The 45,225-nt window shown below is 66.0% G+C and carries 46 protein-coding genes and 1 pseudogene; 17 read left to right on the top strand and 30 right to left on the bottom strand.

Going from position 1 to position 45,225, the window contains the following annotated elements:
• From ACP150_RS18950 to ACP150_RS18940, 3 genes are all read right to left on the bottom strand, one after another.
• Positions 1 to 376 (bottom strand): hypothetical protein (locus ACP150_RS18950; RefSeq protein ID WP_424968262.1); only part of this gene is annotated, 376 nt, incomplete at its 3' end.
• 419 nt (positions 377 to 795) lie between these two features.
• A complete protein-coding gene (locus ACP150_RS18945; RefSeq protein ID WP_424968261.1) occupies positions 796 to 1,698 on the bottom strand; it encodes a DUF2927 domain-containing protein in 903 nt (300 codons plus the stop codon).
• A 274-nt stretch (positions 1,699 to 1,972) separates the two neighbouring features.
• A complete protein-coding gene (locus tag ACP150_RS18940) occupies positions 1,973 to 2,440 on the bottom strand; it encodes a hypothetical protein (RefSeq protein WP_424967496.1) in 468 nt (155 codons plus the stop codon).
• Between the two features lie 799 nt (positions 2,441 to 3,239).
• On the opposite strand from ACP150_RS18940, the gene adh reads away from it, so the two are divergent.
• The gene (gene adh / locus ACP150_RS18935) at positions 3,240 to 4,760 is read left to right on the top strand and encodes an aldehyde dehydrogenase (protein ID WP_424968259.1); all 1,521 of its coding nucleotides are present in this window, start codon (positions 3,240 to 3,242) and stop codon (positions 4,758 to 4,760) included.
• 70 nt (positions 4,761 to 4,830) lie between these two features.
• Here adh and ACP150_RS18930 read toward each other — a convergent pair whose 3' ends face one another.
• The 3 genes from ACP150_RS18930 to ACP150_RS18920 are packed head-to-tail and all read right to left on the bottom strand — an operon-like array spanning position 4,831 to position 7,843.
• Positions 4,831 to 5,832 carry an ABC transporter substrate-binding protein gene (locus tag ACP150_RS18930; protein WP_424968258.1) on the bottom strand — a complete coding sequence of 334 codons (1,002 nt, stop codon included), beginning with the start codon at positions 5,830 to 5,832 and terminating at the stop codon, positions 4,831 to 4,833.
• Positions 5,796 to 7,181, bottom strand: a complete 1,386-nt coding sequence (locus ACP150_RS18925) for a sensor histidine kinase (protein WP_424968257.1) — start codon at positions 7,179 to 7,181, stop codon at positions 5,796 to 5,798. Before ACP150_RS18925 ends, ACP150_RS18930 begins: the two co-directional genes overlap by 37 nt.
• Positions 7,178 to 7,843, bottom strand: a complete 666-nt coding sequence (locus ACP150_RS18920) for a response regulator transcription factor (RefSeq protein ID WP_424968256.1) — start codon at positions 7,841 to 7,843, stop codon at positions 7,178 to 7,180. Before ACP150_RS18920 ends, ACP150_RS18925 begins: the two co-directional genes overlap by 4 nt.
• A gap of 106 nt (positions 7,844 to 7,949) precedes the next feature.
• Between ACP150_RS18920 and ACP150_RS18915 the strand changes: the two genes are divergently transcribed.
• The 5 genes from ACP150_RS18915 to ACP150_RS18895 all read left to right on the top strand — a co-directional run bounded on the left by ACP150_RS18915 (position 7,950) and on the right by ACP150_RS18895 (position 12,977).
• Positions 7,950 to 8,930, top strand: a complete 981-nt coding sequence (locus ACP150_RS18915) for a tripartite tricarboxylate transporter substrate binding protein (RefSeq protein ID WP_424968255.1) — start codon at positions 7,950 to 7,952, stop codon at positions 8,928 to 8,930.
• Positions 8,931 to 9,011: 81 nt separating this feature from the next.
• Complete coding sequence (locus ACP150_RS18910) at positions 9,012 to 9,500, top strand: tripartite tricarboxylate transporter TctB family protein (protein WP_424968254.1); 489 nt, start codon at positions 9,012 to 9,014, stop codon at positions 9,498 to 9,500.
• 3 nt (positions 9,501 to 9,503) lie between these two features.
• Positions 9,504 to 11,027 carry a tripartite tricarboxylate transporter permease gene (locus ACP150_RS18905; RefSeq protein WP_424968253.1) on the top strand — a complete coding sequence of 508 codons (1,524 nt, stop codon included), beginning with the start codon at positions 9,504 to 9,506 and terminating at the stop codon, positions 11,025 to 11,027.
• Positions 11,017 to 12,219, top strand: a complete 1,203-nt coding sequence (locus tag ACP150_RS18900; RefSeq protein WP_424968252.1) for a CaiB/BaiF CoA transferase family protein — start codon at positions 11,017 to 11,019, stop codon at positions 12,217 to 12,219. The genes ACP150_RS18905 and ACP150_RS18900 overlap by 11 nt, the downstream gene beginning before the upstream one ends.
• A complete protein-coding gene (locus tag ACP150_RS18895; RefSeq protein WP_424968251.1) occupies positions 12,216 to 12,977 on the top strand; it encodes a citryl-CoA lyase in 762 nt (253 codons plus the stop codon). The genes ACP150_RS18900 and ACP150_RS18895 overlap by 4 nt, the downstream gene beginning before the upstream one ends.
• A gap of 4 nt (positions 12,978 to 12,981) precedes the next feature.
• Here the strand turns inward: ACP150_RS18895 and ACP150_RS18890 are convergent, their stop codons facing one another.
• From ACP150_RS18890 to ACP150_RS18850, 9 genes are all read right to left on the bottom strand, one after another.
• Positions 12,982 to 14,229, bottom strand: coding sequence for a BatD family protein (locus tag ACP150_RS18890; protein ID WP_424968250.1), 1,248 nt, complete (start codon positions 14,227 to 14,229; stop codon positions 12,982 to 12,984).
• Positions 14,226 to 15,740 (bottom strand): VWA domain-containing protein, encoded by a 1,515-nt coding sequence (locus ACP150_RS18885; RefSeq protein ID WP_424968249.1) that lies wholly within the window; start codon positions 15,738 to 15,740, stop codon positions 14,226 to 14,228. The genes ACP150_RS18890 and ACP150_RS18885 overlap by 4 nt, the downstream gene beginning before the upstream one ends.
• Positions 15,737 to 16,723 carry a VWA domain-containing protein gene (locus tag ACP150_RS18880; protein ID WP_424968248.1) on the bottom strand — a complete coding sequence of 329 codons (987 nt, stop codon included), beginning with the start codon at positions 16,721 to 16,723 and terminating at the stop codon, positions 15,737 to 15,739. Before ACP150_RS18880 ends, ACP150_RS18885 begins: the two co-directional genes overlap by 4 nt.
• A complete protein-coding gene (locus ACP150_RS18875) occupies positions 16,720 to 17,226 on the bottom strand; it encodes a DUF4381 domain-containing protein (RefSeq protein WP_424968247.1) in 507 nt (168 codons plus the stop codon). The genes ACP150_RS18880 and ACP150_RS18875 overlap by 4 nt, the downstream gene beginning before the upstream one ends.
• Positions 17,223 to 18,158 carry a DUF58 domain-containing protein gene (locus ACP150_RS18870; protein WP_424968246.1) on the bottom strand — a complete coding sequence of 312 codons (936 nt, stop codon included), beginning with the start codon at positions 18,156 to 18,158 and terminating at the stop codon, positions 17,223 to 17,225. The genes ACP150_RS18875 and ACP150_RS18870 overlap by 4 nt, the downstream gene beginning before the upstream one ends.
• Positions 18,159 to 18,167: 9 nt before the next feature.
• Complete coding sequence (locus ACP150_RS18865; protein WP_424968245.1) at positions 18,168 to 19,142, bottom strand: AAA family ATPase; 975 nt, start codon at positions 19,140 to 19,142, stop codon at positions 18,168 to 18,170.
• A 16-nt stretch (positions 19,143 to 19,158) separates the two neighbouring features.
• Positions 19,159 to 20,871 (bottom strand): alkaline phosphatase family protein, encoded by a 1,713-nt coding sequence (locus ACP150_RS18860; protein WP_424968244.1) that lies wholly within the window; start codon positions 20,869 to 20,871, stop codon positions 19,159 to 19,161.
• Positions 20,872 to 20,887: 16 nt separating this feature from the next.
• Positions 20,888 to 21,844, bottom strand: a complete 957-nt coding sequence (locus ACP150_RS18855) for an HAD family hydrolase (RefSeq protein ID WP_424968243.1) — start codon at positions 21,842 to 21,844, stop codon at positions 20,888 to 20,890.
• 103 nt (positions 21,845 to 21,947) lie between these two features.
• Complete coding sequence (locus tag ACP150_RS18850; RefSeq protein WP_424968242.1) at positions 21,948 to 23,549, bottom strand: arylsulfatase; 1,602 nt, start codon at positions 23,547 to 23,549, stop codon at positions 21,948 to 21,950.
• A gap of 332 nt (positions 23,550 to 23,881) precedes the next feature.
• On the opposite strand from ACP150_RS18850, the gene ACP150_RS18845 reads away from it, so the two are divergent.
• Together ACP150_RS18845 and ACP150_RS18840 are read left to right on the top strand one after the other, a co-directional pair.
• On the top strand, positions 23,882 to 24,553 hold the full coding sequence (locus ACP150_RS18845) for a Crp/Fnr family transcriptional regulator (protein WP_424968241.1): 672 nt from the start codon (positions 23,882 to 23,884) through the stop codon (positions 24,551 to 24,553).
• Entirely contained in the window at positions 24,550 to 26,520 is a 1,971-nt protein-coding gene (locus tag ACP150_RS18840) for a multiheme c-type cytochrome (protein WP_424968240.1), read from the top strand. The genes ACP150_RS18845 and ACP150_RS18840 overlap by 4 nt, the downstream gene beginning before the upstream one ends.
• A 61-nt stretch (positions 26,521 to 26,581) precedes the next feature.
• On the opposite strand, the gene ACP150_RS18835 is transcribed toward ACP150_RS18840, so the two are convergent.
• The 5 genes from ACP150_RS18835 to ACP150_RS18815 all read right to left on the bottom strand — a co-directional run bounded on the left by ACP150_RS18835 (position 26,582) and on the right by ACP150_RS18815 (position 30,693).
• Positions 26,582 to 27,139 (bottom strand): nuclear transport factor 2 family protein, encoded by a 558-nt coding sequence (locus ACP150_RS18835; protein WP_424968239.1) that lies wholly within the window; start codon positions 27,137 to 27,139, stop codon positions 26,582 to 26,584.
• Between the two features lie 59 nt (positions 27,140 to 27,198).
• Positions 27,199 to 28,158: an alpha/beta hydrolase gene (locus ACP150_RS18830; RefSeq protein ID WP_424968238.1), complete on the bottom strand. Its 960-nt coding sequence runs from the start codon at positions 28,156 to 28,158 to the stop codon at positions 27,199 to 27,201.
• 124 nt (positions 28,159 to 28,282) lie between these two features.
• On the bottom strand, positions 28,283 to 29,170 hold the full coding sequence (locus tag ACP150_RS18825) for a helix-turn-helix domain-containing protein (RefSeq protein ID WP_424968237.1): 888 nt from the start codon (positions 29,168 to 29,170) through the stop codon (positions 28,283 to 28,285).
• A 62-nt stretch (positions 29,171 to 29,232) separates the two neighbouring features.
• Positions 29,233 to 30,000 carry a DsbA family protein gene (locus ACP150_RS18820; RefSeq protein ID WP_424968236.1) on the bottom strand — a complete coding sequence of 256 codons (768 nt, stop codon included), beginning with the start codon at positions 29,998 to 30,000 and terminating at the stop codon, positions 29,233 to 29,235.
• Between the two features lie 75 nt (positions 30,001 to 30,075).
• On the bottom strand, positions 30,076 to 30,693 hold the full coding sequence (locus ACP150_RS18815) for a LysE family translocator (protein ID WP_424968235.1): 618 nt from the start codon (positions 30,691 to 30,693) through the stop codon (positions 30,076 to 30,078).
• Positions 30,694 to 30,810: 117 nt separating this feature from the next.
• On the opposite strand from ACP150_RS18815, the gene ACP150_RS18810 reads away from it, so the two are divergent.
• From ACP150_RS18810 to ACP150_RS18795, 4 genes are all read left to right on the top strand, one after another.
• Entirely contained in the window at positions 30,811 to 31,470 is a 660-nt protein-coding gene (locus ACP150_RS18810; protein ID WP_424968263.1) for an RluA family pseudouridine synthase, read from the top strand.
• Positions 31,471 to 31,994: 524 nt separating this feature from the next.
• A complete protein-coding gene (gene pgsA / locus ACP150_RS18805) occupies positions 31,995 to 32,660 on the top strand; it encodes a CDP-diacylglycerol--glycerol-3-phosphate 3-phosphatidyltransferase (RefSeq protein WP_424968234.1) in 666 nt (221 codons plus the stop codon).
• Positions 32,657 to 32,908 carry a molybdopterin converting factor subunit 1 gene (gene moaD / locus ACP150_RS18800; RefSeq protein ID WP_424968233.1) on the top strand — a complete coding sequence of 84 codons (252 nt, stop codon included), beginning with the start codon at positions 32,657 to 32,659 and terminating at the stop codon, positions 32,906 to 32,908. The genes pgsA and moaD overlap by 4 nt, the downstream gene beginning before the upstream one ends.
• Positions 32,909 to 32,911: 3 nt before the next feature.
• Positions 32,912 to 33,355: a molybdenum cofactor biosynthesis protein MoaE gene (locus ACP150_RS18795; RefSeq protein WP_424968232.1), complete on the top strand. Its 444-nt coding sequence runs from the start codon at positions 32,912 to 32,914 to the stop codon at positions 33,353 to 33,355.
• Positions 33,356 to 33,365: 10 nt separating this feature from the next.
• On the opposite strand, the gene ACP150_RS18790 is transcribed toward ACP150_RS18795, so the two are convergent.
• The 3 genes from ACP150_RS18790 to ubiA all read right to left on the bottom strand — a co-directional run bounded on the left by ACP150_RS18790 (position 33,366) and on the right by ubiA (position 36,569).
• On the bottom strand, positions 33,366 to 33,680 hold the full coding sequence (locus ACP150_RS18790; RefSeq protein WP_424968231.1) for a hypothetical protein: 315 nt from the start codon (positions 33,678 to 33,680) through the stop codon (positions 33,366 to 33,368).
• Positions 33,677 to 35,539, bottom strand: a complete 1,863-nt coding sequence (locus tag ACP150_RS18785; RefSeq protein ID WP_424968230.1) for an OmpA family protein — start codon at positions 35,537 to 35,539, stop codon at positions 33,677 to 33,679. The genes ACP150_RS18790 and ACP150_RS18785 overlap by 4 nt, the downstream gene beginning before the upstream one ends.
• Positions 35,540 to 35,600: 61 nt before the next feature.
• Positions 35,601 to 36,569 (bottom strand): 4-hydroxybenzoate octaprenyltransferase, encoded by a 969-nt coding sequence (ubiA, locus tag ACP150_RS18780; protein ID WP_424968229.1) that lies wholly within the window; start codon positions 36,567 to 36,569, stop codon positions 35,601 to 35,603.
• Between the two features lie 27 nt (positions 36,570 to 36,596).
• On the opposite strand from ubiA, the gene ACP150_RS18775 reads away from it, so the two are divergent.
• From ACP150_RS18775 to ACP150_RS18760, 4 genes are all read left to right on the top strand, one after another.
• The gene (locus tag ACP150_RS18775; protein WP_424968228.1) at positions 36,597 to 37,355 is read left to right on the top strand and encodes a 16S rRNA (uracil(1498)-N(3))-methyltransferase; all 759 of its coding nucleotides are present in this window, start codon (positions 36,597 to 36,599) and stop codon (positions 37,353 to 37,355) included.
• 130 nt (positions 37,356 to 37,485) lie between these two features.
• Positions 37,486 to 38,112 (top strand): VPLPA-CTERM sorting domain-containing protein, encoded by a 627-nt coding sequence (locus tag ACP150_RS18770; RefSeq protein ID WP_424968227.1) that lies wholly within the window; start codon positions 37,486 to 37,488, stop codon positions 38,110 to 38,112.
• Positions 38,113 to 38,182: 70 nt separating this feature from the next.
• Positions 38,183 to 38,716, top strand: a complete 534-nt coding sequence (locus ACP150_RS18765) for a hypothetical protein (RefSeq protein ID WP_424968226.1) — start codon at positions 38,183 to 38,185, stop codon at positions 38,714 to 38,716.
• Positions 38,717 to 38,760: 44 nt separating this feature from the next.
• Positions 38,761 to 40,131, top strand: a complete 1,371-nt coding sequence (locus tag ACP150_RS18760; RefSeq protein WP_424968225.1) for a glutamate--cysteine ligase — start codon at positions 38,761 to 38,763, stop codon at positions 40,129 to 40,131.
• Positions 40,132 to 40,143: 12 nt separating this feature from the next.
• Here the strand turns inward: ACP150_RS18760 and ACP150_RS18755 are convergent, their stop codons facing one another.
• The 7 genes from ACP150_RS18755 to ACP150_RS18725 are packed head-to-tail and all read right to left on the bottom strand — an operon-like array spanning position 40,144 to position 44,900.
• A complete protein-coding gene (locus ACP150_RS18755) occupies positions 40,144 to 40,461 on the bottom strand; it encodes a DUF805 domain-containing protein (protein WP_424968224.1) in 318 nt (105 codons plus the stop codon).
• Between the two features lie 58 nt (positions 40,462 to 40,519).
• Positions 40,520 to 41,020 carry a DUF805 domain-containing protein gene (locus ACP150_RS18750; RefSeq protein WP_424968223.1) on the bottom strand — a complete coding sequence of 167 codons (501 nt, stop codon included), beginning with the start codon at positions 41,018 to 41,020 and terminating at the stop codon, positions 40,520 to 40,522.
• A 2-nt stretch (positions 41,021 to 41,022) separates the two neighbouring features.
• The gene (gene plsY / locus ACP150_RS18745) at positions 41,023 to 41,640 is read right to left on the bottom strand and encodes a glycerol-3-phosphate 1-O-acyltransferase PlsY (protein ID WP_424968222.1); all 618 of its coding nucleotides are present in this window, start codon (positions 41,638 to 41,640) and stop codon (positions 41,023 to 41,025) included.
• A complete protein-coding gene (pyrC, locus tag ACP150_RS18740) occupies positions 41,637 to 42,932 on the bottom strand; it encodes a dihydroorotase (RefSeq protein ID WP_424968221.1) in 1,296 nt (431 codons plus the stop codon). The genes plsY and pyrC overlap by 4 nt, the downstream gene beginning before the upstream one ends.
• Positions 42,932 to 43,504: a hypothetical protein gene (locus ACP150_RS18735; protein ID WP_424968220.1), complete on the bottom strand. Its 573-nt coding sequence runs from the start codon at positions 43,502 to 43,504 to the stop codon at positions 42,932 to 42,934. The genes pyrC and ACP150_RS18735 overlap by 1 nt, the downstream gene beginning before the upstream one ends.
• The gene (locus tag ACP150_RS18730) at positions 43,501 to 43,953 is read right to left on the bottom strand and encodes a hypothetical protein (RefSeq protein ID WP_424968219.1); all 453 of its coding nucleotides are present in this window, start codon (positions 43,951 to 43,953) and stop codon (positions 43,501 to 43,503) included. The genes ACP150_RS18735 and ACP150_RS18730 overlap by 4 nt, the downstream gene beginning before the upstream one ends.
• Positions 43,950 to 44,900 carry an aspartate carbamoyltransferase catalytic subunit gene (locus ACP150_RS18725; protein ID WP_424968218.1) on the bottom strand — a complete coding sequence of 317 codons (951 nt, stop codon included), beginning with the start codon at positions 44,898 to 44,900 and terminating at the stop codon, positions 43,950 to 43,952. Before ACP150_RS18725 ends, ACP150_RS18730 begins: the two co-directional genes overlap by 4 nt.
• A gap of 116 nt (positions 44,901 to 45,016) precedes the next feature.
• On the opposite strand from ACP150_RS18725, the pseudogene ACP150_RS18720 reads away from it, so the two are divergent.
• Positions 45,017 to 45,225: pseudogene (locus ACP150_RS18720) on the top strand (uracil-DNA glycosylase); the annotation flags it as partial.

The raw sequence follows: 45,225 nt of genomic DNA, 5'->3' as shown, positions 1-45,225 counted from the left end.
GTGCGCTTGCGCCGGTCACGCCCACGGATTGGGTCGAGACGACTGCGCCGCGCTCGGCCACGTTATAGCCGGTGTCGGTGTCGAAGCTGCCCTTGATGGCGGCCAGTTCGCCGAAGCTGTAGTCATTGGCGTCCAGGCCCAGGGTCGCGGCCAGCTGTGCGTGGGCCGGGGAGATGCCGACCGACTGGGTCGAGACCACGTCGCCGCGGGGCGGGATGTTGTAGCCGTTGTCGGTGTCGAAGGAGCCTTTGATCGCGGCCAGTTCGGAGAAGCTGTATGCGCCGGGCTCGACGCCGAGCTGACGCTCGAGCTGGGAGGAGGCGAAGGCCGGAGCGGTCAGGGCGATCACGAGGGCGGATGTCAGGGCGAGTTTCATTTCAGTAGTCCTTTCAGTGTGTTACGCGGCTTTAATGTGCGTTGCGAGCCGCGGTGTTGTGTGTGTCGGCGGTGTGTGTCGCTGCCGATGAGTTGGATTTGGGGCGGTTGGGCCGGGAATGAAATGGCGATGACGAGAGAGGTATTTGCGCGCTGACGCACATCACGCTCGCGCGATCAGGCCTTCTGCGCGGGGCGCCGGTGTCTTTCGGTAAAACGCAGCCATTCCAGAGACTTACCCCGAAACACCCCCTCACGCCCCGGTGATGTTTCCAACACCGCCCGCCCAGAGCCTGAAACCTCACGCCGCACGTGACAGAAAAAACGTCGAAAAAAACGCACACACCCCCTTGGCCCGGGGAAATCCCACAAAAAAGACCCCGAAACCGGGGTCTGATTCAGCGCGCCAAGGGGGAAACATCAGTATTGCGACGAGGCAACCGCGTGCAGATAGGGCACGACTTCGTCCGTTGTCATCCCGGATCGCAACCGGGGATCATACAGCATACCCAGAAGCTTCTCGTCCCGGCGGGTCAACAGCGCGAATTCTTGGTCGTCGTTAAAGATCGAGGGCCAGACCTCCTGGCAATCATTCGACAGACCCATCCCCTGCGCCAGCTCTTCCTGAATGCAGGATGCCCGCATCTGATCCGGATGCTCGGCGCGTATGATCGCGACCGCGCGCCGGAACCCGCGACTGCGATCGCCATGGGGTTCTGCAACCACCATGCACAGGTGATTGGGCCGCATCCTGGCGATGTTGCTCAGGGTCGATTTCGAGATGCCGGGGATGAGTTTCGGCAAGGTCTTGGCAAGGCTCTTGCGCTCGCCTTCGGTCACCACCAGCACGTGGAAGTTCGGCTTGTGGGGATTGACCGTGATCGGATGCCGTGTGGCGCGAGCCAGCGTGTTCACATAGCTGGAGATCGTGCGCAGATCCTTGGCGCGGCGCGCCTTGTCGACGCTCGCGCCGAACATGACCTGCATCCGCACCGGTTCTTCCCAGCGCAGAAGCGGCTTCTTGCTGCGGTGCCCGGAGGAACTGAGCCCGCCGCCATATTCATTGTGCAGAGCGATTTCGACGAAGTCGCGCGACAGGGTCGCCGGATCCATGGGCGCGTTGGACATCCGGGTCGTGGTCTTCATGAGACCCTGCGCCAGAAAGCTCGTCTGCATGTTAAGGTAGTATTGCGCGAGCGGCGTTTCAGAGAGTTTGACCGCGGTGCCCTGACTGCTCTTGGTCACGGTCGACCCGGCGGGAACAGCCGATGCAGCGCAGGTCAGAACGCCCGCCAGAATGGCACATTTGGTCAGTTTCTGCATCGAGGAACGCTCCAGAACTATGACCCCAAGGTGCCATGACAGGCTGGATCGTGCAAACGCTTCAATTCGGGGCGTCAAGCCGCTGTACGCGCTTTGGAAAGCGGGACGAAGGCGGCGCGCCGGAGGGCAGGGCGGGTCTTCCTGATTCCATGGGGGCGGGGAGGGGTGCGCGCGGGACAGGATCGAAGCCGGTTGGCCGGGGCACGCGCCAGATGGTCGTTGAAACGCCCGCCCGGCGGGGTGAGGCCGGGCGGGGTTTGGGGGATGTTAAGGATTACTCGTTAGACGAGCCCTTGGCGCCTTTGATCGCGGCCAGCTCGGCAAAGCTGTAGTCGTTTGCGTCCAGCCCGAGGGAGGCTGCGAGCTGTGCGCTTGCGCCGGTCACGCCCACGGATTGGGTCGAGACGACTGCACCGCGCTCGGCCACGTTATAGCCGGTGTCGGTGTCGAAGCTGCCCTTGATGGCGGCCAGTTCGCCGAAGCTGTAGTCATTGGCGTCCAGGCCCAGGGTCGCGGCCAGCTGTGCATGGGCCGGGGAGATGCCGACCGACTGGGTCGAGACCACGTCGCCGCGGGGCGGGATGTTGTAGCCATTGTCGGTGTCGAAGGAGCCTTTGATCGCGGCCAGTTCGGAGAAGCTGTAGGCGCCGGGCTCGACGCCGAGCTGACGCTCGAGCTGGGAGGAGGCGAAGGCCGGAGCGGTCAGGGCGATCACGAGGGCGGATGTCAGAGCGAGTTTCATATCAGTAGTCCTTTCAGTGTGTTACGCGGCCTGAATGTGCGTTGCGAGCCGCGCTGTTGTGTGTGTCGGCGGTGTGTGTCGCTGCCGATGAGTTGGATTTGGGGCGGTTGGGCCGGGAATGAAATGGCGATGATGAGAGAGGCTGTTGCGCGCTGACGCACATCACGCTCGCGCGATCAGGCCTTCTGCGCGGGACGCCGGTGCCTTCCGGGAAAACACAGCCATTCCAGAGACTTACCCCAAAACACCCCCTCACGCCCCGGTGATGTTTCCAACACCGCCCGCCCAGAGCCCGAAACCTCACGCCGCGCGTGAGAGAAAAAACACCGAAAAAAACGCACACATGCCCTTGGCGGCGTGGAACCCCGCCGTTTTACCCGCCGAACTGGCCGATCCTGCGCTCAAATCAGGCCGAGTTGCCCTGGCGATCCCGGGGTCGACTGCGAAAATCACCGGAAAAGGGGCAATGACAGGTCACTACCTCTCCATGCGAGAGCCATCCCTCTGCCGGTGCCGCGCGAACACTCTCTATATATATGTCCCTCTGGGAAACCGGCGCGCCTGTCGCGGGATCGAGTCGGGATCTTGGCCTGAGCCGAGGGTGCAAAGCCGATACCGCGCTATGCCACGCCGGAAATTGCACAGGATCCGTGAATTTGTCCTGCAACCTGTCTCACTCCTGAGACAGGTCCCCCGAACCACGACTAAGGGACCACCCCGGCCGCGGGATCCGCTGTCCTAGGCTCCGTCGCATCACATGGGGGCAACCCCGACTGCACCACCCTAGGAGGACCACGACATGAATGAGATGACCCAACTGGACGAGACCCTCGTCTCCCCGTTCAAGGACCGCTACGACAACTTCATTGGCGGCCAGTTCGTGGCCCCGGTCGAAGGGCGCTACTTCGACAACGTCACGCCGATCACCGGCGAAGTGGTCGGCCAGATCGCCCGGTCCTCTGCTGCGGATGTGGAGCTGGCGCTGGATGCGGCCCATGCGGCCAAGGACGCCTGGGGCAAAACCTCGGTCACCGAGCGCGCCAATATCGTGCTGAAGATCGCCGACCGGATCGAAGAGAACCTCGACATCATCGCGAAGGCCGAGACCTGGGACAACGGCAAGCCGATCCGCGAGACGACGCTGGCCGACATTCCGCTGGCCGTCGACCACTTCCGCTATTTCGCCGGTGTGCTGCGCGGGCAGGAAGGGTCGATGTCCGAGATCGACAACGACACCGTGGCCTATCACTTCCATGAGCCGCTTGGCGTTGTGGGTCAGATCATCCCGTGGAATTTCTCGATCCTGATGGCGGCCTGGAAATTGGCCCCGGCGATTGCGGCGGGCAATTGCATCGTGATGAAGCCCGCCGAGCAGACGCCCGCGGCCATCATGGTCATGGTCGAGCTGATCGCAGACCTTTTGCCGGATGGTGTTCTGAACATCGTGAACGGTTATGGCGGCGAAGTGGGCGCGGCCCTCGCAACCTCCGACCGGATCGCCAAGATCGCCTTCACCGGCTCTACCGCCACGGGCCGCAAGATCATGGAGGCCGCCACGGTCAACCTGATCCCGGTGACGCTGGAACTGGGCGGCAAGTCCCCCAACATCTTCTTCAAGGATGTTATGGCCGAGGATGACGCCTTCCTCGACAAGGCCGTCGAAGGCTTCGTGCTCTTTGCGTTCAATCAGGGCGAGGTCTGCACCTGCCCGAGCCGTGCGCTGATCCACGAAGACATCTATGAAGAGTTCATCGCCCGCGCCATCGCCCGCGTGAAGGCCATCGTGCAGGGCGACCCGCGCAAGATGGAAACCATGGTCGGCGCGCAGGCCAGCGCCGAGCAGAAAGAGAAGATCCTCTCCTACTTCCAGATCGGTGTCGAAGAAGGTGCCGAAGTCCTCACGGGCGGCAAGGTCGCGGAGGTCTCCGACGATCTGAAGGACGGCTTCTATATCGAGCCGACCATCCTAAAGGGCCACAACAAGATGCGCGTCTTCCAGGAAGAGATCTTTGGCCCGGTTGTCTCGGTCACGACCTTCAAGACCGAAGAAGAGGCGCTCGCGCTGGCCAATGACACCATGTACGGCCTCGGCGCCGGTGTGTGGTCGCGGGATCAGAACACCTGCTACCGCTTCGGGCGCGGTGTCGAAGCGGGCCGTGTCTGGGTCAACAACTACCACGCCTACCCGGCCCATGCGGCCTTTGGCGGCTACAAGCAGTCCGGCATCGGGCGTGAGAACCACAAGATGATGCTCGACCACTATCAGCAGACCAAGAACATGCTGGTCAGCTACAACCCGAACAAGCTGGGCTTCTTCTAAGCCCGGACCTTCGAAATGCGGATCGGCGCGGCGCCTTCGGGGGCCGCGCCTTTTTCATGGGGGAAGGTGGTCACTGCAGGATCGCGCTTTCCCATTCCGACAGAAAACCGCGCCGCTTGAACCGATCGAGATAGACCATCAGGGCCGGACCCAGCTCGATCCGCCGCACCGCACTGTCATTGCTGGCGGGGCTCAGGGGCGGCAGGGCGGTCCCGTCAAAGGTCTCGCTCAACAGATGATCCACGAATTGCCGCGCTGTCTCGGGTTCGGCGGCCCCCGCCGGGATCAGGGCCGAACGCAGCATGAGTGTCGTGAAATCCGAGGGCAGGATGATCGTATAGGCGTCCCGGTCCGTCCGCCCCAGCGCATAGCTTGCCAGCACATTGTAAGCGATGGCTAGCTCGCCCCCGACCACGCCGTCGATCATGTCGGACGAACAGCAATAGAGCTGGACGTCGAGCGCGCCCATCACTTCGGTCAGCCGCCAATAGGTCTCGGAGGTCCGGGCATCCTGGGTCGCGAACAGATAGCCGAGCCCGGATTGGCGCACGTCATAGGTGCCGATCCGCCCCCGAAACCGGTCGGGGTTCTCGCGCAAGGTCGTGATGAGCTCCTGTCGGCTACGGGGCAGGGGCAGATCGGCGAAGGCCGCCTTGGAGACGACCATGGCCGCCGGCTCCTGGCTGAAGGCGAAGACCCGGTCGTTCCACAGAGCCCAATCGGGCAGCGCTTCGGTGGCGTCCGAGCTGTGTGGTTGGGCCAGCCCGTCATTGGCCAGCTTGGTCTGCAGATCCATCGCACTGGAGATCGCGATGTCGAACCGTGCACGCTCGCTGCGCAGGGCACGGTCCAGCTCGGCGGAGCTGGCCACGGTATAGGCCACCGCCGTATCCGGCGCGCCTGCAAGGTAGGACAGGATCATCGGCTCGAAGAACGCGATATCGGCGGTCGAGATGATCTCCAGCGTGGTCGTGGCTCCGTCCGGGCCGAAGCGCGCCTGATCCTCGATCTCGAAGGCCGCGAGCGGCGCGGCGATCAGGAACCCGACAAGGGAAAGGAGAGTGTGACGCATGCGCCGCCTCCGGCTGAATTGGCAAGGATGAGTTGACCGCCATGGACCCGGGCGACCTCGTCGGCAATGGTCAGGCCGAGTCCGGACCCGATGATCTGCGCCGCGTTGCTGCCGCGCACGAACCGCCCGGTCAGCGCCGCAGGGTCCGCATCCGGAAAGCCCGGGCCGGTATCGGTCACCCGCAGCCGCGCACGGTCTTGGTCCCTGTCCACGCTCAGGGTGATCTGCCCCTCGGCGGGTGTGTACTTGATCGCGTTGTCGAGGATATTGGCCACCGCGCTCTGCATCAGGATGAGATCGCCGCGCAGGCGGGATTCGGCGGCGCCTTCTACCGTGATCTCGATATCCTTGAGCTCCGAGATCGGGCGCGCGCGGGCCGCAGCCTCCCGCGCGAGCGTCTGGAGAGAGATCTCGCCGCTCTCCAGACTGTCGGAGCGGAAGCTGACGGTCGCGTGATCCAGCAACTGCCCCGCCGTGCGCGAGGTTTCGTCCACGGCGCGCATCATCTCCTGCAGGGTCTGGCGCGCCTCCGGGGTCTCGGCGCGGCGGTGCAGGATTTCGGCCTGCGTCCGGACAATGGCCAGCGGGGTGCGCACCCGGTGCGCCGCCTCGGCGATGAAATCCTCGGACCGGGCGAGCGATGTTTTCAGCCGCGTCATGAAACTGTTCAGTGTCGCGACCAGCGGGGCCATCTCGCGCGGCACGGCGGTCGTCACCTCGCGCAGATCCGACGGCCCCCGGCGGGACAAACTGCCGGTCAACCGGTTGACCGGGCGGATCGTGGTGCTGGCCACGACAATCGCCAGCAGCGCGGTGAGCGCAAAGAACCCCGTCCCGATCCCGAGCGAGAGCCGCGACACCCGGGTCAGCACCGCGCGCTGCCCCTGCCGCGTCTGCGCGATGGACACCTGCAGGAGGGACGACCCCTCGATCAGCGAAATCGGCCGGGCCACGGTGGCAAGCCGCACCTCCTCGCCGAGAAAGGGCAGGGTGTCGAACCGCGCGGGCTCCGCCGGGGGGCCTTCGGGACGGGGTAGGCTGTCATAGCCCGACAGAAACTCGTCGCCGAGCCAGATCGCATAGAACACCCGTTCGTCGGCGGCACTGCCCAGCATGGAGAAGGCGAAATAGGGGATGTCGATCATGATCTCGCCGTCGCGCACCCGGGCGTTGTCGACGATGGAGACCGCCGAGGCCGTCAGGATATTGTCCTGGCTTTCCTGGGCGAGTTGCGCGGCCACGGATTGCACAACGAAATAGAGAATGATCGCCGTGGCCGCCGCCCCCGTCAGCAGAAAGGTCAGCAGGCGTCGCCGGATCGATGTGGTCGGCGCCAGTCCGAAACTCATGGCACGTCCAGCTTGTAACCGAGCCCGCGCACGGTCGTGATCCGTACCCCGGTCTCGGCCAGATGGCGGCGCAACCGGCCCACATAGACCTCGATCGCGTTCTCGGTGACCTCTTCGTCAAAGGAAAAGAGCCGGTCCACAAGGGCCGATTTCGAGAAGATCTGACCCGGTGCATTGGCAAAGGTTTCGAACAGCCGCAGCTCGCGCGTGCGCAGCTGCACCACCCGGTCCGGTGTCTCGAGCGTGCCGGCCAGCGCGTCGAAAGTGACCTCGGCCAGGGTGATCTGATTGCCCGCCGCCCCGCTCTTGCGCCGCATGACGGCCCGGCAGCGGGCCTCCAGCTCGGCGAAATCGATGGGTTTGACCATGTAATCATCCGCGCCCAGATCCAGAACGCTGACCCGGTCAGACACCTCGGAACGGGCGGTCAGCACGATCACCGGGGTCGCCTGCGCCTCGCGGCGGCAGCGGCTCAGAAAGGTGCGGCCATCTCCGTCGGGCAGCATAATATCCAGCAAAAACAGATCGTAAGTCGTGGTCGCTATGAAATCCCAGGCCTCGGCCATGCTGTCGGCATGATCGACCACATGCCCATCGAGGCTGAGCCGGTCGATGACGGCCCGGGCCAGCGGCGCGTGGTCCTCGATCAAAAGAAATCGCATGGGCGCAAAGATTCCCGTGAGCGGTGTCAGGTTTATGTCAGCTTTCGGTGCGACGTATCTTTCATGGGCGGCAACGACCGCCTTTGTCAAACGGGAGGATCTTGACATGACATTCGCAATGACTCGTCGCGCGCTCATGGCAGCCGCGGCTTCGCTCGCGCTGGCCGGTGGCGCTCAGGCCGGTGGCCACCAGATGCTCGACAGCGTGCATTTCCTCATCCCCGGCGGTGCCGGTGGTGGCTGGGATGGCACCGCGCGCGGCACCGGTGAGGCGCTCACCAATTCCGGGCTCGTCGGCTCGGCATCTTATGAGAACATGTCCGGTGGCGGCGGCGGCAAGGCCATCGGGTATCTGATCGAAAACGCCGAGAGCAACTACGGCACGCTGATGGTGAACTCCACGCCGATCGTGATCCGCTCGCTCACCGGTGTGTTCCCGCATAACTTCCGCGACCTGACCCTCGTGGCCGGGACCATCGGCGATTATGCGGCCATCGTTGTCGGCAAGGACAGCCCGATCAACTCCATGGAAGACCTGCTGGCGGCCTATGACGCCGATCCGAACTCCACCGCGATTGGCGGCGGCTCGGTGCCGGGCGGCATGGACCACCTCGTGGCGGCCATGGTGATGGAAGCCGCGGGCAAGGATCCGCTGGGCGTGAAGTACATCCCCTATGACGCGGGCGGCAAAGCCATGGCGGCCCTGCTCTCGGGCGAAATCGCGGCGCTGTCCACCGGGTTCTCCGAAGCGGTCGATCTGGCCGATGCGGGCGAGGTGAAGATCATCGGCGTGACCTCCGATGAGCGCGTGGGCGCAGCCCCCGACGCCATGACCATGATGGAACAGGGCATCGACACCACTTTCGTCAACTGGCGTGGCTTCTTCGGCGCACCGGGCATGCCGGCCGACCAGGTTGAAGCCTATCAGGCGGCCATCGAGAAGATGTACGACACCGAAGAGTGGGAAGCCGTTCGCGCCCGCAATGGTTGGGTCAACATCCACAACAGCGGCGACGAATTCCTCAAGTTCCTGGAGACCCAGGAAACGCAGATCGGCGATCTGATGAAGAAGCTCGGCTTCCTCTGATCTGAAGCCTCGGCTGCTCGGGTGCGGCGCGGAGAACAACGCGCCCACCCGCATTATTTCGAAAATTTGGGAGGGATGGACATGGCGCTCGACCGTTGGATCGCGCTTGTTTTGCTGGGTATTTGCCTGGTCTACGGCTACACGGCCTATTTCACGATGGACGACAATCTTGCCCCGTTCATGCGGCGCAATCCGATCTGGCCGTCCACTTTCCCCAAGGTTCTTGCCGTGCTCGGCGCGGTGGCCTCGCTGGTGATCCTGCTGGGGCTCGAGGGCCCGCAGAAGCCGCCCAAGGAGGGCGATATCGATTACCGCCGGCTTGGCGATTACAAGATTGGTCAGGCGGCTGCCCTTCTCGGGCTGATGGTGGCCTATGCGCTGCTGCTGCGTCCGGCCGGGTTCCTTCTCTCGACGAGCGGCTTCCTGATCCTCGGATCGGTCATCCTTGGCGAGCGGAACTGGCCGGTGATGATCGGTGTCTCGGCGGTGGCCGCGGGCTTTGTCTGGTATCTGGTGCAAGAGGTGCTCGGCATCTTCCTGCGCCCGCTGCCCATGTTCCTGGGGGCGTAAGAGATGCTTGAAGGACTGCTTATCGGCCTGCAAACGGCCTTTTCCATCCAGAACCTGCTGATGGTGATCGGGGGCTGCCTGATCGGAACGTTCATCGGCATGTTGCCGGGCCTCGGCCCGATGTCGATCATCGCGATCATGATCCCCGTGGCGATCTCGCTCGGCGACCCCTCGGCGGCGCTCATCCTGCTGGCGGGCGTCTATTACGGCGCGATCTTCGGCGGCTCGACCTCGTCCATCCTGCTCAACGCGCCGGGGGTTGCGGGCACCGTGGCCACCAGTTTTGACGGCTACCCCATGGCCAAACAGGGCAAGGCGGGCAAGGCGCTGACCATCGCGGCCATCGCCTCCTTCTCTGGGGGGACCATCGGGGCGATCCTGCTTATGGTCTTTGCACCGGCGCTGTCCTCGGTCGCGCTGCTGTTCCACTCGGCGGAATACTTCGCGCTGATGGTGGTGGGCCTCTCGGCCATCGCGGCCTTCGCGGGCACGGGTCAGGTGGCCAAGGCGCTGATGATGACCATCCTCGGGCTGATCATGGCGACCGTTGGCGAGGGCGCTCTGTTCAACCTGCCGCGCTTCACCATGGGGCTGATGGACCTGCAATCGGGCTTTGGCTTCATCACCCTGGCCATGGCGATGTTCGCCCTGCCCGAAGCGCTGTTTCTGGTCATGAACCCAGTGCGCTCTGCCTCTGGTGGCGGTGATGACAGCGGCGAGATCAAGGATCTGCGCATCACCAAGGCCGAAGCGAAATCCATGGCCCCGGTCGTCGGGCGCCAATCGGTGCAGGGCTTCTTCATTGGCGTGCTGCCGGGGGCGGGCGCGACCATCGCCTCCTTCCTCGGCTACGCGGTGGAACGGAACATCGCGCCCAAGGAGGAGCAGGAGGAGTTCGGCAAAGGTTCGATCAAGGGCCTCGCCGCACCCGAAACCGCGAATAACGCGGCCTGCACCGGATCCTTTGTGCCGCTTCTGACCCTGGGTATCCCCGGTTCGGGGACCACGGCGATCCTGCTCGGGGCCCTGATTGCTCTGAACGTCTCGCCGGGGCCGCGCCTGATGATCGATGCGCCCGAGATCTTCTGGGCGGTGATCATGTCGATGTTCATCGGCAACCTCATCCTGCTGGTGCTGAACCTGCCGCTCATCCCCTATATCGCCAAGATCCTGTCGGTACCGCGCAACTTCCTGATCCCGTTCATTTTGTTCTTCACCCTGATGGGGGCCTATATCGGCCAGAACAACGCGACCGAGCTGTTGTTGCTGGTGGGCTTCGGGATCTGCGCCACGATCCTGCGCTTTGCGGATTACCCGCTGGCACCGCTGCTGATTGGGTTCATCCTAGGCGGCATGCTGGAGGACAACTTCTCCCGCGCGATGCAGCTCTATGACGGGATCGGGTTCATCTGGGAGCGTCCGATGACCCTCGGCCTGCTGGTGATTGCCGGTCTGCTGATCATCCTGCCGAGCTACCGGGCGCGCCGCGCCCGGGCCCGGGCCGAAGGCGTCGCCGATGGTGACTGAGACCCAGGCCCCCGCGCCCCTGTCCGGGGTGCGGGTGCTTGATCTGACGAATGTTCTGGCCGGCCCCTATTGCTGCTATCAACTGGCACTGATGGGGGCCGAAGTCATCAAGGTCGAACGTCCCGGCAGCGGCGACCTCGCGCGTCAGCTCGGCGCGGACCCGGCCCGGAACGCCGCGAATATGGGGATCAGTTTTCTGGCCCAGAATGCGGGCAAATCCTCCATCACCCTCGATCTCAAGGCCCCGGCCGGCAAGGCGCTGCTCAAGCGGCTCGTGGCGGCGGCGGATGTTCTGGTCGAGAATTTTCGCCCCGGGGTGATGGACCGTCTCGGGCTCGGTTATGAGGTGCTGCGCGCGGCCAATCCCCGTCTGATCTATTGCGCGATCTCGGGTTTTGGGCAGGATGGGCCTCGCAAGAATGACCCGGCCTATGACCAGATCGTGCAGGGGGTGTCGGGCGCGATGTCGATCACCGGCGCCCCGGACACCGCGCCCTATCGGGTGGGCTATCCGGTGGCCGATACCTGCGGCGGGATGACGGCGGCCTTTGCGGTGGCGGCCGCGCTCAGTGCCCGGCCCCGGGGCGCGTTTCTCGACATCTCGATGACCGAAGCGCTGATCTCCAGCATGGGCTGGGTGGTGTCCAATCACCTGATCGGTGGTGTGCCGCCCGCGCCCCATGGCAATGAAAACACGACCTCGGCCCCGTCGGGGACCTTCGCGACCGCCGACAACCCGATCAACATCGCCGCCAATCGCGACACCCAGTGGGAAAGCCTCGTGCGCCTGCTCGGCCTGCCCGATTTGATCGAGGACCCGGCCTATCGCACGCGCGAGGACCGCAAAGCCAATCGCGAAGCCTTGCGCGCGGCGCTGGAGGCTGTGCTGAAAACCCGGCCCGCCGCCCATTGGGTCGCGGCGCTGAATGCCGAAGGGGTGCCCACGGGGCCTGTTCTCGGCGTGGCCGAGGCGCTGGAGGATCCGCAAGTACGGGACCGGGGCCTGATCGGGACCGTCCAGTTGGCCGGGGAAGAGATCGCCTTGCCCGGCGCGCCGGTTCAGGTGAACGGCACCCGTCCGCAACCCGCCGCGCCGCCCCCGGCGCTGGGCGCGGATACGGACCGGGTGCTGCAGGATCTGGGCCTGAGCCCGGCGGAGATTTCCGCGCTGCGCGAGGAGGGCGTGATATGAGCGATGTCGCAGATTGGTGGTCCACGGCCATCATCGATATGGAGCCCGGGCGCATTCACCTGCGCGGTCAGCCGATCCAGGATCTCATCGGAGCGACCTCCTTCGCCGAGATGATCTGGCTGATGGTGCGGGGTGACCGGCCGGATCCGGCACAGGCACGGCTCTTCGAGGCGGCGCTGGTCTCTGCGGTGGATCACGGACCGCAAGCGCCGTCGATTGCGGCGGCGCGAATGGCGGTCACCTGCGGGTTGCCCCTGAACAATGCCATGGCGACCGGGGTGAACATGCTCGGGGATGTCCATGGCGGCGCAGGCGAGCAGGCGGTGGAAATGTTCCATGCGCTGGCCGGTGAGCCGCTGGGGTCCGCGCTGGATGCCTGGATCGCCGCGCGGGGCAAAATCATCCCCGGCTACGGGCACCGCTTTCACACACCTGTCGATCCGCGCGCGCCACGCCTGATGGCGCTGGTGCGCGAGGCGGTCGCTGCGGGGGCCTGCGCGGGGCGCTTCCTCGCTCTCGGCGAGGCGGTGGAGGCCGAGCTCGCCGTGCGCAAGGGCCGCGCGATCCCGATGAATATCGACGGGGCCACGGCGGTGATCTATGCCGAGCTCGGCTTCGCACCACCGCTCGCACGCGGGCTCTTTTGCCTGTCGCGCTCGGTAGGTTTGCTGGCGCATTCCTGGGAACAGATGCAGCAGGGTGGCCGCAACAAGGGGCCGACCCCGCCCGCCTATCGCTGGACCTATACCGGCGAGTGAGCGCTCAGAGCGGGTTGAGCGCGGGCAGCGCTTCGGCCGTACGCGTGCCCCGCCCTGCGGGATGCCTCGCATCGAAGGCGCGGGCCAGAGCGGCCCAGCGGGCTTTCGCATCGCGATCCGAAACCGCCCCCGACCCGTAGGTTATCGCAGTGACCTGCGCCATCGCGGACTCGAAATCTGGCGACGGGTCCAGCGCCCCGTGCCGGGCTTCGAAGGCGGAGAGGCGCGCGAGGGTCTGTGCCAGATCCTGGGCCGCGATGGCGCGCTCGATATCCGCCCACATCTGCCGCGTGGACAGGGCCCGTGCCGCATGTCGCGCGGCCCACCAGTGCAGCACCCGTGCATGGCCAAAGCGCAGATAGCCGAACACAACCGCCAGCAGCCCCGCCGCGGCCAGCACCAGACGCAGGATGAGACCCCGATCCCATGTGATGGGGGCAGCGGGCCCGGCCAGAACCTCGAAACTGGCCCCCTCCAACGTGATGGTTTCGACGCTGTTGGAGCTGAGATTGTACCATTCCAGCGCGATTTCCGGCAGCTCCGCAGGCCCCTCCGACAGGGCGATGTAACTGGCCTCCTCCTGCCGCGTGCCGGACAGAACACCCCGGTCCATGCTTTCGGTCAGCACGGCGTCCTTGGGATAGGCCCGCAGCCCGCTCTCGTCGGGCAGCCCCAGCAGGGGCGGCACAAAGAGCGGCGCGGTTCCGGTGATCTTGGCGCTGAGGCTCCGGGTCACGGCATCCCCCACGGCGATGTCGCCCTCCGGCAGCACGATCTCTTGCGTTACGGTCAGCCCCTTGGCGATCACCAGCGGGTCGAGCCCCTCGGCCCCCTCGGGCACCAACCCGGTCAGGGTGAAGGGCTCAGTCGCGACCGTGGTCGTGATGTCCTCGGTCCCCGTCCCGCGATAGGTGATGCTGACCTCCTGAGCCGGGATCTCGAAGGGCCCGGCCACCATCGGATAGAGCGTATAGCTGCGGGTGACGCCGGACCATGTTTCGCCATCCACAGTCTTGCTGGTCGGGCTGGTGGCGCGACCATTCAGGCGCACCAGCAGGTTCGGCGTCTCGAAACTCGGCAGGCTGGGCGGGTTCGGCATGAAGCTCGGAACCAGGACCGTCAGTCGCAGGATGACAGGCTGCCCCACGGCGACGCTCTCCTCGGCGAGGCTGAGCTCGACCACCGGCTCTTGCGCCTGCGCGGGCTCGAAGGCCCAGATCAGCGTCGCAAGAAGGGCGATGAGGCGGTTCATTCCGCATCCCCCGCTGCCGCTTCGAGCTTGAACCGCGTGGCGAGGAAATCGCCCACATTGGTATCGACCGTGCGCATCCATTGCTCGGCGCTTTCCAGTCCCAGCCCGTCCTGATCGGGCATGATCTGGGTCTGCTCGCCCAGTCCGCTCTCGTTGTCCATGACCACCTCATCGGCGCCGATCCCGGCCTCTTCGCCGGTATCCGACTGGGCCTGAGTGCTTTCGACAAAGGCGACGATCGCCTGTGCGACGACCAGATTGCGCTCTGCCTCGGGGTAGTCCGGGCGCAGTTCGAGCGCACGCTCAAAGGCGCGCACGCCCGGGCGATACTGGCGGTTGCGCAACCGTGCCATGCCTTCGCCAAAGGCGGCCTCGGCCCCGTCGAGGGCTGCATAGGCCTCTGCCGCGGCCTCGTATTGCCCGGCCCGGAAGAGGGAGAGGGCACGCCACATCGGATCAGAGAACAGCTCGGCCGCTGCGCCGAACTGATTGGCATCATAGGCGCGCTGGCCCTGCTGATCCGGGGTCCAGAAGAGGTCTGCGAGCCCCTCTGCCCGGGCCTGCGGCGCGGCCGTCAGACCAAACAACACCATGGCCACGGCCGCCCATGGCATGGTCCAGCCCCGGCGGAACGACATCAGCAGCAAGAGGGCCGCTGGCCATGCCAGCCACCAGCCGCGATCCTCCCACACTTGCGAGTCGTCCTCGGCCAGTGCGGCCTGATAGGCCGAAGTGAGGTGACGCTCGATCTGGTCCAGGTCCCCGTCATCGGGGGTCATCCGGACGATCCGGGCGTTTTCGATGCCGTCGAGCTGCGGCAGGGCGATGTCGGAAGGGGCGACCACATAGACGACCAGCGGGCCCCGCTCCGCCGTGTTCAGCTCCGCCACGGCCTGCGGTGACAGATCATCGAGGATGAACAGGATCGCGCCCGGTGTTTCCGCCCGGTCCATTTCGGCCTGCGCGCGGGCAAGCGCGGCGGCAGGGGCGTCGCCCTCGACCGGCATGACCTTGGCGCTGAGCCCATCAAGGAAGCTGCCCAGAATGCCGGGATCCGTCGTCAGGGGCACCACGCGGTGGGCGGTGCCCGCATAGGCGATCAGGGCGGTTTCCGCGCCCGCGCGCCGGTTCACGAGATCGCGGATCTTGAAGGTCGCCCGCTCGAGCCGTGACGGGGCGACATCGCCTTCCTCCATGGACGGGGTCACTTTCAACGCAACCACCATCGGGGCGGTCTCCGCCTGAAACGGGTCCGGCAGGCGGGTCCAGCTTGGCCCGGCCACCGCAAGCGTCAGCAGGGCCAGAACGGCCATGACCCCGTCCACGGGATAGAGCCGTCGGCGATCCGCGCCACCCACGGTCAGGGCGTTGGCCAGATGCGGGGCAAGTCCGGACAGAGCCGCAGGCGAGGCCGTGCGTTTCGGACGGATCCGCCACCAGAGCACTGCCAGCACGGGCAGGACCAGCAAGGCCCAGGGGCGCAGCAGGTGAAAGGTCTCCAGCATGCTCATGCCGCCGCCTTCTGGCCCCGGGCCAGATGGAGATACGCGCTGGTCAGAACGCCGATCAGGAGCGCCAAAGCAAAGAGGATGTGACTGATGGGTTCGCGGGGCTGATAGGTTGCGCTGTCGGTCACGCGCGGGTTGAGCGTGTCGATCTCCGCATAGATCTCGGCCAGCCCTTCCACATCGGTGGCGTAGTAGAACGCGCCTCCGCCCCGCCGCGCGATGTCCTCGAGCGTGGCAGGGTCGAGACGCTCCTCGCCGCTGCCATCGGGGTTGCCCACGCCGATCGTATAGATCGTGATCTGCGCATCGGCGGCGATTTCCGCGGCATTGATCGGGCTCATGGCGCTGGCCGTATCGGCACCGTCGCTGAGCAGGATCAGCAGCCGTTCCTCGATCTCGCTGTCCTCGAAGGCGCGGATCGCGAGCCCGATTGCATCGCCGATCGCCGTATTCGGTCCGGCCATCCCGGTTTGCGTCTGCTCCAGCAGCTCGGCGACGCTGTCCAGATCCTCGGTGAAGGGCACCTGAACATAGGCATTCGCGCCGAACACGATCAGGGCAATGCGGTCGCCCTCGCGCTCGGCAACAAAGGCGCGCACCACGTCCTTGACCGCCTGCAGACGCTGGACCCGGTCCCCCTCCGGGGTTTCCATGTCCCGGTCATCCATCGACCCCGAGATATCCACGGCGAGGATCAGGTCCCGCGCGGCATTCGTCACCGTAATCGGATCGCCGAGACGTTCGGGACGCGCAAGGCCCACGACAATCAGTATCCAGCACAAGGCCGTCGCCAGCACTTGCAACCGGGAGCGGGCCAGTACCCGCGCGCCATCGGCAGCCCTCGCGCCGGTCGCGGCCGTCACGCTCCGAAAGAAAGGAATGCGCAGGGCGGCCGTACGCTCGCGATGGGGCGGGACGAGCCACCAGACGAGCAGCGGCAGCGGCAGCATCAGCAGGATCCAGGGGGTGGCGAAGGCGACACTCATGATGCGGCTCCTTCGGCGGGGCCGAGGGGGCGGTGCGTCTCGATCCACCGTTTTGCCAGCGCGGCCAGATCGGTCGAGGGCGGTTGCGCGGCATAGGGGCCCGCGAGCAGGACCTCCGCCAGCGGAGATTGCGCGAGGCCCAGCCCCGGCGCGGTCCGGTCGAGGAATGTAACCCAATCCGTCCCGTGCAGCCCGGCGACCGCGTCGCGTGGAAAGGCGGCGAGTGCGGTGCGCCGCAACACGGTGGAAATCGCCGCCGGGTCCGATCCCGCAGCGCTGAGCGCGGCAAGCCCGGCGCGGCGATAGGCATTGGCCGCGTGGCGCCGCCGCACGTGCATACCTCCGAAGATGAGCCCACCCAGCAGGGCAAGGCCGAGCACCGCCCAGGCCGGGGTCTGGGGCATCATCGAGATCGCGGGCGGCGGCGTAATCGGCGCCAAAGCGTCGAACAGTTCCGGCAGGCTCAGCCCGTCAAGCGCGTCGGGGGGCGGCGTGTCGCTCATGTCCGCATCTCCCGCGCGCCCATCAGGCGCAGGAGCTGGGGCAGGGTGTCTTCCGCCGCGCTCAGGGGCAGGATCGGAATGCCGGTCCGGGTGCAAAAGTCGGTCATCGCCGCGAGCCGCGTAGCCGCAAAGCTGCGCAGCGCGGCGCGGGTCTCGCCGGACCGGGTGTCGATCTGCGCTTGCAAGCCGCCATCGGAGACGACGAGCTGCGCGGTCTCTGGCAGCGTGTCGAGCACCGGGTCAGAGACGGTCACGAGGATCACGTCGTTGCGGCGCGCCATCCGCGACAAGCTCTTTTCCGTGGCCTCATCCCAGGCGTCGAAATCGCTGAAGACCATCACCAAACCGCCGGACCGCACGATCCGTTCCGTGGCGCGCAAGGGGGTGTTCAGGGCGATGCGGGTCTCGGCCTGTCGGCCCGCATGCAGGGCCATGTTGGCCTGGGCAACCGATCCGAGGAACCGGTGCAAGGCGCGCGGGCTGGCTTTCGGGCGATGCTCGATCACGGCGTCATCGGTGAAGACGATACCGCCCACCCGGTCACCCTGCGCCCGGATCCGGTGCGCGGCGATGGCGGCGGCCTCGGCGGCGGTGACCGATTTCATGTTGCGCACGCTGCCGAAGAACATCGACATGCGTTGATCCACCACCAGCATCGCGGCCCGGTCCCGTTCCTCGGTATAGACCCGGATATAGGGGCTCGCCGTGCGGGCGGTGACCTTCCAGTCGATGGTGCGGATGTCATCGCCCGGCATGTAGTGGCGCAGTTCCTCGAAATTCAGGCCGCGCCCCTTCAGCTTGGAGGCATGGCGTCCGTTCAGGATCGAGCGCACGGGCTGGCGAGGCAGAAAGCTCAGGGGCCGCGCCTGTCTCTGCAACCCCTGCAGATGGGGCAGATCAACGGCAATCCTTGGATCAGAGGGCGGGGCCATGGGACGGACCTAGGGCAGGGCCACGAGATCGAGCAGGCGGTCGATCACCTGGTCGGGTGTCACCCCCTCGCCCTGCGCCTCGTAGCTGAGGGTCAGCCGGTGACGCAGCACGTCATGGGCGATCGCGCGAATATCGGTGGGATCCACAAAGTCGCGCCCGGACAGCCAGGCATGGGTGCGCCCGCATTTGTCGAGGCCCAGAGAGGCGCGCGGGCTCGACCCGATCTCGATCCAGCGGGCCAGATCCGGATCCAGCGCGGCCGGCGTGCGGGTGCCATAGACCAGATCAGCCATGTAGCGGCCCATCGCATCCGAGACATGGATCCCGGCGATCTCGGCGCGGGCGGCGAAAATCACATCCTGCGGGATCCGCGGCGGGGGCGCGGCGGGCGCGCCTCCGGCTGCAGTGTCCTCGCCGCGGACGAGGGCGATGACCAGCGTCTCTTCCTCGACCGTGGGATAGCCGACCTGCACATGCATCAGGAAGCGGTCCATCTGGGCCTCGGGCAGGGGATAGGTGCCCTCCTGTTCCACGGGGTTCTGCGTGGCCATCACGATGAACAGCGGCGGCATCTTGTGGGTGGTGCCCGCGACGGTGACCTGGCGTTCTTCCATCGCTTCGAGCAGGGCGGCCTGCACCTTGGCCGGGGCGCGATTGATCTCGTCGGCCAGAACGATATTGGCGAAAATCGGCCCCGGTTCGAACTTGAACGCCGAGCCGGTCTCGGTCTGATGGTACACCTCGGTGCCCGTGACATCCGACGGCAGTAGGTCCGGCGTGAACTGGATCCGCCCGAACTCGGCCTCGATATTCTTAGCCATCGCCTTGACCGCCCGGGTCTTGGCAAGCCCCGGCAGCCCTTCGATCAGCAAGTTGCCATTGGCCAGAAGCCCGATCACCAGCCGGTCGATCACATCGCGCTGGCCGATGATGGACTGGCCCATGGCGGTGCGCAGGGTGTCGATATGCTCTCGGGGGGTCATGGTCGGTCTCTCTTGCTCAGGGCAGGGCTGCGATCAGGGGGGAGCCCACCGCGCCCGAGGGCAGTTTCGTGCCCAGATAGGTCGCGATGGTGACGGCCAGATCCGTTGTGCTGACCGGATCGGCGATGCGGGCCGCGGGAATGCCGGGACCCGACAGGATGATCGGCACATGGGTGTCATAGGTCCAGGGCGAGCCATGGGCAGATGCCACATGCAGCCCATCGAAATCGGCAATGAACCAGTGGGGCTTGAAGACGATATAGATGTCGCCGGACCGATCAGGGTGGAAATTGGCGCGCACCGCATCGGTGATCTTGCCGGGCGCGACCCGGCCCGCGCGCAGCTCCGTGCTCGGGATGGCATGGGCGATCCCCGGCAGGGCGTCCAGCTCAGCCGCCACGGCGCGCGACACCTCGGCAAGGTCCAGCCCGCGCGCGGCGATCACCTCTTGATCGAGGTAGAGATAGGGGTTCGAGAAGTTCCGGATCAGGGCCGTGCTGTCCCCGAAATCCTCGGTCAGGCGGACAAAGCCGGGTTCCGTATCCACCCGCTCGAAATCGAAGGTCCCGGCCTGAATGCCAAGCGTTGCGAGGTAATCCGGATGCTCCGGCGCGCCGTGATCCGCCGACAGCACGACGAGGGTCTGGTCGAGCCCGATCTCGGCATCGAGAAAGCTCAGGAAATCGGCGAGCACCCGGTCGAGACGATGCAGGTTGTCTTCGGCCTCCAGCGAGGAGGGGCCGAAAAGATGCCCCACGTAATCTGTCGAGGAAAAGCTCACGGCGAGGTAGTCGGGCACCGCGTCCTGCCCGAGGCCCTCGGCGGTGATCAGCGTCTTGGCGAAATCCGCCGTGATCGCGTCGCCAGCCGGGCTCAGGGTCAGGCGGGTGGTGAAGTACTTGTCGTCCCGCGCGCCCCAGTCATGGGGGAAGGTGATGCCGAAACCGGGGAAATCGGTCTCCCATGGCTGGGCGTCGCGCGCGCCGAACATGTAGCTGTCGGGATCCGCGCGCAAGGTCCAGCTTTGCCCGGCATAGCTGTCGATCAGGCCCTCTGCCTGCCACGCGTCCATCCAGGCGGGATAGCTGTCGCGATAGAAGGTGCTCGTGACGAACCGTCCTTCGGATTTCGAGAACCAATAGGCCTGACCTGCGTGACCCGCCATGGAGATCGCGCCGCGATACTTGACCGAGACCCCGAAGATCTTGGAGGCGGGGCCGAAATGCAGGGCAATCTCATCGGCAATGGTGGAGCTCAGCAGGGCACGGGGGGACCGGCCATCCGTGGTCGCCGCCCGTTGGGTGGGGTCGATCTCGGCATCGGCATCCACGCCCGCGGCGCCTACCAGCGGGTAATCCGGGTCCTGAACGTTGTAGAATTGCGCGCCCGAAACCCGGTCAAACCAGAGATTTGCGACCATGCCATGGATCGCGGGCGTTGTTCCCGTGGCCAGTGTGGCATGGCCCACGATCGTTTCGGTGTTGGCATGGGGGTGATGGGCGTTGGTATAGATCGTCCCGCTGTCAATCAGACGGCGAAAGCCATCGGTCCCCAGCCCGCCCCCGAACCGGTCGATCAGATCCGCACGCAGCTGATCGACCGTGATCTGAACCACCAGCTTGGGACGCTCCTGCGCGCTGGTTGCGACGGGCATGACCGCGCAGAGCGCGATCCCCAGCACGGGGCTCAGGCGGCTGTGTCCGGTGCGGTGGCGGTCCTGGATCCACATGCGGGCCTCCACACGCTCAGTTCGGGAAGATGGTTTTCCAGTCCTCGGCCATGTCGATGATGACCCAGCCGCGGTCCGGTCCCTCGTCGAGACCTCGGTTCAGCACGCCGATATGGCCTTCGCGGTCATAGGCAAACTCGCGCGCGCCATCCGTGTGATGCAGCAGCAGGCCAAAGCTCGGGCCGTCTCCGCCGGTGGTGTATTCGAGCATGGCGAAGTCGCCATCGGAATTCCCGGAGGCAAAGATCGGGCGTTTGCCGATGCGGCTGTCGATCCCGACGGGCTTACCTTCCTTGTCATCGATGAAGTCGATGCCGGCGAGCTTCATGACCTTGCCATCCCGGTACTCGGTTGGGCCGGCGCTGCCGACCACCTGTTCGGGGGGAATGCCATAGGCCTCTTCTGCAAAGGCACGCACGAAATGCACGCCGCCGCCCGAGACGATCCAAGTCTGGAACCCCTCGTCGCGCAGATAGCTCAGCAGCTCAAGCATGGGCTGATAGATCATCGCGTCATACCGCATGTCGGTGCTCGGATGCCGCGCCGTGTCGAGCCAGGCCAGCACATCTGCCTGAAAGTCCTCGACCGAGATGTCGGCATGGCTGACCGCGAGCACTTCGAGCAGGGCCTCGACTCCGCCCGCGGCAAGGGTGTCGATGTCCCCCTCTGCGGCGGCCTTGAGGGCATCGGTGCTGAGGATCGACGGGTCGGCCTCGGCGCGCTCGCGCAGGCGGTCCAGCGCATAGATCAGCTGAAAATAGACTGGCTGTTCAGCCCAGAGATTGCCGTCATTGTCGAAGGTCGCGATCCGGTCGGCCTGGGTGACGTAATCGGGCGATGCAGGGTCCGTCACACTGTCCACGAAGGCGATGATCGCGCTCTTTGTCTCGGTGTCATTCCAGGAAGGCAGCGGGTCGGCAAAGGCCGTCCCGGCCAGGGCAAGACATCCGGCGAAAACAGTCCGAAAAAACATGGCAGCAGATCCTGTCATAGGGGGGCTGAGAAAATGGGGGGAGGACCGCCCCCCTGCCACCGGTGAAGGCAGAGGGGCGATCGGTTGGCTATGCGGGGGGCGCTTACTGCGCGCCGCCCGGATCCGAGAGCTTCTCCATGACCTTTTCGAGGCTGAAGGACGCCGCCTTCTGCCGCGGCGGGTATTCCGCAAAGGTCGACAGGAACTGACCCACATAGGCCTGTGCAGGCACCAGCAGGTAAACGCGGTCGATCAGCCAGTCGTAATAGGTGTTCGACGTCCGGTAGGCCCGCTCATAGGGGTCACGGCGCAGGTTGGTGATCAGCGGCACACGCAGTTCGGTGAGCGGCTCGGCCCAGGCCCGCAGGGTGCCCCAGACTTCCTGCTCGAGGAAGGTGATCTTCCAGTCGCCATAGCGCAGCGCCGCGAGATCGCCGTCATCGGTGAAGTAGAAGATCTCGTTGCGCGGGCTCTCGTCGGTTTCCCCCGTCAGCATCGGCAGGATGTTGTAGCCATCCAGATGCACGCGGTAGTCACGACCGCCGCCGACCTCGGCCACGGTGATGCCGTCGAGCAGGTCTTCCTTGACCGTTTCGTTCCCGGCCATGGCGAGGAAAGTCGGCAACCAGTCCATATGGTGGACGATCTCGTTGCTGATAGACCCCGGCTCGATATTGCCCGGCCAGCGCACCATGGCAGGCACGCGCCAGCCGCCTTCCCACTGGGTGTTCTTCTCGCCCCAGAACGGGGTCATGGCCGCATCGGGCCAAGTGTTCATGTGCGGGCCGTTATCGGTGGAGTAGAAGACGAAGGTGTTGTCTTCGATCCCAAGCTCCTCGAGCTTGTCGAGGAACATGCCGATATGCATGTCGTGCTCGATCATGCCCGCCGTGTACTCGTCCACGGTCTTGCCGATCTGGTCGTTCGCCATCTGCTGGCGTTCTTCGCTCACATGGGTGCGGAAGTGCATCCGGGTCCCGGACCACCACAGGAACCACGGGGTGCCCGCAGCCTCTTGCCGGTCGATGAAGTCGAGCGCGGCGGCGACGGTCTCGTCGTCGATGGTTTCCATGCGCTTCTTGGTCAGCGGACCAGTGTCTTCGATGGTGCCGTCAGCCGAGGACTTGATCACACCGCGCGGGCCAAAGGTTTCCCGGAAGGTCCGCCCGTCGGGCATGACCAGGTCACCGGGATAATCCGCGTTCTCGGGCTCTTCCTCGGCGTTCAGGTGGTAGAGGTTGCCGAGAAACTCATCGAACCCGTGGTTGGTCGGCAGCATCTCGTCCCGGTCGCCCAGGTGGTTCTTGCCGAACTGGCCGGTGGCATAGCCTTGCGCCTTGAGAAGGCCTGCGATGGTCGGATCCTCGATTCTCATGCCTTCTTCGGCACCGGGCAGACCGACCTTGGACAGGCCCGTGCGGAACACCGACTGACCCATGATGAAGGACGACCGGCCCGCGGTGCAGGACTGCTCGCCGTAATAGTCGGTGAAGATCATGCCTTCATCGGCGATCCGGTCGATATTCGGCGTCTGGTAGCCCATCAGGCCCATCGTGTAGGCCGAGATATTGGACTGACCGACATCATCTCCCCAGATGACGAGGATATTGGGCTTGTCCGCATCCTGGGCATTGGCGATGCCCGCGGTCAGCGCCAAAAGGGCCACCCCGAGGGTCAGCTCCTTCCGGGTCCTGTTCCGTGTCATGGTGCATGTCTCCTTGCTATATCGATTTGTTGTTTTTGGTGTGAGTGGGGCCCGCATGGAGCCATAACCGACCGATGCCGGTCAAGCCTGAGGCGGAAAAGCGTCGCATCACGCCCGAGCCTGCGGGGCCGGACACATCTTGCGCGCAGGGCCGCACACGCCCTATCTCTATGAAAAATATAGAGGATTGGACGCATATTCTCGTGCTGTGTTGGCATTGTGGCCCGGGGCGCTCCGTACTACGCTCTGACCGAGTCTATGCATCTGCCTCCGATTACGCTTTCTATCATTTGACAGGTTGTTTCAGGTTTTTTGTCGTATAGGGGCGTAAAATGACGATGGAACCAGAGATCCTCCGCCGCCATGGCTGGCTGTCCGGGCGTACGCCCGAGGTGCAGGCGCGCATCCTCGAGGGGGGGCGGCTGCGCAGCTTCGCGCCCGGTGAAACCGTGTACCGGGTCGGGGACACGTCCGAGGGGCTCTACGGTCTTGCCCGGGGCAATGTGACGATCGCGATCCCCAATACCATCGGCAGCGAGCACACGATCTATCAGGCCACGCCCGGCTTCTGGATCGGCGATCTGGCGCTCTTTTCCAAGCAACGCCGCCTTGTCACCGTGCTCGCGGTGTCCGAGGTCGAGGTCTACTTCATCCCGCAGCCCAAGCTGGCTGCCCTTGTGCGCGATGAGCCGGGGATGCTGCGCGAGTTCTATGCGCTGAGCCATGTGAACATGGAACTGCAGCTCAACATTCTGGCGAACCTGTCCATCCCGAACTCGGAAAAACGCATCGCTGCCTTCCTGCTGTATTCCAACTCGGTGCAGGCCGAGCCCGGCGCGTGGCTCGAGACGCCGCAGGATCGTCTGGCCACGATGACGGCCCTGTCCCTGCCCACCGTGCAGCGGCTGGTCAAGCGGCTGGCCAGCCTTGGGTTGATCGAGATCGGCTATGGCCGGATCCGGGTGCAGGATGCCGAGGCTCTGGCACGGTACGCGGCGGAATGAGCGGGAGCGCTCGCATCACGCGCCGCCCGCTGCGCTGGGTCGTCGCGCTGGGTCTGAGCGCGGTCTGCGCGGCCCTGCCCGCAGCGGCTCAGGATCCGCGGACGCCGGCCTATATCGGGTCCGAGAGCTGTACCGAGTGCCACACGGAGGAGGCCGAGGCCTGGACCGGCTCGCACCACGCGCTGGCCTGGACCCCGCCCGATGCGACCCATGTGCTGGGCGATTTCGACAATGCGGAGTTTCTGCACAAGGGCGTGCGGACGCGGTTCACCACCGAAGACGGGCGCTACTACATCACCTCCGATGGGCCGGACGGGCAGATGACAAGGTACCCGGTCCACTCGGTTGCCGGCGTTGCGCCGCTCCAGCAATATCTGATCGAGACGGAGCCGGGCAAAATCCAGTCCTTCGACGTGGTGTGGGATGTGGATCAGGCGCGCTGGTATCACCTCTACCCGGATCAGGACCTGCCCTATTCGGACGGGCTGCACTGGACCGGGCCTTACAAGAACTGGGCCGCGCGCTGCGCCGAATGCCACGCCACGGGCTATGACAAGGGCTATGACCCCCGCAGCCGCAGCTATGCCAGCCGTCAGGCCGAGATCGGGGTCGGATGCGAGGCCTGTCATGGTCCGGGCGAGGCGCACCGGGACTGGGCCCTGCCGGGGGGCAGCTACGATCCGGGGCTCTGGAGCTCGGTGGGGGCGACCGGCCTGACCATGGATTTCACCGCCGGGGCGGAGGCCGAGATCCAGCAATGCGCCAGTTGCCATTCCCGGCGCGAGCCCTTCGAGGCGGGCAATCCGCTGCCCGGGACGGCCTATCATGATGCCTATCGGCTGACCCTGTTGCGGGATGGGACCTACCATCCGGACGGGCAAATCCTCGACGAGGTCTATGTCTATGGCTCGTTCCTGCAATCCAAGATGTATGCCAAGGGCGTGGCCTGCACCGATTGCCACAATCCGCATACGGCGCAGGTGATCTCGGACACGAACACGGTCTGCACCCAGTGCCACTCGCCCGCCGGAAACCCCGACTTTCCAAGCTTGCCGCTGGCCGATTACGACACCCCCGCGCACCACTTCCACGAGATCGGCAGCGAGGGGGCCCAGTGCAAAAGCTGCCATATGATCGAACGCGATTACATGGGCATTGACGGGCGGCGCGATCACTCCTTCCGGGTGCCGCGCCCGGATCTGACGGTGCGGACCGGCGCGCCCAATGCTTGCAATGACTGCCACACGGATCGCAGCGCCGAGGAGATGGCCGACATCCTGCAGGCCCGTTCCCCCGAGAGCCGCCATCGCGGCCCGCATTTCGCCGATGTCTTTGCCCGTGCCCGGGTCGCGCCCCAGAGCACGGCGGAGAATATCGTCGCTCTGACCGAATATCTGGAGCTGCCGGGGATCGTGCGCGCCACGGCGCTGGAGCTTCTGCATCCGATTGCGACGCCGGATCTGGCCAGCCGGATGGTGCCACTTCTGTCGGACCCGGATCCGCTGGTCCGGGCGGCGGCGATTCCGGTGCAACGGGCCGCGCCCAATACCGAGCGCGCCCCGCGCCTTGCTCCGTTGCTGGCCGATCCTGCGCGCAGCGTGCGCATGGCCGCCGCGCGGGAGTTTCTGAACATGAACCTCGCGCGTCTGCCCAACCGTGTGAACGCGGATCTGGGTCGGGCGATGTCCGATTGGCAGGCCTCGTTGATTGCGCGGGCGGATTACCCCGAGACCCAGATCGTGCTGGCCGGGATCGGCCTGACCTCGCGCAACATGCAGGCCGCGCTGATGGCCTTTACCGAAGCGGTGACCATGGATCCGCAACTGGAACAGGGTTGGACCATGATCGTCCGGATCCATGCCGCGCTGGGCAATGCGGATGCGGCCCGGGCCGCTGCGGAGGATGCGATCGCGGCCAATCCCGACAGCGTCCCGCTCAAGGTTCTGCGCGGCGAGCTGGGCCCGTAGCGCAGCATACGCGCCGCGCCCGGCCCTCGCATCCGAGCACCGGGCGGGGCGACCGAGCCTCTTAGCTGCCCGGTGTGTTCCGAACAAAGCTGCTGCCACGCTCGGCGGTCGCGGTGAAGCTCATGCCGGTCACCTCCCACCCGCGCGCGCCCCGGCGCAGGTCGTGGGTGTAGCTGCCCCAAACCTCCCACAGGGCCTCGCCCCCGTTTTCCGGCGCAAGGCCGCGCTCCATCCGGTTCCAGGCATAGCCATGGCTGTAGACGGTGGCGGTGTCGGCGCTGGGAAAGCTGACCTGATGATTGCCGCGCAGGTGGAAACTCTCTTTCTCGGCGGTGAGGTTCCCGGCCCAGCCCGCGATCAACGCATCCGCCGGGATCGTTGCCGGGTCTCCGCCGATCAGGCTGGTGAAATCCACGTGGATCGTTTCGGCGAAATAGCTGCGCGCGGTCTCCCAGTCCTTGCGGTCCACGGCGATGTCGATGGCATTGGTGATGCGGATGATCTCGGCCTGATCGACGAGCTGTGCGAGGCTGGTGGCAGGCATCTGCGGGCTCTCGGCCTGTGCGGTCATGGGGGCGAGCGCGATAAGCAGGACGGCGAGGGGGGAAAGGCGGGTCATGGAACGTCTCCTGTGATGAGGTTGGGGAAGCGGGGGCCCAGGCAACGGCCCCGCCGGGATCAGAGGTCGGCGTCCGAGGTCTGGGCGAAATGGGCGGCCATGGTGTCGGCGGCGCGGCGCACATCCTCAGGATTGTCGTAGAAATCGAACTGCGTGACCTCTTCGAGCATCTGCAGCGTGGCCGGACCACCGAACCCGTCGAGAAAGCGGCGCAAGCCTTGCGGGATCGCGGCGGCCTCGGAATGCACCACGGCCAGCGGCTGGGTCAGCCGGTCGGGATTGTCAGCCGGGTGATAGGTCAGCCACCCCTCCCAGCCGGCATTGTTCCAGCGGTTGTCATAGGCCGGGATCGCACCACGCTCGGGCGCGTGGTAATATCCGCCGATGGGCATGAGCACGCCCTCTGCCCCTTCGGGACCTGCGGCGGGGATCACCTCGCCCCCCGCGGCAACGGCTGCGCGGCCCAGGGCGATCAGGCCTGCGACCCCCTCGGGCCCACCATAGACCGCCTCGACGATCTCGGCATCCTGCAGCCAGGGCGCGACAAGGCCGATCCGCTGAACCCCTGCATTCCCGGCCACGGCGTCGATCATGTAGCCCGCCGAGGCGCAGATCCCGAGACCGTTGATCCGGGTGGCATCGACCTCGGGCAGGGTCGCGACCACCTCGAAGGCCGCACGGATATCCGAGGTTTTGGCGTCCGGGCTCTCGACGAAGCGCTGGGCATCCGGCAGATCGCCCGACTTGCCCCAGCCCCGGAAATCGAAGGTGAAGGCGGCAAAGCCCCGGGCGACCATCGCTTCGGCATAGACGCGGGGCATCTGCTCCTCGACGCTGGTCCAGGCGCCGGTCACGACCACCGCAGGCAGGGCCGCGCCGTCATGATCCTCGGGCAGGTAGAGCGTGCCCGACAGGATCGCGCCTTCGTTCTCGAAGCTCACGCTGCGGGTTTCGACCTGCGCCAGCGCGGCGGTGGAGGCCAGAAGGGCGGCGGCGGTGGTCAGGGTGAACTGGGTCATCTGTATCTCTCCTCTGTCTGGGCGGTGCGCCCGATGAGGACAGATCTACGGTGTCGGGCCGCCCGGTTCTTGGAGCGCCCTCCGGCGTTTTTGAACAATCCTGCTTTTTTGCCCCGCGCAGGTGTCAGGCGGTCCGGGTCAGCCGGTATCGCCGGGGCGTCTCGCCCGTCACCTGCTTGAAGCTGCGCGAGAAATGCGCCTGATCGGCGAAGCCGCAGGCCAGGGCGATCTCGCCGAGCGACAGTGCGGGGTCCGTCATCATCTCCATGGCCTGCTCGATCCGGTAGGCCATGACATATTGCATCGGCGTGCTGCCCAGCGTCTCCTTGAAGAGACGGCTGAAATGAGAGGGGCTCATCCCTGCCTCGGTGGCCAGCGCCTCGACGCTGATGGTCTGGTCGAGCCGGGCGCGGATAGAGGCCAGCACCCGACGGTAATGGGCCGAGGTGAAGCCGGTGCTGCGGCGGACGGGCTCGGGCCGCTCCTGCCCGTAGCGCTGCAGGAGCTTGACGAGAAACACCCGGCTCATGGCCTCGAACATCACGCCGGAGGTGACATCGCCCGTCTCCAGCGCGTCGCGCAGCATCACTCCCGCCGTGCAGAGATCGGGATCTGTAAACAGGGGCAGATCGCGGAATTGCTGCGGATCGAGCAGCAGCCCCATCTCGCGCTGGGCGAATTGCGCCACCCGCTCAGGATCCAGCGTCACCACGATCACATCCGAGGTCGCGAACCAGCGCCAGCCCGACCGCATGCCCGCCGGGGTCACGATGATATCGTCCTTGCGGAAGATGAAATCATGCATCTCGCCGTCGCGGCGGTTCTGCACCCGATGCGGTTCCGTCTGCAGGTTCAGCAAGACGTGATGCTCGGCAAAGACATCCTCGGGCATGCTGTCCGGCGCGGCCTGAAAGTAGCGCAGAGACATGAGTGCGGCGGCCGAGACATGCTCGGACGCATCGCTGTTGAGCAGCGGCAGCGACGGATAGATCTCGGCATAGCGGCGCGGCATCTGCGTCCTCCTTTCCCAGCCCGATTTAGGGCGGGGTGTCGCCGGTCCCAGTGTCGGCGCGATCAGGCGCAGCCCGGGGGCGGACCCGCGGCCCGCTCCACCGCGATCAGCCGGTCGAGATTGCGCGCGCTGATCTCGCCCTGCACCAATGTGCGCCCGACCACCAGCGCGGGCGTCCCCACCATCCCGAACAGCTGCGCCAGCGCGCGGCTATCGGTCAGGGCAGCATCGATCGCTGGGCTCTGCATATCCGTCAGCAAGCGCTCGGCATCGAGGCTGAGGTCCTGCGACAGCGCGCGCAGATAGGCCTCGGTCGGCTGAAAGGCCGCCCGGATCAGCCGGGCATGGGTCTCGGCATAGCGGCCCTGCTGCGCGGCGGCGAGGGCGGCCCGCGCCCCATCGGTCGAGGCCGGGCCAAGGATCGGCAGCTCATGCCATTTCACCCGGAGGGCGCCGCCGGAGGCTGCCTCCAACGCGTTCAGGCGCGGGGTCAGGACCCGGCAGAACGGGCAGGCATAATCGCTGAACGAGGCGATGGGCACCACGCCGTCGGGCACCCGGTCCAGTCCGAACAAGGCCTCGCAGAGCCGCCCGTCCAACTGGTCCGGCGCGACCTCATGGACCTGCGCGGGTTCCAGCCCGACCAGCGGATCGAGGCCCTGGCTCACGCTGCTCAGGGGCAGGGCGCGGAACCCAGCGGGGGCGTCCAGCGCCTGCGCCTCCGGCAGCGGGGTCAGCAGGTCGCGCAGGGCCGGGCCGCCATAGCGCAAGGCGGAGTAGCCACCGGCCAGCACCACGGCCCCGCCGATGAATTGTCGTCTCGTGGTCATGGCGGCTCCTCGGCTCGGTTGCGCGCAGGGTGCCCCGGCGCGGGTTAACGTCAAGCCAAAGCTTCGTGATCGCGGTCAGCCCGTGCCAACATTGGGCGCGAGGCCAAGGGCGATCCCATAGGCGACAAAGCACAGCGCGAGCGCCCGGCGCACCCAGACATTCAGGATCGCACCCAGGGCCAGCTTGCCCAGGCCCACGCCCAGCAGCGTGTAGCCGCAATAGGACAGCGCGGTAAGGCTGAGCGCCGTGGGAACGATCACGCTCATCTGCGACAGGATCGGCACGTCGGGCTGGACGAATTGCGAGAAGGCCGCGAGATAGCCCGCAAGGCTCTTGGCGTTGAAGGTGGCAATGGCCAGCGCGCGCAGGTAGATCGACCGCCCGCCCGTGGCCGGGCGCACGGGCTGGGTCGCCGTCAGCCAGGCCCGGATCCCCAGCGCCACCAGCACCGCCGCCCCGCCCAGCTTGACCCAGGCAAAGACATCCGGCGCGGCGGTGATCAGCGCGGTGACCCCAAGCGCCGAGAGCGCGAGGAACAGGCTCGCCTGGGTCAGGATCCCCAGCACGCCCCAGAGCGCCTTGGGCATTCCATGATCGATCCCGTTGGCAATGCAATTGACCGCGTTCGGACCGGGCGTCGTCACGAACAGCGCCCAGAACAGGGCGAAAACGGTCCAGGCTTCGAAACTCATGGGGCCTCCGGGAATTGCCGGCACCCTAGGCAGGGCGGCGGGGCAGGCCAAGGCCCCCGGGCGGTGTCCGTACAAAAAGCGCTGTTCCCGGCGGCGCGGCTCTCTTATGAGGCGGGCATGCCGCCCTTGCCGCCAGATGACTACGCCCCGCCACAGGAGCCGCTGCGCCTCATTCACGAGGACGCGCATCTCTTGCTGGTGGACAAGCCCTCGGGTCTCTTGTCGGTGCCGGGGCGGGGGCCTGAGTTGGCCGATTGCCTGCTCAGCCGGGTGCAGACGGCCTTTCCCGATGCGTTGCTGGTGCATCGGCTGGACCGGGATACCTCGGGCCTGATGGTTTTCGCACTCACCCCCCATGCCCAGCGGCATCTGGGCCTCCAGTTCGAGAAACGCCAGATGCGCAAAAGCTATGTGGCGCGGGTCTGGGGCGAGATGACCGAACGCACGGGGACCGTGGATCTGCCGCTGATCGTGGACTGGCCGAACCGCCCCCTGCAGAAGGTGGATCACGAGACCGGCAAGCCCGCGGTCACCGATTGGCGCGTGCTGCGGACCGGCGCAGGCGAGAGCCGCGTGCGGCTGAGCCCCAAGACAGGCCGTTCGCACCAGTTGCGCGTGCATATGCAGGCGCTGGGCTATCCGATCCTGGGCGATCCGTTCTATGCCACCGGGGCGGCGCTGGCCTTCCCGCGCCTGATGTTGCATTCGGAATCCCTGCGCCTGCGCCACCCGGATGGCGGTGTGGGGATGACCTTTCGCGCGCCGGTCCCGTTCTGAGGCCCGATCGGGTCAGCTTGAAACCGCTCAGGCTGCCGCTAAGTCATCGGCGATTCGCTGCTGATTCGCGACGAAAATCTCGGCGCCTAATGGTGTCTGGGGTGCCTACGTGCACTACATCTGGTTTCGCTACATCCGGGGGTTGTGTGCGACTGCAGAAAACGCAGTCGCTTTTTGCGATTTTCAGGACCCATGTTACCGTTTTCGCACCAAGGCATTCATTGGGCCCTGGGGGGAAGCATTGAAGTGAGAAACGCTGCGACGCGTGGGGCGTAGGGGGATGGTACGAGCCTACTGTTTTAGTCGCGTGTCGCAGCAATTTCTCGCAGCCCACCCCTGCTGATGCAGACCTCATATCCTCAACCACACCGACCAACCACCAGACACTGCTGAGCGCGACGGGTCTGCCTTCTTGCTCGTCTTCCGAGCGGGGATCCCGGCGCGTCGGGTGTGCGACCGCCTGTAGCCCCGTTTCCCGGAGGTTCCCCTTTCCGCGCCCTGTTACAGAGGCTACAAGGTGCCTCATGCGCTGGACTATTCCGAATATGATGACCGTTGCACGGTTGCTCGCAGCTCCGGCTGTGGCGGTCGTGTTCGCCGTGCTGCCCCGGCCGCTGGCCGACTGGGTGGCGCTGGCGCTGTTCATCGGGGCCTCCCTGACGGATTTCCTGGATGGCTGGATCGCGCGCGCCTGGGGACAGACCTCGCGCTTCGGGGCGATGCTGGACCCGATTGCCGACAAGGCGATGGTGATCACTGCGCTGGCCGTGGTCATGGCGCTGAGCGCGCTTGACCCGCTGGTGATGATCCCGGCGGCGGTGATCCTGTTCCGCGAGGTGTTCGTCTCGGGCCTGCGCGAGTTTCTGGGCGCGGATGCGGGCAAGCTCTCGGTGACAAAACTGGCGAAGTGGAAAACCACCGCGCAAATGGTGTCGATCGCCGTTCTGATCGGGGCGATTGCGCTGGAATACATGCATCTGGCCGCCTTTGGCAGCCTGACCCGCGAGGCCTATCAGGCCGCGCTCGACACCGGTCCGCAGGACTGGAACATGGTCTGGCTCTCGGCGGTGATCGGCGTACCGGCGGCGTTTCTGGGCATGGCGCTCCTGTGGGTGGCTGCTGCCCTGACCCTGGTGACCGGCGCTGATTACTTCAGGAAATCCCTGCCCTTTCTGTCGGAGAAGCCATGAAACTTGACGTTCTCTACTTCGCCTGGCTGCGCGAGCGCATCGGCCTGTCGCAGGAACGGATCGAGACCGAAGCGAGGACAGTGTCCGAGCTGGTGGCGGAACTGCGCAGCAGGGAAGAACGCTATGAGCTGGCCTTCTCCGATCTCTCGGCGATCCGCGTGGCGGTGGATCAGGACCTGACCGAGTTCGATGCGGATCTCTCAGAGGCCCGCGAGGTTGCGTTTTTTCCGCCGATGACGGGCGGGTAAGCCATGACCGTTCGAGTGCAGGAGGCGGCCTTTGCGCCGGGGGCAGAGCTCGACGCCTTTGCCATGGGGCGCACGGATATGGGCGCGATTGTCAGCTTTACCGGCGTGGTGCGCGATCTCGCCCAGGGCGATCTCGACGTGATGGAGATCGAGCATTACCCGGGCATGACCGAGCGCGCGATCGCCAAGATCGTGGAGGAGGCTATGACCCGCTGGTCCCTCGGGGATGCGCTGGTCATCCACCGCTATGGGCGGATGGGGCCGGGCGATCGGATCATGATGGTGGCCACGGCGGCACCGCACCGGGTCGATGCCTTTGCGGCGGCGGAGTTCCTGATGGATTACCTGAAATCCCGCGCGCCCTTCTGGAAGAAAGAGATCACCGGCACGGGCGCGTCCTGGGTTGCAGCCACGGACGAGGACGAGGCCGCGCTGACCCGCTGGTGAGGTTGGCGCCCTAGCGTTCGAGCCGGCTGCGCAGCTCTTGCGCCTCGGCCCGCGCCTCGCGCAGCCCGTCCATGGCCGCCGCCAGTTCCGCCTCGGTTTGCGTCATCGCATTTGTCAGCTCGCGCTCGCGCTGGGCGAGATGGGCCTCGGCATCGTCGCGGGCTTCTTCGGCTTCATGCAGGGCCTGGGCCATGCTTTCGAGCTCGCCAAGTTCGGCCTTGGTCACCCGCGACAGCCGCGCGATGGCCCAATGGGTGAACCAGCCCAGAAGAAACACCACGAACAGGATGACCGCCGTGGCGGCGATGAATTCCGTCTGGTTCATTCTGCGGGTCCTTCGCTTGGCTCGTCTGTCGTCTCCCCGGGCGTGCGCACGGGCGGAGTCGGGGGCGTGAAGCTGATCCGCCGGTTCGCCTCCCGTCCCTCTGCGGTCTTGTTATCCGCAATCGGGACGGCTTCGCCATAGCCGATGGCCACGAGATTGCCCGTCAGCAATCGCCGCTCGGCCAGGGCGGCCAGCACCGCGTCGGCGCGCGCCTGACTGAGGTTGAGGTTCATGCTCTCCCGGCCCTGATCGTCCGTGTGCCCGGCGATCTCGATCTGCACATGGGCGCAATCGGCGATCACCTCGGCAATGCGGTCGATGATCCCCCGCGCTTCGGCGGCGATCTGCGACGAGCCCGGATCGAAGGTGATCTTGCCCTCGGCCTGGATCGCGTCGATGCGGGCAAAGCATTCCTCTTCAGTGGGCAGGGCCGTGGCCGGATCGAGGATCGGGTCATAGCGCACGTCCAGCCGCAGATCGGCCTCTTCCGGGATGCGCTGGGACAGAAGGCGTGCGACCTCGGCGGGCAGCCCCTCATCCCCCGTGCGCCCGGCAAGTCGCACGAAATCCGGGGATACGGTGACCGACCCGTTATGCAGATGGCTCAGCGCCTCGACCGCGGCCAGCACACGGATCGACCAGCCCTCGGGCACCTGCGGGGCGACGGAGGTGGCGCTATAGACATTATCCGCCCCGAACAGCGCTTCGGCCAGGGCTGCGGTCACCTCTTTGCGGGTCTCGTCGGTCACGTGCCCCCGTAGCTGCACCAGCCCCTCGGGGCTGAGCGTCCCGGTAAAGCGCAGGCGTTCGGGCTCGAAGATCCCGGGTTGCGGCGCTTCGGGTTCGGCCAGCGTGCTGGTCAGCGAGAATACCGCCGGAAGATCCGCGCCTAGCTCGGAGGTCACCCGGTCAAACAGGGCGCGATTGGTGCCCACGGCGCCCACCAGCGTGACATCCGCATCCGACAGGGTCACGGTCCCGCCCCCCAGCGCGTCGATCGCGGCGATGCTGCGGCTGGCCGCATCGGCCCAGCTCGGCGCGGGGGCGCCTAGGCCAAGGCGGCAGGTCGCACTCTCCGGCGCACCGGCGGCCCGCGCCGCGTCGAGGATCCGCGCTTGCGCGGCCTCGGTATCGGCGGCGCAGGCGTCGAACCCGGCGCTGTCATCGGTTTTCGTGAACCGCAGCAGAAAGGGCGTGATGGCCGGGCGCGGGGCCGAGATCTCCAGCGTGACGTCCAGCCCTGCGGGAGCCTGCCGGGTGAGACGGGTCTCCAGCGCGGCCTTCTCTTCGGGGTTGTCCACCAGCGCGCTGACATGAACAGCCTCGGCGGTCACGCTGATCTTCGCCCGCGGCAGGGCGCGCACCGTGTCGAGCGCGAAGCCCACCGCGCCCAGCCAGCGCGTGGGCAGGGGGAAATCCGCGGTTTCGACCATGTTGGTGACCGGGCCGATATCCGAGATCCCGGCGCCCAGAAGGTCCGTGCCCATCTCTGCCGGAACCAGCCCGATGATCGACAGCCCGTCGGAATTGCGCAAAAGCTCCAGCGAAAAGCGGGGCGGGGCGATCTCGGTGGCCTCGACCACCTCCATCCCGTCGATGATGCGGTTGGGCGCGATCACCGTGCCCACCGCCGAAAGCGCCGCGAACCGTGTGGCCTCATCCGGTGCGGTGCCCAGCACGGTCACCCGCAGCCCGTCGATCTGGGCTTGTGCGAACTCCGTCCCGGCCTCGGCCAGCGCGGTTTCGACCCCGGCCAAGGTGCGGGTCTCGACCTCGAGCACGATCGCTCTTGCGGCGAACCCGCAGGCGACGGCAGCGCTGATCAGGGCAAGGGCGGGCAGAACTCTGCGCTTGGTCATGGGCACCAGGACGGTTGTAAAACGGTCCCCCGGTCCTACCGCCAGTGGCGCGCAGGTGCAATCAGGCCAGCAGCGTCACGGCGAGAAACAGCGCGAGGATCAGGCCGGTGTCGCGATTGGCGCGAAACAGCCGGAGGCAGGTGCCCGGATCCTCGGTGTCGAGCTGGCGCAACTGCCACAGCATATGCCAGCCAAAGGCCCAGACGCCGCCCAGCCCAAGCGCCAGTGCCAGCGGCGCCCCGAGCGGAGCCAGGGCCGTGATCACCGCACCGCCCGCCAGCACGGTCGCCGCGATCAGGAAGCCGCTCAGCCAGCGCCGGGACTGTGCCCCGAACAGGCGTGCGGTGGACTTCACTCCGATCAGCGCGTCGTCCTCGGTGTCCTGATGGGCGTAGATCGTGTCGTAGAACAGGGTCCAGGCGATCCCGGCTACGTAGAGCAGGACGCTCGGCGCATCAAAGACCGTGCCCGTCTCGGCGGTCCAGGCCAGCAGCGCGCCCCAGTTGAAGGCAAGGCCCAGAAAGACCTGCGGCCACCAGGTGAAACGTTTGGCAAAGGGATAGATGCAGACCAGCGCGAGGGAGCCGATCCCCAGCAGGATCGCCGGCAGGTTGAAGGTCAGCAGGATCCCGAAGGCGATCAAGGACTGGATCACCATCCAGATCAGCGCGCCCCGCACCGTGACCTGCCCCGAGGGGATCGGGCGCGATCGGGTCCGCGCCACTTGCGCGTCGTAGTCCCGGTCCGTGATGTCATTCCAAGTGCAGCCCGCCCCGCGCATCAGGAAGGCTCCGATGGCGCAGCCGACCAGGATCCACGCCGTGCCGAGGTCGAACCCGTCCCCCGCCGCAGCGCCCAAGAGCGCCGCCCACCAGCAGGGCAGCAGCAAGAGCCATGTGCCGATCGGCCGATCTGCCCGGCTCAGGCGCAGAAAGGGGCGCGTCGCCTCGGGCGCATAGCGGTCGACCCAATTGTCCGGCGGTGCGTCCGCAACGATGCCCTGTGCCTCGGTCTGCGCGTCGTTGCTCATCGGATCAGCCCTCCATATGCTGCGGTCATGTCGGCCGGAAAGATCAGGCTCTATGTAGAGCACCCTCTGGGGGCGGGGCAAACGCTTGGTTTGTCGCGGGACCAGGCCCATTACCTGTTCGGGGTGATGCGGCGCAAGCTGGGGGAGGTCGTGACCCTCTTCAACGGGCGTGACGGGGCCTGGGCTGCAGAGGTGGTCGAGGCGGGCAAACGCGGCGGTGTGCTGGCGGTGCAGGGGCAAACCGCGCCCCAGCGCGATCCGCCGGATCTCTGGCTCTGTTTTGCGCCGATCAAGAAGGCGCGCACGGATTTCATCGTGGAAAAGGCCACCGAGATGGGTGCGGCGCGCATCCTGCCGGTCCAGACCGCCTTCACCAATGCCGAACGCATCCGGCGGGACCGGCTGCAGGCCCATGCGGTCGAGGCTGCCGAGCAATGCGGCGGAACCTTCGTGCCGGAGGTGGCTGATCTGACCTCGCTCGACGCCCTGCTCCGGGAGTGGCCGGCGGATCGCCGGCTGATGTTCTGCGACGAGGCGCTGGCGGGGTCTGATGCGGATCCGACCGGACCGGGCGCGTCCGCGCCCTCGTGCAGCGAGGGCGCCATCGAGGCCTCTTGGGCGATTCTGATCGGTCCCGAGGGCGGGTTTTCCGAAGCCGAGCGCACGCGGCTGCGGGCGATGCCGCAGGCCGAGACGGTGCAGCTGGGTCCGAGGATCCTGCGCGCGGACACCGCCGCGGTGGCGGCCCTGACCGTCTGGCAACAACGCTATGGCGACTGGCGCTGAGCAAGGGCGCGCGCCGCCACGCAATCCCCTGTCGTAAACCAAGGTCACACAAAGCCCGGTCCAAAGCTTGACCGGTTTTTACATCTTGCCTAAAATTTGCGCCATTATGAGTTTGTTCCGAGGACCCGATATGCCCCGTACACCCCTTTTCCTTTCCCTCAGCGCCCTTGCTCTGTCCGCGACTGTGGCCCATGCCGCTCCGGTCTCTCCCGTCAGTTACGATATGCTCAATGGCGAGACCGGGTCCTTTACCTATTTCGACGACACCTATGACGGCACGGTTTCCGGGCGGAACCTGACCGGCGGGACCGGTGATCTGACCGATGGCGTGATTGCAGGCTCGAACTGGAATTCCAGCGGCCAGACCAGCTCCACACCCTATGTCGGTTGGTTAAACGAGACCCCGCGGATCACCTTCGTCTTCGATCAGGTCTATGCATTCAATTCGGCGACCTTCCATTTCGATCACTCGAACGAAGGTGGGGTGGACCAGCCCAGCTCCGTTACGATCAACGGGGTGAACAAGGTCGTTCCCTTTCAGCCGGGCAGCGCGCCCTTCGCATACACCTTTGATTTGACCGGTCAAACGACAGACACGCTTGTGGTCGACCTGTTTCGCAGTGCTCCTTGGGTGTTCCTGTCCGAAGTCACCTTTGACGCTAATGTCTCGCCGGTGCCGATTCCGGCCAGCGCGCTCTTGCTTCTGAGCGGTGTCGCGGGTCTCGGAGCCATGCGGCGCGCCAAGCGTCGGTCCTGACACCGATATTGATTTGAACAGGGGGGGCGCAGGTCGTACAAGGCCTGCGTTTCTCTGTTCAGGTCCACCCATGCCCTTCATCCGACCCGAGATTGCCGAAAGGCTGCGCGACTGGCGCGAGGTGCTGATCTGCATCGGGGTGCTTCTGCTCGGGCTCTGGATGACGCAGCAGCCCGGCCCGGTGGTCAAGGGCGTCGGTCTTGTGGCGGCGCTGGCCGGGGCCGGTCTGGGATTCGTGGCGATCCGGCGCAAGCGTTTCGCGGCCGAGGATGCCGCGCCGGGCATGGTCGTGCTGGATGAGCGCGAGGTGACCTATATGGGGCCCATCGCCGGGGGCTCGGTCGATCTGGACCGATTGAGCGTGTTGCGGTTGCGCCGACAGGCTGGGCGCAAGGTCTGGCTTCTGCAGACCGAAGACGGCAATGCGCTGGCCATTCCGCATGGTGCCGAAGGCGAGACGACCCTGTTTGACGCCTTTGCGGCGCTGCCGGGGCTCCATATGCCCGGGCTTCTGGCGGCGCTCGACTCCTCCGAGGATGGGTCGGTTATTGTGTGGCAGCGCACAATGGATCCCAAAGGCCTGCGCTTGACTTCTGGATCCTGACGGGACACCCCGGTGTTAAGAAACGGCCTCGGAGAGGAGCCCCCATGTCCATCCCCCAATCCGGCGGCGGCCCGATCGAGAGCCGCGCGCAACTGGCCGAGTACCTGAACGCAGGCTGCAAACCCAAGGAAGACTGGCGGATCGGCACCGAGCACGAGAAGTTCGGCTATTGCAAGGACACGCTCAAACCGCTGCCCTATGACGGCGCGCGGTCGATCCGCGCCATGCTCGAAGGCCTGCGGGATCGCTTCGGCTGGGCTCCGGTGCTCGAGGGCGGCAAGATCATCGGGCTGGAAAAGGACGGCGCCAATGTCAGCCTAGAGCCCGGCGGGCAGCTGGAGCTCAGCGGCGCGCCCCTCGTCTCGATCCACGAAACCTGCGACGAGGTGAATGTCCATCTGCGCGAGGTGCAATCCGTCGCCGAGGAGATCGGCGTGGGGTTCATCGGCCTCGGCGCGGCCCCGATCTGGTCGCACGCGCAGATGCCGGTCATGCCCAAGGGCCGTTACAAGCTGATGACCGACTATATGGATCGGGTCGGCACCATGGGCAAAACCATGATGTACCGGACCTGTACGGTGCAGGTGAATCTCGACTTCTCCTCTGAGGCGGACATGGTCCAGAAGCTGCGCGTGGCCCTCGCCCTGCAGCCTGTGGCGACTGCGCTCTTTGCGAATTCCCCGTTCCTCGATGGCAAACCCAATGGCCACAAAAGCTGGCGCAGCCGGGTCTGGCGTGACCTCGATGCAGACCGCACGGGCATGCTGCCCTTTGTCTTTGACGAGGGGTTCGGGTTCGAGGCCTGGGTCGAGTATGCGCTCGATGTGCCCATGTATTTCGTCTATCGCGACGGGGTCTATATCGACGCGCTGGGCCAGTCCTTCCGCGATTTCCTCGATGGCAAGCTTCCTGCTCTGCCGGGCGAGATCCCGACGCTCAGCGATTGGGCGGATCATCTGACGACCATCTTCCCAGAAGCGCGGATCAAGAAATTCATCGAAATGCGCGGGGCTGATGGCGGCCCGTGGCGCAGGCTCTGCGCGCTGCCGGCCTTCTGGGTCGGGCTTACCTATGATCAGGGAGCTCTGGATGCGGCCTGGGATCTGGTCAAGGACTGGGATGCGGAGACACGGGATGCGCTGCGCGTGGCGGCGTCCGTGGATGGGCTGCAGGCGGAGGTCGGCGGCATCAAGATGCATGATCTGGCCCGTGAGGTGGTCGCGATTTCCGAGGCCGGGCTCGCCGCGCGCGCCAAGCCCGGGGCCGGGGGCATGATCCCGGACGAGACCCATTTCCTCAACGCGCTGAAAGATAGCCTCGAGACGGGCCGCGTGCCTGCCGATGACCTCCTGGCGGAGTATCATGGGGCCTGGGGCGGCGATCTTTCCAGGATCTACGGCGCCTATAGCTACTGAGCGGTCCTCGCGTCAGGCGCTGGGTTGCGCCGCGAAGAAGATCAAAACAAGTGGTCCGATGATCGGGATCAGACACAGGAGCGCCCACCATCCGGACCTGTGTGTGTCATGGAGCCGCCGGACCAATGCGGCCAGAAGAGGCATGAACAGCGCGATGCTGAACGCCGCGCCCAGAATTCCGCCGGTCCCCAGACCACTTTCAAGGATTGAGAGCACCACGCTACCCAGCAGGTAGAACAGGAAGAACCACCAGTATTCCGGTCGCGTGGCACGACCAGAGAAATCCGCGTATTTGCGAAAGCATGTTTTGACGGCGTCTTGAAAGGTCATTGGATCCTGCTGCGTTGGCTGGGCGCTGACCTCAAGGTGGGGCCCCTTCCTGTCCGGCTCAAGATGGGGCTTGCTTGACCCGCGCGAGATAGAGGGCGTGAACTTCTGCCTTGCGGTCCTCTTCAGTGCTCGGCCCAAGCTTGTTGGGCTTTGGGGGTTTTTCTCTGCGGCGCAGGCCGGCAGAGGCGCCGAACCGGTTCGGTCCCTGGGTGCCGGGCAGCAGGCTGAACACGAAGAGGATCAGCGCCCCCACAAGCGGGACAAAGGCTATCAGCCACCAGAATCCGGAGCGGTCGATGTCATGCAGCCGTCGTACCAGCAGGCTCCAGGAGGGCAGCGAGAAGAGGATGAAGCTGGCCAGCGCATAGGAAGGATCGCGGAGCTTGGCTTCGAGTGTGAGCAGCGTCTCGGGCGTCATTAGAAAGACGCCAGCCAAGACAAGCCCGACACCGACGAGAAACAGGAAAAGGTGGAAGTACCAATACTGCGCGCGGCTCGCCCGACCGCCGAAATTCAGGATATTGACATAGGCGGAAAGGACGGCGCGCAGAAACCCCATTTCTACCCTTTCTTTTTGGCTCCGATCTTCGGTTCAGAGCCAGAAAGCAGGCGAATTATGTTCTCTCTATGGCGGATCCAGATCAAAACGCCGAGGAATGTACAGAACGCGGCCGCGTCCGGGCGGCCAAAGCCCCAGGCAAAGACCGGGGTCATCAGCGCCGCGATCAGGGCCGAGAGGGACGAAAAGCGGAAAGCCGCGGCGCAGAGCAGCCAGATCAAGCAGGCCGCCACACCGAGGGGCCAGGCCAGCGCGAGAAGCGTGCCGAGGAAGGTCGCGACCCCCTTGCCGCCCTTGAATTTCAGGTAGACGGGGAAGCAATGGCCGAGAAACGCCGCTGCCCCGGCGAGCTGTGCGGCGTCCTCGCCAAAAGCCGCCCGGGCGATCAGGACCGCCACGGCCCCCTTGCCCGCATCGAGGATCAGCGTCGCCGCCGCGGCCGGTTTGCTGCCCGTGCGGAGCACATTGGTCGCGCCGATATTGCCCGATCCGATCTCCCGCAGATTGCCGAGGCCCATCAGCTTGGCGATGACCATGCCGAAGGGCACCGCCCCGAGCAGATAGGCCGCCAGCGCCACGAGGGCGAGCAGGCCCGGCGCCGTGGTGATCTCGGGGATCATAGCCCGTCTCGCGCGTAGATCTGCGTACCGCCGACGAAGCTGCGCAGGACGCGCCCCTGCATCCGCGCGCCGTCAAAGGGCGTGTTCTTGGATTTCGAATGCAGCTTGGCGCGGTCCAGCACGAAGGGCGCGTCCGGGTCGAACAGCACCAGATCCGCAGGCGCCCCGACCGTCATCCGCCCCTGGGGCAGGCCGAGACGGTCGGCCGGGTTCAGGCTCAGGGCGCGCCACAGGACCGGCAGGCTCAGATCCCCGGAATGCACCAGCCGCAGGGCCGCAGGCAGCAGGGTTTCCAACCCGACCGCACCCGAGGCAGCCTCTTCAAAGGGCAGGCGCTTGCTTTCTTCGTCCTGCGGCGTGTGCATGGAGCAGATCACATCGATCACGCCCTGGGCCACGGCCTCGACCATGGCGAGGCGGTCGTCTTCGCTGCGCAATGGGGGCTTGACCTTGAAGAAGGTGCGATAGTCTCCCACGTCGAACGCGTTCAGGGTCAGGTGATGGATCGACACACCGGCCGTCACATCGAGCCCGATCTCCTTGGCGCGGGTCAGCGCGGGCAACGCCCGCGCCGTGGTGATCTGGTCCGCGTGATAGCGCGCACCGGTCATCTCGACGAGGGCGAGGTCCCGTTCTAGCCCCATGCGTTCCGCCATGGGCGAGACCGCAGGCAGCCCGCGCAGGGTCGCGAATTTGCCCGAGGTCACCGCTGCCCCGGCGCTCAGCCCCGGATCCTGCGGATGGGCCATGACCAGCGCCCCGAGGCTCGCCGCATAGCTCAGGCAACGGGAGAACACCTTGGGATTCTCGACCACATGATCGCCATCGGAAAAGGCCACCGCCCCGGCATCGCGCAGAAAGCCGATCTCGACCATTTCGCGCCCGGCCCGGCCCTTGGTGAGCGCCGCCATGGGGGCCAGCCGCACCGGGCTCATCTGGGCGGCGCGACGGGCCGCGAATTCGAGGGTTTCGGGGCTGTCGATGGTGGGCGAGGTATCGGCGCGGGTGACCATGGTGGTCACGCCGCCGGCGGCCGCGGCGCGCCCGGCGGTCTTGAAGCTTTCCTTGTGCCGCTCGCCCGGCTCGCCAACCTTGACCCCGATATCGACGATCCCGGGGGCGAGACACTTGCCCGCGCAATCCACGATCTCGGCCTCGGCGGGCAAAGTGTCGGCAGGCGACAGGATCCGGGCGATCTCGCCCCCCTCAATCAGCACGCCGCCCGCGCGGATCTCGGCGGCAGCAGGATCGATCACGCGGGCATTGATCAGGGCGGTCGGGCGCTGGGACATCACGCTCCCCCTCGGGCCAGAAGAAGGACAAGCCCGACCGCCACCAGAAGCCCCAGCAGGATGAAGGGCAGCTTGCCGACACCCTTGGGGGCGGTGACGGGCGGGGCGCTTGCGGGCGCGGGCATCGGGTCGGCGGGGCGGGCGGGGATCGCGCCGCTCAGCGGGACGTCGGCCATCTCATAGGCGCCGATGAAGGTCAGATCCGGCCCCGGGCGCAGGGTCTGCGCCTCAAAGCCCAGCGCGCGCGACAGGACGATCAGCACCTCGCCCTCCAGCGCGTCGAGCCGGGAGCGATCCGCGCTCAGCTGCGCATGGGGAATGTCCATGGCCGTCGCCAGATACTGGGTCAGGCCCAGCTCGCGGATATCGGCGACGGTGATCGTCTCGGTATAGGTCGGATCGATCCGGTCGACGCCGAGCATGGCCTGCAGGCGGGTGGCCTCGGCGGCGATCGCTTCGGGGCTCTGCTCCAGACGGCTGAGAAAGCTCTGGGCGGTGCCCGTGCCCTCGCTCGCGCCGTTCACGGCAAAGATGCGAACCATGCCGGTTTCATTGGCCGGGATCTCGATCATTGCGCGGCCCCATCGGGTTTGGGTTCGGTTTTGGGGGCGGTCTCGGCGGGCGGACGGGCTTTGGCTCGGCCCGCGGCCTCTTCGATGGCCACCTTGGCGGTCTGCGCCTCGGCAAGGTACTTGATCAGATGCTTGTCGCCTTGCGCTGTGATGACCTGCACCGAACTGCCGAGCATGCGCACGGTGGTGATGTCGCGAAGCGCCATCTTGCGCCATCCGGGACCTTCGAGCCGGTCGCGGCTCAGCTCCCAACTGATCGCCAGTTCCTCTGAGCTCAGATACCAGCCGCGCAGGGCGATGGCGGCCAGCCCGCCCACGGCCCCGGTCCAGGGGTAGGGATTGCCCATCGCCCAGAGCACGCCCATCCCGATCGCCATGGCGATGGCGGCCATGGTCGCATAGGCGCGCAGATAGGCCATCCGGTCCGGGCGAAAGACGGTCACGCTCATACCATGACCCCGGCTGGCGCGCTGTGCAGGTTCCGCGCCAGCAGATCCATGGCGGCCATGCGCACGGCGACACCCATCTCGACCTGTTCCTGGATCACCGAGCGGTTGATGTCATCGGCCAGCGTGCCGTCGATCTCGACCCCGCGATTCATCGGGCCGGGATGCATGACGATGGCGTCGGGCTTGGCATAGGCGAGCTTCTCTGCGTCGAGCCCATAGCGGTGGTAATACTCCCGCTCCGAGGGGATGAAGCCGCCATCCATGCGCTCGCGCTGGAGCCGCAGCATCATGACCACATCGACACCGTCGAGCCCGGCTTTCATATCCTCATAGACCTCGACGCCTAGGGCGGCGACCTCCGAGGGCATCAGGGTGCGCGGGCCGACGAGGCGGATCCGGTTCTCCATCTTGCCGAGCAGCAGGATGTTCGAGCGGGCGACGCGGGAATGGGCGATATCTCCGCAGATCGCGATGTTGAGCCGTTGCAGCTTGCCCTTGGCGCGCCGGATCGTCAGCGCATCGAGCAGGGCCTGGGTCGGGTGCTCATGGCGTCCGTCCCCGGCATTGAGCACGGCACAATTGACCTTCTCGGCGAGCAGGTTCACCGCCCCGGAATGGGGGTGGCGCACCACCAGCAGGTCCGGATGCATGGCGTTGAGGGTCATGGCCGTGTCGATCAGGGTTTCGCCCTTTTTGATCGAGGAGGCGCGCACCTCCATGTTCATCACATCCGCGCCGAGGCGCTTGCCGGCGATCTCGAAGCTGGCCTGGGTGCGGGTGGAGTTCTCGAAGAACATGTTGATCTGCGTGAGGCCGCGCAGGGCGTCTGCATGCTTGTCCTTGCGACGGTTCAGATCCGCATAGCGGTCGGCCAGATCCAGAAGGGTGACAATCTCGTCCGGGGCGAGGGTTTCGATGCCCAGAAGGTGGCGCGCGCGAAAGGTCATGGGAGCCTCGGAGTGAGTTGCCCGCTTATAGGCGCAGGCGGGTCGGACGGGCAAGGGGAGGGGCACCGGGAACACATCCGATTGCGGCGCCGCGTCGCGCTGGGTAGGGTCGCGCCATGGATCAGGAGCTGGATTATCACGCCCTGCGCGCGGCGCTGGAATGGCAGGTGGAGCTTGGGGCGACCGAGGCCATCGGCGATGTGCCCGTGGACCGCACGGCGATCCCGGCCAGCGCGCCGAAAGCGTCACCCGTGGCGGCGGCGGGCCCCCCCCCCCCCCCCGCCCCCCCCCCCCCCCCCCCCCCGGCCCACCACGCGCCGGGGGG

It is taken from the genome of Dinoroseobacter sp. S375 (assembly GCF_049800775.1).
Taxonomy (GTDB): domain Bacteria; phylum Pseudomonadota; class Alphaproteobacteria; order Rhodobacterales; family Rhodobacteraceae; genus Dinoroseobacter.
Note: the sequence above shows the minus strand (reverse complement) of the source record. Positions and strands in the feature narration are given on the sequence as shown.

Bases quoted from the DNA above. Each gene is read 5' to 3' on its own strand.
- ACP150_RS18945 (WP_424968261.1), bottom strand. From the start codon at position 1,698: ATGCAGAAACTGACCAAATGTGCCATTCTGGCGGGCGTTCTGACCTGC.
- ACP150_RS18940 (WP_424967496.1), bottom strand. From the start codon at position 2,440: ATGAAACTCGCTCTGACATCCGCCCTCGTGATCGCCCTGACCGCTCCG.
- adh (WP_424968259.1), top strand. From the start codon at position 3,240: ATGAATGAGATGACCCAACTGGACGAGACCCTCGTCTCCCCGTTCAAG.
- ACP150_RS18930 (WP_424968258.1), bottom strand. From the start codon at position 5,832: ATGCGTCACACTCTCCTTTCCCTTGTCGGGTTCCTGATCGCCGCGCCG.
- ACP150_RS18925 (WP_424968257.1), bottom strand. From the start codon at position 7,181: ATGAGTTTCGGACTGGCGCCGACCACATCGATCCGGCGACGCCTGCTG.
- ACP150_RS18920 (WP_424968256.1), bottom strand. From the start codon at position 7,843: ATGCGATTTCTTTTGATCGAGGACCACGCGCCGCTGGCCCGGGCCGTC.
- ACP150_RS18915 (WP_424968255.1), top strand. From the start codon at position 7,950: ATGACATTCGCAATGACTCGTCGCGCGCTCATGGCAGCCGCGGCTTCG.
- ACP150_RS18910 (WP_424968254.1), top strand. From the start codon at position 9,012: ATGGCGCTCGACCGTTGGATCGCGCTTGTTTTGCTGGGTATTTGCCTG.
- ACP150_RS18905 (WP_424968253.1), top strand. From the start codon at position 9,504: ATGCTTGAAGGACTGCTTATCGGCCTGCAAACGGCCTTTTCCATCCAG.
- ACP150_RS18900 (WP_424968252.1), top strand. From the start codon at position 11,017: ATGGTGACTGAGACCCAGGCCCCCGCGCCCCTGTCCGGGGTGCGGGTG.
- ACP150_RS18895 (WP_424968251.1), top strand. From the start codon at position 12,216: ATGAGCGATGTCGCAGATTGGTGGTCCACGGCCATCATCGATATGGAG.
- ACP150_RS18890 (WP_424968250.1), bottom strand. From the start codon at position 14,229: ATGAACCGCCTCATCGCCCTTCTTGCGACGCTGATCTGGGCCTTCGAG.
- ACP150_RS18885 (WP_424968249.1), bottom strand. From the start codon at position 15,740: ATGAGCATGCTGGAGACCTTTCACCTGCTGCGCCCCTGGGCCTTGCTG.
- ACP150_RS18880 (WP_424968248.1), bottom strand. From the start codon at position 16,723: ATGAGTGTCGCCTTCGCCACCCCCTGGATCCTGCTGATGCTGCCGCTG.
- ACP150_RS18875 (WP_424968247.1), bottom strand. From the start codon at position 17,226: ATGAGCGACACGCCGCCCCCCGACGCGCTTGACGGGCTGAGCCTGCCG.
- ACP150_RS18870 (WP_424968246.1), bottom strand. From the start codon at position 18,158: ATGGCCCCGCCCTCTGATCCAAGGATTGCCGTTGATCTGCCCCATCTG.
- ACP150_RS18865 (WP_424968245.1), bottom strand. From the start codon at position 19,142: ATGACCCCCCGAGAGCATATCGACACCCTGCGCACCGCCATGGGCCAG.
- ACP150_RS18860 (WP_424968244.1), bottom strand. From the start codon at position 20,871: ATGTGGATCCAGGACCGCCACCGCACCGGACACAGCCGCCTGAGCCCC.
- ACP150_RS18855 (WP_424968243.1), bottom strand. From the start codon at position 21,844: ATGTTTTTTCGGACTGTTTTCGCCGGATGTCTTGCCCTGGCCGGGACG.
- ACP150_RS18850 (WP_424968242.1), bottom strand. From the start codon at position 23,549: ATGACACGGAACAGGACCCGGAAGGAGCTGACCCTCGGGGTGGCCCTT.
- ACP150_RS18845 (WP_424968241.1), top strand. From the start codon at position 23,882: ATGACGATGGAACCAGAGATCCTCCGCCGCCATGGCTGGCTGTCCGGG.
- ACP150_RS18840 (WP_424968240.1), top strand. From the start codon at position 24,550: ATGAGCGGGAGCGCTCGCATCACGCGCCGCCCGCTGCGCTGGGTCGTC.
- ACP150_RS18835 (WP_424968239.1), bottom strand. From the start codon at position 27,139: ATGACCCGCCTTTCCCCCCTCGCCGTCCTGCTTATCGCGCTCGCCCCC.
- ACP150_RS18830 (WP_424968238.1), bottom strand. From the start codon at position 28,158: ATGACCCAGTTCACCCTGACCACCGCCGCCGCCCTTCTGGCCTCCACC.
- ACP150_RS18825 (WP_424968237.1), bottom strand. From the start codon at position 29,170: ATGCCGCGCCGCTATGCCGAGATCTATCCGTCGCTGCCGCTGCTCAAC.
- ACP150_RS18820 (WP_424968236.1), bottom strand. From the start codon at position 30,000: ATGACCACGAGACGACAATTCATCGGCGGGGCCGTGGTGCTGGCCGGT.
- ACP150_RS18815 (WP_424968235.1), bottom strand. From the start codon at position 30,693: ATGAGTTTCGAAGCCTGGACCGTTTTCGCCCTGTTCTGGGCGCTGTTC.
- ACP150_RS18810 (WP_424968263.1), top strand. From the start codon at position 30,811: ATGCCGCCCTTGCCGCCAGATGACTACGCCCCGCCACAGGAGCCGCTG.
- pgsA (WP_424968234.1), top strand. From the start codon at position 31,995: ATGCGCTGGACTATTCCGAATATGATGACCGTTGCACGGTTGCTCGCA.
- moaD (WP_424968233.1), top strand. From the start codon at position 32,657: ATGAAACTTGACGTTCTCTACTTCGCCTGGCTGCGCGAGCGCATCGGC.
- ACP150_RS18795 (WP_424968232.1), top strand. From the start codon at position 32,912: ATGACCGTTCGAGTGCAGGAGGCGGCCTTTGCGCCGGGGGCAGAGCTC.
- ACP150_RS18790 (WP_424968231.1), bottom strand. From the start codon at position 33,680: ATGAACCAGACGGAATTCATCGCCGCCACGGCGGTCATCCTGTTCGTG.
- ACP150_RS18785 (WP_424968230.1), bottom strand. From the start codon at position 35,539: ATGACCAAGCGCAGAGTTCTGCCCGCCCTTGCCCTGATCAGCGCTGCC.
- ubiA (WP_424968229.1), bottom strand. From the start codon at position 36,569: ATGAGCAACGACGCGCAGACCGAGGCACAGGGCATCGTTGCGGACGCA.
- ACP150_RS18775 (WP_424968228.1), top strand. From the start codon at position 36,597: ATGTCGGCCGGAAAGATCAGGCTCTATGTAGAGCACCCTCTGGGGGCG.
- ACP150_RS18770 (WP_424968227.1), top strand. From the start codon at position 37,486: ATGCCCCGTACACCCCTTTTCCTTTCCCTCAGCGCCCTTGCTCTGTCC.
- ACP150_RS18765 (WP_424968226.1), top strand. From the start codon at position 38,183: ATGCCCTTCATCCGACCCGAGATTGCCGAAAGGCTGCGCGACTGGCGC.
- ACP150_RS18760 (WP_424968225.1), top strand. From the start codon at position 38,761: ATGTCCATCCCCCAATCCGGCGGCGGCCCGATCGAGAGCCGCGCGCAA.
- ACP150_RS18755 (WP_424968224.1), bottom strand. From the start codon at position 40,461: ATGACCTTTCAAGACGCCGTCAAAACATGCTTTCGCAAATACGCGGAT.
- ACP150_RS18750 (WP_424968223.1), bottom strand. From the start codon at position 41,020: ATGGGGTTTCTGCGCGCCGTCCTTTCCGCCTATGTCAATATCCTGAAT.
- plsY (WP_424968222.1), bottom strand. From the start codon at position 41,640: ATGATCCCCGAGATCACCACGGCGCCGGGCCTGCTCGCCCTCGTGGCG.
- pyrC (WP_424968221.1), bottom strand. From the start codon at position 42,932: ATGTCCCAGCGCCCGACCGCCCTGATCAATGCCCGCGTGATCGATCCT.
- ACP150_RS18735 (WP_424968220.1), bottom strand. From the start codon at position 43,504: ATGATCGAGATCCCGGCCAATGAAACCGGCATGGTTCGCATCTTTGCC.
- ACP150_RS18730 (WP_424968219.1), bottom strand. From the start codon at position 43,953: ATGAGCGTGACCGTCTTTCGCCCGGACCGGATGGCCTATCTGCGCGCC.
- ACP150_RS18725 (WP_424968218.1), bottom strand. From the start codon at position 44,900: ATGACCTTTCGCGCGCGCCACCTTCTGGGCATCGAAACCCTCGCCCCG.